The following is a 57262-nucleotide window of genomic DNA, read 5'->3' on the forward strand; positions in this document are numbered from 1 at the left end:
AGCGTTTAAAACCGCTGTCAACCACCATTTCAACCGCTTGCGATCATTCGATCGTAGCCCTTTCAACGCCACCTTAACTATTTAACTCATTGAATCTCAAGGAGTTTTTCGTTCCGATGTCGCTGGAAGTGGGGCGCATTATAAGGGGATTCGAAACCGCGTCAACCCTTAATTTCAAGAAACCTTAATATTGCGGAAAAACAAAGCGGGGAGGCCTGCCGGCCTCCCCGCTTCAATTACCTGCCTTAAAGGCTAGGGAATGCGAATTGCGATGCCTCATGGCTGGCACGCTGCGGCCAACGCTGGGTAATTGCCTTGCGACGGGTATAGAAGCGAACACCGTCCGGGCCATAGGCATGCAGGTCACCGAACAGCGAACGCTTCCAGCCACCAAAGCTGTGGTAAGCCACCGGCACCGGCAGCGGTACGTTTACCCCCACCATGCCCACTTCAATCTCGTCGCAGAACAGGCGCGCCGCTTCACCGTCACGGGTAAAGATGCAGGTACCGTTGCCATACTCGTGATCGTTGATCAGCTGCATGGCCTGCTCCAGGCTGTTCACGCGCACCACGCACAGCACCGGGCCGAAGATCTCTTCTTTATAGATGCGCATCTCTGGGGTCACCTTGTCGAACAGGGTGCCGCCCACGAAGTAACCATCTTCATTACCGGTCACACGGAAGCCGCGCCCGTCCACCACCAGCTTGGCGCCGGCAGCAACACCGTCATCGATGTAACCCACCACCTTGTCACGTGCAGCCGCAGTCACCAGAGGGCCCATGTCCAGACCGCACGAGGTGCCTGCACCAATCTTCAGCGCTTTGATCTGTGGTTCCAGCTTGGCAATCAGCGCATCAGCCACTTGGTCGCCCACGCACACAGCCACCGAAATGGCCATGCAACGCTCGCCGCACGAACCGTAAGCCGCGCCCATCAGTGCGCTGACGGCGTTATCCAGGTCGGCATCCGGCATCAGCACCGCGTGGTTCTTGGCACCACCCAGGGCCTGTACACGCTTGCCGCGCTTGGTACCTTCTGCATAGATGTATTCGGCGATCGGGGTCGAACCCACAAAGCTCAGTGCTTTCACTTCTGGCGCTTCGATCAGCGCATCCACTGCTTCCTTGTCACCGTGCACCACGTTCAGGATGCCCTTTGGCAGGCCGGCTTCCAGCAGCAGTTGGGCAATGAACAGCGTGGAGCTCGGGTCACGCTCGGAAGGTTTGAGGATGAAGGCGTTACCGCAGGCGATGGCCAGCGGGTACATCCACAGCGGCACCATGGCCGGGAAGTTGAACGGGGTAATGCCCGCAACCACGCCCAGTGGCTGGAAGTCGGACCAGGCGTCGATGTTCGGGCCGACGTTGCGGCTGTACTCGCCTTTCAGCACTTCTGGCGCCGCGCAGGCGAACTCGACGTTCTCGATGCCGCGCTTCAGCTCACCGGCTGCGTCTTCCAGGGTCTTGCCGTGCTCTTCGCTGATCATCTGCGAGATTTTGGCTTCGTTCTGCTCCAGCAGTTGCTTGAAGCGGAACATCACCTGGGCCCGTTTGGCCGGCGGGGTGTTGCGCCAGGCCGGGAAGGCTGCCTTGGCGGAGTCGATCGCTTCCTGCACGGTCGCGCGGCTGGCCAGCTCGACCTTGCGTACAGCCTGGCCGGTGGACGGGTTGAAGACATCGGCGGTGCGCTCACCCTTGGTAACCAGCTCGCCGTGGATCAGGTGCTGAACAATGCTCATGCAAAACTCCAGATAAAGAAGGTAGAAGCAGGCGCGTGATGCGTTCACGCGCCGGGCATCAAAATCGGATAGATCAGTCGATCAGGTTCAGGGTTTCGCCGACTGCGTCGAACAGGCGGTCCAGTTCCTGCGGCGTGGTGTTGAAGGTTGGGCCGAACTGCAGGGTGTCGCCACCGAAGCGCACGTAGAAGCCCGCCTTCCACAGTTTCATCGCCGCTTCGTACGGGCGGACGATGGCATCACCGTCGCGAGCGGCGATCTGGATGGCACCGGCCAGGCCGTAGTTACGGATATCGACGATGTTCTTGGTGCCCTTCACGCCGTGCAGCAGCTTCTCGAAGTGCGGCGACAGCTCGGCGGCGGACTGCACCAGGCTTTCCTTCTGCAGCAGGTCCAGCGCAGCGATACCGGCGGCACAGGCTACCGGGTGGGCCGAATAGGTGTAGCCGTGCGGGAATTCCACGGCGTACTCCGGGGTCGGCTGGTTCATGAACGTCTGGTAGATCTCGCTGCTGGCAATCACCGCACCCATCGGGATGGCGCCGTTGGTGACCTGCTTGGCGATGCACATCAGGTCCGGGGTCACGCCGAAGGCTTCAGCGCCGGTCATCGCCCCCATGCGGCCGAAGCCGGTGATCACTTCGTCGAAGATCAGCAGGATGTTGTGCTGGGTGCAGATTTCACGCAGGCGCTTCAGGTAACCCTTCGGCGGCGGCAGTACGCCGGCCGAACCGGCCAGCGGCTCGACGATCACCGCGGCGATGTTGGAAGCATCGTGCAGCTCGATCAGCTTGAGCATTTCGTCAGCCAGGGCAATACCGCCCTCTTCCGGCATGCCCTTGGAGAAGGCGTTCACTGGCAGCACGGTGTGAGGCAGGTGGTCGACATCCAGCAGCTGACCGAACAGCTTGCGGTTGCCGTTGACGCCACCCAGGCTGGTACCGGCAATGTTCACGCCGTGGTAGCCACGGGCACGGCCGATGATCTTGGTCTTGGTGGCCTGGCCTTTCAGGCGCCAGTAGGCACGCACCATTTTCAGCGCGGTGTCGGCGCACTCGGAACCGGAGTTGGTATAGAAGACGTGATTCAGGTCTCCCGGGGTCAGCGCGGTGATCTTCTCGGCCAGCTGGAACGACAGCGGGTGGCCGAACTGGAAGGCCGGTGAGTAATCGAGGGTGCCGATCTGGCGGGCCACTGCCTCGGTGATTTCCTTGCGGGTGTGCCCGGCACCGCAAGTCCACAGGCCAGACAAGGCATCGAAAATCTTGCGCCCTTGGTCATCGACCAGGTAGTTGCCTTCGGCCGCCACGATCAGCCGTGGGTCGCGCTGGAAGTTACGGTTGGCGGTGTAGGGCATCCAGTGGGCATCCAGCTTGAGCTGGCTGGCGATACCGGCAGGAGCGGTTTCGGGCATGTTCATCGGCGGTTCCTCGGAAGACGATTAGGCAACGATGGATGTTGTTGCAGCTAAGTTGGCACGCGGATAAAGTCTGAAAAAGCCTACATTTCTAATCTTCAGACAGGCCAAGACTAAACTAATGAGCCGACGCCCCGATCCACTCGCCCAGGTCAGCGACTTCGACATCCGCTTGCTGAAGATCTACCGCAGCGTAGTCGAGTGCGGCGGCTTCTCGGCCGCCGAGAACGTGCTGGGCATTGGCCGCTCGGCCATCAGCCAGCAGATGAACGACCTGGAGCAACGCCTTGGCCTGCGCCTGTGCCAACGTGGCCGCGCCGGTTTTTCGCTGACCGAGGAAGGCCGTGAGGTCTACCATTCGGCCCTGCAACTGCTCAGCGCACTGGAGAGCTTTCGCACCGAGGTCAATGGCCTGCACCAGCATTTGCGTGGCGAGCTGAACATTGGCCTGACCGACAACCTGGTCACCCTGCCGCACATGCGCATCACCCACGCCCTGGCCGAACTCAAGGACCGAGGCCCCGATGTGCGCATCCAGATCCGCATGATTGCCCCCAGCCAGGTTGAACACGGTGTGCTCGACGGCAGCCTGCATGTGGGCGTAGTCCCCCAGACCAGCCCGCTGTCGGGCCTTGAGTACCAGCCGTTGTACAGCGAACGTTCGCTGCTTTACTGCGCCGTTGGCCACCCGCTGTTCTATGCCGATGACCAGCAGATCGACGACGCACGCCTGAACAGCCAGGAAGCCATTACCCCGACGTTCCGTCTGCCGGCCGACATCCAGGCGCACTACCAGGCGCTGAACTGCACGGCCAGTGCTTCGGACCGCGAAGGGATGGCGTTCCTTATCCTCACCGGGCGCTACATCGGCTACCTGCCCGATCATTACGCCACCTTCTGGGTGCAGCAGGGCCGCTTGCGTGCCCTCAAGCCTCAACAGCGCTTCTATGACCTGAGCCTGAGCTGGGTAACGCGCAAGGGCCGGCGGCCGAACCTGGTGCTGGAAAGCTTTCTCGACAGCCTGGCTGCGACACGTTGATGCCAGTCTCTGCCGCAAACGCTTGTCACTTCGGCACAGGCAGGTAATCTTGTCCGACAGCCGCAGCCCCTGACCCGTACGGAATCGTCCATGACCCTAGAAGTCCCTGCGCATCGCCTCTCTGCCTCGGGCAAGCCCGCGGGCCGCATCCGCCAGAAGAACGAACAGGCCATTATCCAAGCCGCCGAAGACGAGTTCGCCCGCCATGGTTTCAAGGGCACCAGCATGAACACCATCGCCCTCAAGGCGGGCTTGCCCAAGGCCAACCTGCATTACTACTTCACCAACAAGCTGGGCCTGTACATTGCCGTGCTCAGCAACATCATCGAGTTGTGGGACAGCACCTTCAACGCCTTGAGCGTCGATGACGACCCCGGCGAGGCCTTGAGCCAGTACATCCGTACCAAGATGGAGTTTTCCAGGCGCAACCCGCAAGCTTCGCGGATTTTCGCCATGGAAGTGATCAGCGGCGGCACCTGCCTGACCGAGTATTTCAGTGCCGACTACCGTGAGTGGTTCCGCGGCCGAGCCGCCGTGTTCCAGGCCTGGATCGCAGCCGGCAAGATGGACCCGGTCGACCCGGTGCACTTGATCTTCCTGCTGTGGGGCAGCACCCAGCATTATGCCGACTTCGCCACCCAGATCTGCCAGGTGACCGGCCGCAGCCGCCTGACCAAGCAGGACATGGAAGACGCGAGCAACAACCTTATCCACATCATTCTGAAGGGCTGCGGCATCAAGCCGGCTGCCTGAACGTCATTATGCCTTCTACCCTGCTCGACCTCTGCGAGTACCGCGAGGAAATCCGCAAAAGCCGCTTCATCACCCTGGCCGGGCCGATCAGCAGTGCTGCGGACGCGATGAGTTTCATCGAACGCCACAGCGACCTGGCCGCCACCCACAACTGCTGGGCCTGGAAGCTTGGTGCCCAGTACCGCAGCAGCGATGACGGTGAACCCGGCGGCACTGCCGGGCGGCCGATTTTGGCAGCCATCGAAGCACAAGACTGCGACCAGGTCGTGGTACTGGTGATCCGCTGGTATGGCGGCATACAACTGGGTACCGGCGGCCTGGCCAGGGCCTATGGCGGCGGCGCCAACAAATGCCTGCAACAGGCGCCCAAACGGCTGCTGGTGCAGCGCAGCGAATTCACTTGCAGCTGCAGTTTCAGCGAACTGGCGCTGGTGAAACTGCGTCTGGCAGAGGTTGATGGCCTCGTCCTGGATGAGCAATTCACCGCCAACGGCGTGGACCTGCTAATTGCGCTGGGTGACGCCCACCTGCCCCCCCTGCAGCAGCAACTGGCCGACTTGAGCCGCGGTCGCATCTTGCTCGAAGCCCGCTGAACATTGCCCACAGCAACTGTGGGCCGGCCTGTGGATAAGCTTGGGGCATTCGCTTGCAGCCCAATACAGTCAGGGCCTGCATAGCTTTGATCATATTTTGATCACTGCTTGATGACAGCCGCAAATGGCTGAAAGCGTGAAAGTTATCCCCAGTACAGGGCTCGGCGAGCCTACCCACCTCCAGAGCTTGCACACAATAACTGTGGACCAGCCTGTGGATAACCCGTGCGCCAACAGGCGAAGCGCCCGGCTACAAGCACTCTGGCAACCTTGATCAATTTTTAGCCGTTTATCCGGTGAGCGCACACGCCTTCCGTAACGTATGCTCAATTCCTTTTTCCTACACCGATAAAGGAATGTTCCTATGGCTAATTCAAGAACTGCCCTCATCATCGGCGCCTCGCGCGGGCTTGGCCTGGGCCTGGTGCAACGCCTGCACGAAGATGGCTGGAACATCACTGCTACTGTCCGCAACCCACAGCAGCCCGGCGCCCTGGCGGACGTGCCCGGCGTGCACATCGAGCAGCTGGAGATGAACGACACCGCCCAGCTCGACGGCCTGAAGCAACGCCTGCAGGGCCAGGTGTTCGACCTGGTATTCGTCAACGCCGGTGTCATGGGCCCCCTGCCACAAGACCTGGAGACCGTACAAAACAAAGACGTCGGCGACCTGTTCATGACCAACGCCGTCGCACCGATCCGCGTGGCCCGGCGCCTCGTCGGCCAGGTACGCGAGGGCAGCGGCGTACTGGCCTTCATGAGCTCGATCCTGGGGAGCGTGACCATCCCCGACGGCGGTGAAATTTGCCTGTACAAGGCCAGCAAGGCGGCGTTGAACTCGATGATCAACAGCTTTGTCGTCGAGCAGCAGCGCCCCGACCTGTGCGTGCTGGCCATGCACCCAGGCTGGGTAAAAACCGACATGGGTGGCGAAAACGCCGAGATCGACGTACTCACCAGCACCCGCGGCATGCTCGACCAGATCAAGGCGCAAAGCGGCAAGGGTGGCCTGCGTTTCATCAACTACAAGGGCGAACCCTTGGTCTGGTGATTCACCGGGTCGCAGCCTGGCCGGGCGCAATGCCCGGCCAGCCCCTGTAGAATGGCGGCAACCGTACCTGATTGAGACCCCCCTATATGTATGACTGGTTGAACGCCCTGCCCAAGGCCGAGCTGCACTTGCACCTGGAAGGCTCGCTGGAGCCCGAGCTGCTGTTCGCCCTGGCCGAGCGCAACAAGATCGCCTTGCCCTGGGCCGATGTAGAGACCTTGCGGGGCGCCTACGCCTTCAACAACCTGCAGGAGTTCCTCGACCTGTATTACCAGGGCGCCGATGTGCTGCGTACCGAGCAGGACTTCTACGACCTGACCTGGGCCTACCTGCAACGCTGCAAGGCGCAGAACGTGATACACACCGAACCGTTCTTCGACCCGCAAACCCACACCGACCGTGGCATCCCCTTTGAAGTGGTGCTAAATGGTATCAACCAGGCACTGAAGGACGGCCGTCAGCAACTGGGCATCAGCAGTGGCCTGATCCTCAGCTTCCTGCGCCACCTGAGCGAAGATGAAGCGCAAAAAACCCTCGACCAGGCCCTGCCGTTCCGCGATGCATTCATCGCCGTTGGCCTGGACAGCTCGGAAATGGGCCACCCGCCGAGCAAGTTCCAGCGTGTGTTCGACCGCGCCCGCAGCGAAGGCTTCGTTGCCGTCGCCCATGCCGGCGAAGAAGGCCCGCCCGAGTACATCTGGGAAGCGCTGGACCTGCTGCAAATCAAGCGTATCGACCATGGCGTGCGCGCCATCGAGGACGAGCGCCTGATGCAGCGCATCATCGATGAGCAGATCCCGCTCACGGTGTGCCCGCTGTCCAACACCAAACTGTGCGTGTTCGACCACATGAGCCAGCACAACATCCTCGACATGCTCGAGCGTGGCGTGAAAGTGACGGTCAACTCGGACGACCCGGCCTACTTCGGCGGCTACGTCACGGAAAACTTCCACGCCCTGCACACCCACCTGGGCATGACCGAAGACCAGGCCCGTCGCCTGGCACAGAACAGCCTGGATGCCCGGCTGGTCTGATTGAACGACGACGTTGCGTTCAACCGACCTGCAATGTCTCCACGCGGGCGATGCGATTGATCTGCTGGATACCCAGCGCAGAGATATGCAACGCCCGCGTGTCTTCGGCCTCACGCATCCAGCCAGATTGCAGGAATAGCCTGAACAAAGCCTGGCCCAGCACGCCGCCCAGATGCGGGGCCTGGTCATTCCACTCGGTGCAGCGGCAAATCACGCAACCGCGTTGCTCGTGGGGTGCCAGGGCATCGATGTACACCCCGACCGAGGCCAACTGCGCCCTCCCCTCGTCACTGACCATCAACTGCCTTCCGCTGCCTTCCAGCCAGCCGGCCACCACCAGGCGGTGATACAGCTCACTGGCTAACTCCCCGCCCAGGTGATCGCCACAACGGCGTGCCCGGCGCATCGACATGGGCAGCGGTGATACCGGTGCCTTGGCCTGCTCTCCCCTGGTGCTTTCCAGCTGTACGCTGGCCAAGGCCTCGACCGCCGCCCCGACCTGTGGGGTTGCCAGGCGGAAGTAGCGTTTTCGCCCCCTGGCTTCATGCCGGAGCAAACCGGCCGATGACAGCAACGAAAGGTGCGCGCAAGCCGACGAGGACGTCAGGCCGGTCATTATCGCAAGTTCATTGGCTAGCCGTGGCGTACCGTCGATCAATGCCCACAACATGGCACTGCGTTTGGGGTCGGCCATCAAGCTGGCGATCTGGCTGATGCTGCTGGCTGCGTTCATGTCCCTGTAACTCCCTGCAAGTTCACTGAGTGGATGCGATGGCCAACCCTGGCAGGGAAGCACCTCTCGCTGGCACTGGCCTGGCTCGCCAGTATAAGCCGCAGAAAATCGCATTCAGACGGCCTTGCGCAGACACATCGGCGACGAAAAACCACTGGGTATGCCTACCCATGGCAACCAGTGAACCGGCGCCAGAAAGCGACCCGCAAGCCGGTCAGCCAAAGCGCCGATACCCACAGACAGAGGCCCCGAAATATCTGGATAGAAAAAGACTTGCAGCAATTTCAGATACGGCCCACAGCGACCTTCCACAAATAGCGCGCGAGCTAGCGAAGGTTTCGCAGGTTTGCAGGCATTGCGCCCTTCGACCGTCAGTCAGAACACTGACGCAACGCATGGCAGGCAGGAGGGCCAGCGCTACACTTGAGCGGCTCTTCCCATTCTGGAGGTATGCCGCGATGAAAATTATCGTCAGTGCATCGAGCCGAAACCCCGCCTGTCCTTGGCAGGTCCAGCTCGATCAACACGTGGTCAGTTTCCGCAGCGAGGCCGAGGCGCGAGCCTTCGTCGCCACGCTGGAAACCCGCCTTCATGCACCTCACCCGCTCATGCGGGAGCCTTGGCCTGCAAGCGCCGGGTCAGCAGCGCGACACTGACCGCCAATGCCCCGCACAAGCTGATCACCAGCGCCATAGGTACCGCGCTGCCATCGTGCAGTAGCCCGACCAGCGCAGCGGCACCCGCAGCAACGCTGAACTGCACGCACCCCATCAATGCCGAAGCACTGCCGGCACGCGCGCCCTGCCCGCTCATGGCACACGCCGATGCATTGGGGATGATGCAGCCCAGGCTGGCAATGCAGATGAACAACGGCACCAGCAGCGGCCACAGCTGCGCGGGTCGCAAAGCCGCCACGCCCAACAGCACCAGGCCCGCGACCAGGTACAGCCACACGGCGCGCGCCAGCAGGAAAGCAGGCCCGCGCTTGGCCAGCAATCGGGCATTCACCTGCGCCACGAGTATGAAGCCGGCAGCATTGGTGCCGAATAGCCAGCCGTAATGTTCGGCCGGTACGCCATAGAGCTTGATGAACACGAATGGCGAACCGGCGATGTAGGCAAACATGCCGGCAATGGCGATACCACCCGTCAAGGCATGGCCAAGGAACACCCGGTCAGCGAGCAGGCGCAAATACTGGCGCAATGCGCCAGACAGCGGCTGTCGCGGAATATGCGCAGGCAGGCTTTCCGGCAGGCCCAGGCTGACCGCCAGCAGGCAACCGGCGCTGAACAGGCTCAACGCCAGGAAGATCGACTGCCAGCCCGCCAGGTTCACCAACACCCCGCCCAGCATCGGTGCCAGGATTGGCGCCAGGCCCATGACCAGCATCAGTTGCGAGAACACCTTGGCCGAGGCCACCGGGTCGCACTTGTCGCTGACGATGGCCCGCGACAGCACCATGCCTGCGCAACCGCCCAGCGCCTGGACAAAGCGCGCTACCACCAGGGTGTCGAGGTTGGGGGCATAGGCACAGGCCAGTGACGCCAGGGTGAACAGGGTCACGCCGAACATCAGCGGTTTGCGACGGCCAAAGCGGTCGGCAACCGGCCCGTAAGCCAGCTGGCCGATGGACAGGCCAAGGAAGTAAGCGGCCAAGGTGGCCTGGACGTGTTTTTCGTCGGTGGCGAACGCCTGCGCCATGGCCGGGAAGGCGGGCAGGTAAAAGTCGATCGCCAAGGGCCCGAACGCACTGAGTGCGCCCAGGATGAGCACCATTCGCAGGTTCATCAGGAATCCATAGCAGGCTAAGCAAGTGGATGATTCTACCTGCTGTGGACCCTATGAATGTGAAAACATTTGCAACAAACCCACGGGCTTCGCGGGCACGCCCGCTTCCACAGGTTGGTAATCAGGCGAGTTCAGCCTGATACCCTTCATCCCTGATCGCAGTAAGAATCTGTTCCGGCGCCAGCTCACTCTGCACCCGCACCTGTCTGGCCGCCAGGTCGATCTCGATTTTGGCCGCTGCATCCTGCTCCTGCACTGCCCGGGTCACCGCTTTCACACAATGGCCACAGGTCATGCCTTGTACATTGAACACTTGCATGGGGGTCTCTCCTTCAGGTTTTCAACGAGTCTCAAGCTTGCCATCGGGGCAAGGTCAACAGCCGGGGTGGAAATCTACGCCCGTGTCGGCCAAGCTGCGCCTTTGACGATCAGGCAAGCAGGAGATTATTCATGTTCAGGGCAGCATTGGGCGTCGTCGGGCTATTGAGCGCGCTGGCTGCGGTGCCACCGGCCAGCGCCGAGGGCAACTCGGACTACAGCGTACTGATCATCTCCCGGGAACGCCTGGAAGTGGCCACCGGTTGCGAAATTGGCGTTTACCTCAACGACCAGCTCTCCGGGCGCGTGTTCCAGGAACAATCCACCTCGTTCAACCTTCCACCCGGTCCGGTAGACGTACGCCTGCGCCTGCTGCCAGGGCAGGTGCAAGGCTGCGCGCCGGGCATCGAGGACCAGCGCAGTACACGCTTGAACTTGCAGGCGGGCCAGATCAACAAATACCGCATCGCCATGGGGCAATATGGCCTGGAGTTGAAGCGAGCCGGCCTGGGCTATTGACCTTACCTGCATGGCAAGGTTGATGCTGGAGGCCTGTCCAAGGAGGAGAGCCATGCCCGCATCCACCACTTACGACCTGCCGATCTCCGGCATGACCTGCGCCAGCTGTGCCGGCAGGGTCGAGCGCGCCCTGCGCAAGGTCACCGGCGCTGAACAGGTCAGCGTCAACCTCGCCACCGAACAGGCTCGGGTCCAGGCCCCGGCCAACAGCCTGCCCGCCCTGGTCGACGCCGTGCGCGAAGCCGGCTACGGCGTGCCCACCCGCACTGTCGAACTGCAGATTGGCGGCATGACCTGCGCCAGTTGCGCCGGCCGCGTTGAGCGTGCCCTTGGCAAGCTGCCTGGGGTCGAGCACGTCAGCGTCAACCTGGCCAGCGAACGCGCGCACCTCGAAGTGCTCGCAGCCCTCGATGACAACCTGCTGATCGACGCCGTGCACAAGGCCGGCTACAGCGCCAGCCTGCCGCAATCGGCCAAGGACGACCAAAGCGCTGCCCAGCGCCGCCTGCGCAATGAGCGTCTGGCGGTCGGCGCAGCCTTGCTGTTGGCCCTGCCGCTGGTACTGCCAATGCTGGTGCAGCCCTTCGGCCTGCACTGGATGCTGCCAGCATGGGCACAGTTCCTGCTGGCCACGCCGGTGCAATTCATTCTCGGCGCACGCTTCTACGTAGCCGCCTGGAAGGCCGTACGCGCCGGTGCCGGCAACATGGACCTGCTGGTGGCCCTGGGCACCAGCGCCGGCTATGGCCTGAGCCTTTACCAGTGGGCACATGCCCCCGCCGGCATGGCCCCGCACTTGTACTTCGAAGCCTCGGCCGTGGTCATTGCCCTGGTATTGCTGGGCAAGTACCTGGAAAGCCGTGCCAAGCGCCAGACCGCCAGCGCCATCCGCGCCCTTGAGGCACTGCGTCCGGAACGTGCCGTGCGTGTCGTCGAGGGCCAGGAAGAAGACGTGCCCATTGCCCAGCTGCGCCTGGGCGACCTGGTACTGGTCAAGCCCGGCGAGCGCTTCCCGGTCGATGGTGTAGTCGAGGACGGCAGCAGCCATGCCGACGAAGCCCTGATCAGCGGCGAAAGCCTGCCAGTACCCAAGCAGCCGGGCGACAGCGTCACGGGCGGTGCCATCAATGGCGAAGGCCGGTTGCTGGTGCGCACCCAGGCGCTGGGGACCGAAACCGTGCTGGCACGTATCATCCGCCTGGTCGAAGACGCCCAGGCCGCCAAGGCGCCGATCCAGAAGCTGGTCGATCGGGTCAGCCAGGTGTTCGTCCCCGCCGTGCTGGTGCTGGCCCTGATCACCCTGGTCGGCTGGTGGCTGGCCGGCGCACCGCTGGAAACCGCGCTGATCAACGCCGTCGCCGTGCTGGTCATCGCCTGCCCCTGCGCCCTCGGCCTGGCCACCCCTGCGGCAATCATGGCCGGCACCGGGGTCGCTGCCCGCCACGGTATCCTGATCAAGGACGCCGAAGCCTTGGAGCGTGCCCATGCGGTCAACCGCGTGGTCTTCGACAAAACCGGCACCCTCACCTCCGGCAGCCCTCGGGTGGTCCACAGCCAGGCGCAGGCTGGCAGCAGTGCCGACCTCCACCGCCTGGCCGGCGCCCTGCAACGTGGCAGCGAACACCCACTGGCCAAAGCAGTGCTGGATGCCTGTGCCGAACAGGGGCTGGACGTGCCGGTGGTTACCGACAGTCAGTCGCTGACCGGGCGCGGTATCGCAGGAAGTGTGGAAGGCCGTGAGCTGGCCCTGGGTAACCGCCGCCTGCTGGACGAAAGCGGGCTGCAGCCCGGCGACCTGGCTGCGAAGGCCCAGGCCTGGGAAGCCGAGGGGCGCACCTTATCGTGGCTGATCGAACGTGGCGCGCAACCCCGCGTGCTGGGCCTGTTCGCCTTTGGTGACAGCCTCAAGCCCGGCGCCGCGCAGGCCATCGACACCCTGCATGCCCAACACATCAGCAGCCACCTGCTGACCGGCGACAACCGCGGCAGCGCCAAAGTGGTTGCAGACGCCCTGGGCATCGACGATGTGCATGCTGAAGTATTGCCAGCCGACAAGGCTGCGACCGTGGCCGCGCTCAAGCAGGACGGGGTGGTCGCCATGGTGGGCGATGGCATCAACGATGCCCCGGCACTGGCCGCCGCCGACATCGGCATTGCCATGGGTGGCGGTACCGACGTGGCCATGCAGGCCGCGGGCATCACCCTGATGCGCGGTGACCCTCGCCTGGTGCCTGCGGCCCTGGAGATCAGCCGCAAGACCTATGCGAAGATTCGCCAGAACCTGTTCTGGGCATTCATCTACAACCTGATCGGCATCCCGCTGGCCGCGCTGGGTTATCTCAACCCGGTACTGGCCGGCGCCGCCATGGCCCTGTCCAGCGTGAGCGTGGTCAGCAACGCGCTGTGGCTCAAGGCGTGGAAACCCACCAGCACCACCCAGGAGGCGCCATGAATATCGGCCAAGCCGCCCGCCGCAGCGGGCTTAGCACCAAGATGATCCGTTATTACGAATCCATCGGCCTGCTCAAACCGGCCACACGCAGCGACAGCGGCTACCGCCTGTACCAGGCGGAAGACTTGCACAGCCTGGCCTTCATCAAGCGCTCCCGCGACCTGGGGTTTTCCCTGGAGGAGGTCGGCAAGCTGCTGACCTTGTGGCAGGACCGCCAACGTGCCAGCGCCGATGTGAAAGCGCTGGCCATGCAGCACATCGACGAGCTGAACCGGCGCATCGAGGAGCTGGTGAGCCTGCGCGACACCCTTGGCGAGCTGGTTTCGCACTGCCAAGGGGACGACCGCCCGGACTGCCCGATCCTCAAAGACCTGGCCAACGGCGCCGCCGGCAACTGCTGCCACTGAACGGTCACACGCGTTTGGTATGCCAAAAGCGTCCAAACGCGACCGAATAGTCACCAACTACGACTTTATCCAATAAATACGGGCGTTATCGCTACATAAAACCCGGATGCTGCCGATGCACTGGCTACCTGCCTCGTGTGTCGACAATAAAAATTCCGGGAGCGTCGATGAGCATCAAACAGAAACTGACCTGGGCATTCGCGGTCATCGCCGGCTTGCCCATCGTCCTCGTGGCCACCTTGGTGGTCCTCAACCTGCGTGGCGAAGCCCGCGACGGATTCCTCGACAGCAGCAGCCGGGAAATCCGTCAGGTCAGCAACGCGATGAACATCTTCTTCCAAGGCATCAACCAGAACGTCGAGTACATGGCTTCGCAGCCAATGGTCGCCGCCACGGGCAGCGAGCTGAACAAGTACATGAGTGCCTCGCCGTCCTACGAACTGGGCGAGCAGGCCAGCAAGCTCCTTGACTTCATGACCCGCCTGGCCAACTCACACCCTGCGTATGCCTACTTGTCCTACGGGGTGAACGACGGTGGCTACACAGGCTGGCCGGCAGGGCAGAAGTTCGTCAATTACGACCCACGCACTCGCCCCTGGTACCAACTGGCCATGGCCAACCCGGGGAAAACCGTTCGTACCGGCGCCTACTACTGGGCGGCAGACGATGCGGTACTGGTCAGCACCGTGCGCGCCGTGGCCAACCAGCTGGGCAACCCCGGTGGCGTGGTCAACATTGACGTGTCGCTCAAGGGCCTGACCGAGATCATCAAGCAGATCAAGCTGGGCGAAAGCGGCTACCTGATGCTGGTGGAAAGCAACGGTAACGTAATGGTCGACCCACGCGACGCCGGGCACAACTTCAAGCAACTGGCGAGCGTTGGCGGTGGTTATGCCGAGTTGGCCAAGGCGGGCAAAGGCCTGGTCGAAGTCGAGCTCAATGGCGTGCACTACATGGCCAACGTCTACCCCGACGAGCAACTAGGCTGGACCTTCATCGGCCTGATCGAACACAGCGAAGTGATGCAGACCACCACCCGGCTAACCTGGCTGATCGGGGTCATCGCCGTGGTGCTGGCGGCGTTGTTCGCCGTGGTGGGTGCAGCGTTCGCCAAGCTGATCGTGCGCCCGATCAACAGCGTTACCAACGGCCTGGAAGACATTGCCCAAGGTGAAGGTGACCTGACCCGTAACCTGGAAATCCGCGGCCGCGACGAAACCGCGCAACTGGCCAGCTGGTTCAACCAGTTCCTGAGTGCCATCCGCAGCCTGATCCAGCACATTGGCGCTGCCGCCGGCAAAATCCTCAGCACCTCCAGCAGCTCGACCCGCGTCTCCAGCGACATGGCCGAGGCCGCAGGCCGCCAGCGCGAAGCCGTGGACATGGTTTCCACTGCGTTCCACGAAATGGTCGCCACCGCCAACGAAGTGGCGCGCTCCTGCAGCCAGGCAGCGCAGTCGGCCGACAGCGGTCAGCAGCAGGCCCGCGAAGGCCAGCAGCAGATCGATGCGGCGGTACACAGCGTTGACCGCCTGAGCCAGGAAATCGAGCAGTCGGCGCAGTCGATCCAGCAGCTGGAGCGGGACAGCAATGCCATCCAGTCGATCCTCGGCACCATCCGCTCGATCGCCGAGCAGACCAACCTGCTGGCCCTCAACGCTGCCATCGAAGCCGCCCGCGCGGGTGAGCAAGGCCGTGGCTTTGCCGTGGTGGCCGATGAAGTACGGGCCCTGGCCAAACGCACTGCCGACTCCACTGCCGAAATCGATGGCCTGCTGGGCAACCTGGCCAACCGCACTGCCGAAGTGGCCGCGCAGATGCATGCCAGCCTGGAGGTATCGCAGCAATCGGTGAGCCGCATTGGCCTGGCACGCGACAGCTTCGGGCAAATCCGGGAATCGGTGGATGTGATCCGCGACATGAATACGCAGATCGCCACAGCCGCCGAGGAACAGCATCAGGTGGCCGAGGACATCAACCGTCACATCAGCCAGATTCACGGTGATGCCCAGCTGGTGGCCGAACTGGCCCAGGCGGCGCGGGTGGACTCGGAGAGCCTGGCAGGGCTGTCCAATGAGCTGGATGCGCTGGTGCGCAGGTTCCGCACCTGATGCGTTGCCTGTACCGGCCTCTTCGCGACTAACGCCGCGAAGAGGCCGGTACAGGCAACCGAGAACTAAAGCTTCAACTCCCCAGGCGTCGCCCCGAACAACTGCTTGAACGCCGCAATGTAAGCCGAAGTCGAGTCATACCCACATCCCAGCGCCGCCTCGGTCACATTCTCCCCCGCCTCCAGCAACGCCAGCGACGACAACAGCCGCATGCGCTGCCGCCAGTTTCGAAAGCTCAACCCTGTCTCCCGCTGGAACAGCCGCATCAGCGTCTTCTCCGAGCAACCCAGCTCCCGCGCCCATTGCTGCAATGTCTGCGGCTGGTCCGGTGCAGCAATCAAACCGTTGCACAGCGCCAGCAACCCAGGGTGCCGTGGCAACGGCAGCGAAAACCCGACCTCGGGCAACGTGCGCAACTGGTCGAGCAGCACCGCCACCAAGCGTGCTTCGGCGCTGTCATCTTCGGGGTAATCCGCCGGGAACAGGCAAAACTGCTTGATCAGCTCGCGTGCCAGCGGGGTTACTTCCAGCACCCGGCATTGCTCTGGCGCCCACGGGCAGGCATCACGCCGTACATACAGGCTGCGCATTTCGGCCTGCATCGAGGTCACCACTTCGTGCTCGGCATCAGCAGGAATCCACACCCCCCACTGGGGCGGCGCGAAGTAACTGCCGTCGCGGGTGTACACACCAAGTACGCCGCTGATGGCGTAGGAAAACTGCACCCAGTCGTGCTGGTGGCGGGTGGTCCAGGAGCCGGCGCCGAGGCTTTCGGCACGGGCGTAAAGAGGCCTGGGCAGGTGGTCCAGCGCCGGGATGGCGCGGGGATGTCCGATGATCGGCATGGCGGCTTCTTGTAGTTCTGATGGGACAAGCCTAACAGCTGACGCAGGCGCACGTCAGGTGCGCTCGACAATCACCGTCACCCCCTGCCCACCTGCCGCACAAATCGATATCAACCCCCGCCCCTTCCCCGCCGTGGCCAACAGCTTGGCCAGGTTGGCCAATATGCGCCCTCCGGTGGCCGCAAACGGGTGCCCCGCCGCCAGCGAGCTGCCTTTTACATTGAGCTTGCTGCGGTCAATCGCCCCAAGCGGCGCCTCCAGCCCCAACCGTTCACGGCAATAATCGGCATCTTCCCAGGCCTTGAGCGTACACAGCACCTGGGCAGCGAAGGCTTCGTGAATTTCGTAGTAGTCAAAGTCTTGCAAGGTCAGGCCATTGCGCGCCAGCAAGCGTGGCACGGCATACACCGGCGCCATCAAGAGCCCTTCGCGACCGGTCACAAAGTCCACCGCAGCGGTTTCGCCATCGACCAGGTAAGCCAGCACCTCCAGCCCCTGCTGCGCGGCCCATTCCTCGCTGCCCAGCAACACCATAGAGGCGCCGTCCGTCAGCGGTGTGGCGTTACCGGCCGTCAGCGTGCCCTGCCCGCTGCGGTCAAAGGCGGGTTGCAGCTTGGCCAACCGCTCAAGGGTCAGGTCGGGGCGCAGGTTATTGTCGCGGGTCAACGTAAGAAACGGCGTCAGCAAATCATCCTGCCAACCCTCGGCATACGCGGCAGCCAGTTTCTGGTGGCTGAGCAGCGCCAACGCGTCCTGTTCGGCACGGCCAATGCGCCAGGCCTGGGCCATACGCTCGCAATGCTCGCCCATCGACAGCCCGGTGCGTGGTTCGCCATTGCGTGGTAGTTCGGGTTTCAGGTGGTGAGGCCTGAGCTTGAGAAAGGGCTTGAGCCGCTCGCTCAGGCTTTTGCCACGGTTGGCTTGCAGGAGGATGTGGCGCAGGCTTTCGTTGACGGCAATCGGTGCGTCGGAGGTGGTATCCACGCCACCGGCAATACCACTGTCGATCTGCCCCAGGGCGATCTTGTTGGCCACCAGCAACGCCGCTTCGAGCCCGGTACCGCAGGCTTGCTGGAGGTCATAGGCCGGGGTCTGCGGTGAAAGGCGCGAACCCAGCACACATTCGCGGGTGAGGTTCATGTCGCGCGAGTGCTTGAGCACCGCGCCAGCCACTACCTCCCCCAGCCGCAGCCCATGCAGGCGATAGCGTTCGATCAATCCTTCAAGGGCAACAGTGAGCATCGCCTGGTTGCTGGCCGTGGCGTAAGCGCCGTTGGAGCGGGCGAAGGGAATTCGGTTGCCGCCCAGGATCGCGACCCGGCGAAGTGAACGCATGCGCTTTTTCCTCCTGAAATAATTTGATCCGTACAGCCTAGGTGTTTTTACCGTGGGCGAACGACCTTGCCACAAAGTTGGTCCACACTTTCAAGCTTGCCTTTGCGGAGACCCACCCATGAGCGATCGCTACCTCGGCTTTGCCAACTCCAACCTCGGCCGCCGCCTCGTGGATGCCCTTGGCCTGCCACGCCCGGCCCCGCTGGAGCGCTGGCAGGCCGGCCGACTACGCCCGGTGGAAGGGGCGCTGGTGCTGGGCGGCGGGCCAATGGCGAAACAGATCGAAGCCATCGCCCCACGCCTGACTGACGAGGTTTACAGCTTCAATGCCGACGACCTGCAGGCTGAAGCCTGGGTGGCCGGCCTGGGGCCGAAAATCAAGGCCGTGGTATTCGATGCCCGTCATCTGTCCGACAGCGATGCCTTGAAGCAGTTGCGCGAATTTTTCCAGCCCCTGCTGCGTAGCCTGGCGCCTTGCGCGCATATCGTGGTGCTGGGGCGCGCACCGGAAAGCCTCGACAACCTGTTGGCCAGCGTTGCCCAACGGGCACTGGAAGGCTTCAGCCGTTCGCTGGCCAAGGAACTGCGCAACGGCGCGACTGCCCAGCTGCTGTATGTCGCTTCCGGTGCCGATGACCAGCTGGAAGGCGCCCTGCGCTTTTTCCTCTCGCCCAAGAGTGCCTTCATTTCTGGCCAGGTGCTGCGCCTGGAAGCCTGTATCAGCCAGGTGGAGGACTGGACCCGCCCACTGGCCGGCCGTCGTGCCCTGGTCACTGGCGCAGCGCGCGGCATCGGCGCCGCTATCGCCGAAACCCTGGCACGGGACGGCGCCGACGTGCTGCTGCTGGATGTGCCGCAGGCCAGTCAGGACCTCGACGCCCTGGCTGCACGCCTGGGTGGCAAGGCGCTGCCGCTGGACATCTGCGCCAGCGACGCGGCAACGCAACTGCTGGCGGCCTTGCCCGACGGCATCGACATCGTGGTGCACAACGCGGGTATCACGCGTGACAAGACCCTGGTCAACATGACCCCGGATTACTGGGACGCGGTGCTGGCTGTCAACCTCAAGGCCCCACAGGTACTGACCCAGGCGCTGTATGACAGTGGCGCACTGGGGGAAAACGCACGTATCACCCTGCTGGCCTCGGTCAGCGGCATTGCCGGCAACCGTGGGCAGGCCAACTACGCCGCCAGCAAGGCCGGGCTGATCGGTCTGGCCCAGGCCTGGGCGCCCCGGCTCGCCGAACATGGCGGCAGCATCAATGCCGTGGCGCCCGGCTTTATCGAAACCCACATGACCGCAGCCATGCCCATGGGCCTGCGCGAGGCCGGCCGGCGCCTGAGCTCGTTGGGCCAGGGCGGGCGCCCGCAGGACGTCGCCGAAGCCATTGCCTGGCTCAGCCAACCGGGCTCCGGGGCAGTCAACGGCCAGGTGCTGCGGGTGTGCGGCCAGGCATTGATGGGAGCCTGAGCATGAGCCGACACTGGCATGACCTGCACAGCCCGGCTTCGCGCGCCAGCCTGTACCTGCGCGCAGCCAGCAAACGCACCATCAGCGGCGACCACCTGCCGGACGATGGCCTACGCTGCTTCATCCCGGTTCAGCCGGGCAACCTGAGCACCTACCGCAAGCTCTGCCACTTTCCCGACGATGGCCGCCTGCCGGCGACATATCCACATGCAATGGCATTCAACCTGCAGTTGCAGTTGATGACCGCTCCAGACTTCCCCTTCCCACTGCTCGGCCTGGTGCATCTGTACAACCGCATCGAAGTGCTGCGCTCGCTTGGCGGTATCGAGGGGCTGCGCTTTGCGGTGTATGCGCACAACCTGCAACCGCATGCAAAGGGCGGCACCTTCGATTTGATCACCGAGGCCGAAGACGGCATAGGCCTACTCTGGCGCGAGACCAGCCGCATGCTGGTACGTGGGTTGAAGCTGGAAGGCGAGGCAAGTGAACGACCCGAAGCTGAGCCAGATGCATTACCCGAGGCCAGCCGCTGGTACGCCGACAGTGACATCGGCCGGCGGTATGCCAAGGTCTGCGGGGACTACAACCCTATCCACCTCAGTGCTGTCAGTGCCCGGTTGTTCGGCTTTCCTACAGCCATTGCCCATGGCATGTGGAGCATGGCCATGGCCCTGGCGGCATTGCGTGGGCACCTGCCGCACAGTGGGTATGCCTTTGAAGTGGACTTCCGCAAACCGGTACGGTTGCCGTCGGAGGTGGTGCTCAGTGCCAGTGAGGCGGGCACTGCAGGTCAACTACGGCTGGATGGGCATGGGGGGGTATTGCATATGGTCGGGCGGTGGGATCGACTGTAGGCTACTTGCTTTGCATCGGGCCTGGGCAGAAGCTATGCAGCATTAGGAGACCCCGATGAATCTGCAAGAACTCACCCAACGCCTGCACCAGATCCGCGACAACAACGACTGGCGCGGCTTCCACAGCCCGAAGAACCTGGCGATGGCCGCCAGCGTCGAAATGGCCGAGCTGGTAGAAATTTTCCAGTGGCTGAGCGAAGACGAATCGCGCCAGCTGCCTGCCGACAAACTGGCCCACGCCGGCCAGGAGGTCGGTGATGTGGTGCTCTATCTGTTGCTGCTGTGCAGCGAGCTGGGCCTGGACATGGACCAGGTGGTGCGGGCCAAGCTGGCCGACAGCGAAAGGCGCTTCGCCCGATGAATGACCGTCACTTCGATGAGCTGGCCACTCGCTTTGCCGAGAAGATCTACGGCGGTGCCAAGGGCGCAATCCGCCTGGCCGTGCTGCAGGCTGACCTGGCCGAGGCACTGCCCGATCGTCCGCTGCGCATTCTCGATATCGGTGCCGGGCTGGGCCACATGGCCTTGTGGCTGGCCCAGCGTGGTCATCATCTGACCTTGGCCGAGCCCGCCGCCCCCATGCTCGATGGCGCCCGCGCGCGCTTTGCCGAGGCTGGCCAGACTGCCACGTTCATCCAGGCCCCCTGGCAAGACCTGCTTGGCCAGCTCACCGAACCTTACGACCTGGTGCTGTGCCATGCCGTACTCGAATGGCTGGCAGAGCCTGAGAGCATCCTGCCCGTGCTGCACCAGCTCACAGCCCCTTCCGGGTGGCTGTCACTGGCCTTCTACAACCGCGACGCCCTGGTCTACCGCAACCTGCTCAAAGGCCATTTCCGCAAGTTGCGCAGCAACCGGCTGGAAGGTGAAAAGCAGAGCCTGACCCCACAGAAACCGCTTGATCCACGCGCGCTCAAGGCGCAACTTGATCCTATGTGGCAAGTTGAAAGCGAAAGCGGTGTGCGGGTGTTCCACGACTACATGCCCAAGGAGTTCCAGGGCAAGGCCGAGCTGCTCGACCTGCTGGAAATGGAACTGGCCCACCGCCGCCACCCCGCCTTCGCCGGGCTTGGCCGCTACCTGCACTGGGTGTGCCGCCCCCGCTAACCCACCCTGCCGGAGGAGTTCATGCCGTACCGTCTGTTGTGCCTGGCCCTGCTGCCATTCGCCCTGGCTGGCTGCCAGGGCAGCAACCCGTATGTGGCCAGCAGCCGCCCGCTGCCTCCGGCCCCCGCCCAGGCGGCCACCACCTTCGACGCCAGTGCCTACCCGGCACCCGCCCGCGATTATGGGCACTACCGCAGTTGGAGCTGGCGCAACGGCGAACTGCCCAGTGGCTCGGCCAATGCCGATCCTGCGCAACTGGCCGATGCTGTCAGCGGGGCACTCGACCAGCATGGCCTGCGCCCCGCCCGAGGTGCCACCGGCGACCTGCTGGTGAGCGCAGACATGCGCCTGGAAAAACGCTTGCGCCAGGTGCGTGACTACGACACCTACGACCCGTACTACGGCCCCTACCCCTACGGTGGCGTGGGCTATGGTGGCTATCGCCATGGCTACGGGGGTTATGCCAGCGTGCCCATCGTACGCACCTACGAAGTGGACGTGATGGTAGTGCGCATCGACCTGTACGACGCTCGCAGCGGTCAGCCGGTATGGAGTGCCAGCGCCGAAAGCGGCAGCGACAAGGACTCGCCGCGTGAACGCGAAAGCGCCCTGCGAGACTCTGTGCACAAGGCGCTCAGCGGCTATCCTCCCAGTTAATCGCTAACGGAGAACCATCATGTTGCGCCGTCTCGTTTTACTGTCATTCGTGTTACTGCTTGCAGCCTGCTCCAGCAACAACGTCCAGCAGGATTTCGATGCCAGCCGTGACTTTGCCGCTTACCGCAGCTGGGCGTGGCAGGAACCGGGCCTGCAGTACCGCCCGGACGACCCCCGCATCAAGAGCGACCTTACCGAGCAGCGCATCCGCCAGGCGGTAGCCGACCAGCTCGACCAACGTGGGCTGCGCCCGGTCCAGGGTGGCGCACGGCCTGACCTGACGGTCCGCACCTACCTGATCGTCGAGCAGCGCCAGCAGCAGATCACCACCAACTATGGCGGTGGCTGGGGTGGCTATTGGGGCGGTTACTGGGGTGGCCCGATGTACAACGAAACCCGCAGTGTCGACTACAAGGTCGCGACCATTCAGGTGGACATGTTCGATGGGCGTGACGGCAAGCTGGTGTGGCGCGGCAGTGCCGAGCAAATCATGAACAACTACCCGCCAAGCCCGGAAGAACGCAACAGCGCCATCCGCAATACTGTGAACAAGGTATTGGCCAACTACCCGCCGGGTAGCAAGAAATAAGCCTCAGCCCTTAATAGTGGGAGCACCTTTTCGCGCCCCAAGGTCGCTCCCCCACTTAAACGGTGTCAAGAACGACAAAATCCATTTCGACCACGCCTTTTTCCCGTTCCCGCCCACTCCCTCGCAGGTTCCCGTCTATCTTCACTTAAGGAAACCTGACTGACCGGGTAGAAGTGTTCAACTTTTGGGAAAGGCGACCTGCCAATGCAAAGCATTGTTCTCCTGCTGTGGCTTGCCTTGTGCTCCGAACAGGATGTGCGTCAACGCCAGATCTCCAACCTGCTGACCCTGGGCGTGGCAACGGGCGCTCTGGTCTGGCTGTTCGCCACCGGTCGCAGCTGGATAGGCGCCGAGGCCGCCGATGCCGGCTGGGCGCTGGCCATCGTCATGCTGCTGACCTTGCCGGGGTACATGCTCGGCCGCTTCGGTGCCGACGACGTCAAGCTGATGGGCGCACTGGCCCTCGCCACCAGCCCGCAATACGTGCTCGGCACCTTCATCGGCGCCGGCGTCAGTGTGCTGGTGTGGCTGCTCACCCGCCGGCGCCTGTGGACCCTGCTCAACCCCAAAGTGAAGAAGCGGTTGCAAACCCTGACTGAAGAAATGGGCGACAAACAGGCCTTCGTACCCTATGTGTTAGCAGGTTTTCTTCTAACGGCGGTATGGATCCAATAAAGCAACCTATGGTCCGATACCTTGTACATGCCTTGTACAAAATCGCAACGTAGGGCTATTTTTAAGCTGCCAGAGCGTCTGGCCCGGGAGCAGGGCCGCATACGAACAGGGAGTTGATCGTGTCCAGACCTTTCAGTGATGTGAAGATTTTGGTGGTCGATGACCAGCCAGTCATCGTCGAACAGCTATGTGAGTTTCTTGAAACCCGGGGTTACCACTGCCTGCCGGCCCATTCCACCGACGAAGCCCTCGAGCGCTACCTGGCCGACGAGGCCATTGGCCTGATCATCTGCGACCTGCACATGCCCGACCGTGATGGTATCGAACTGGTTCGCGCGCTCAAGCAAATCACCGGGCAGCGCATGTTCGAAGCCATCATGCTGACCGGGCGCGCGGAAAAACAGGATGTGATCCGTGCCCTGCGTGAAGGCTTTGCCGATTACTACCAGAAGCCCACGGACCTCGATGAACTGCTCGAGGGCGTGCGCCGCCAGGAAGAGGCCCTACTGGAGCGCCAGCGCAACTTCCGCGCCTTGGGCGGGTTGAACCAGCGGTTGCAGAATCTGGCCGACTCGGTGGACGAATTGTACCAGGACCTGGAAAAGGCCCGCGGCCAAGGCACCCACCGACGCGCCAGCGATGTGGAAGACAGTGAGAGCGAGCTACCGGCAGCGTTCGAGAAGCTATCGCCGCGCCAACTTGAAGTGGCACGGCTGGTGAGCAAGGGCAAGACCAACTACCAGATTGCCTGTGAGCTGGGCATTACCGAAAACACGGTGAAGTTGTATGTGTCGCAGGTACTGCGCCTGACCCACATGCACAACCGCACCCAGTTGGCACTGGCACTGACGCCCAGTTCGTCACCGGTTCACCAGCGGTTTACTACCCACTAAGTGACTGCTTCAAAATTGCCGGGGCTGCTTTGCAGCCCATCGCGACACAAGGCGCGCAAAGCGCCCCCCTACAGTTGAAGGCCAATACTCAAGGTCAAGCGGGGGGCACGGTCCAGACTGTCCAACGCCACATCCGCCAGCGGTTTTGCCACCTCCAACGCAACATTGAAAAGCCGCCCATCCCCCAACCGTACACCCAGTGCCGCCGAAGCCAGGTGGGCATCCTCCACCGATCCCCGGTTATGCCAGGTCTGCGCCGCATCCACTGCCAAATAGGGCTGAACCAGCGCCAACCTGCTACCCCGCATGCTGTAGCTCACCTCGTAAGCCACACCCCACCCCTTGTCTCCGTCGGCCTGATCACGGGGATAGCCACGCCCGAAGCTCTGCCCACCAAACCCCACCCGTTCGCTATCAGGTAGCCGGTCATCACTCCAGTACAACGCGCCAGACACTACACCCTGCCAACTCGCTGACAGCGGGTCACTTTGCAGGGCCGACAACCTGAACCGCAAAAAGTCCATGTCGTAGTCGGCATCGCTGCGGGCGCCCAGGTAATCCAGGCCTTGGTAGACCCCGGCACTGACCATGCGCAGGCGACTACCTTCCACTTTGCGCCAGTCGCCCTCGAATGACAGCGCGCGCACAGAAGTGTCGTAGTCCCGTGACGAAGACTGCCGCTCTTCGACATGTTCGCTGACCGCATACACGTGTCCCTGCACGGCCAGCCATTCATTCGGCCTGACAATCACGGGTTGGCGCAGGCCTATCGCATAGCGTTGGCTGTCACGCTCACGGGTGATGTCGCGGCCATCGTCCAGGCGGATTCGCGTGTCCGGCTCACTGCGGTAGCGCGAAGCCGACAACAACAGTTGGCTGCCGGCCTCGTCCAGGTGCTGGCTGTAATCCAGCCGTTGGTAATGCACCTGGTCATCGCCCGGGGGCAGTAGCAGGCTGGCCTGGAACTGTTCGGCAAAGCGGGTCTGGGCATTGCTGGTGGCCGTCAGCAGCGCCTGTGCATCATCGCGACTGGAGTCTGCCAAAGTAACAGCGGCGCTGAACGGTTTGTGCCGCGCATGCACGGTCAAAAGGGCCGCACCGTCACCGGTTCGTGCCATCGCCAGCTCAGCCTCTATCGACACGCCGGGCAAGCGCCCTGCCAGCCCCAGGTAGCGTTCGAGCGTTTCGCGGGTCAGCGGGCGCTCAGCCTCAAGGCGTGCCAATAGCTGCCGGAGATAGTCGCTGGCCGGGCCGATATCACCGTCGATGTGGTAATCGCGGATGTAACCCTCGACCAGCACCACATTCACCCGACCCTCGGCCACATCCTGCGGTGGCAGGTAGGCATAGGAAAGCAGGTAGCCCTCCTGCCGATAGCGCTGGGTTAGCTGCCGGGTGTACTGCTGCAACTCGCCCAACGTGGTCTGGCGCCCGACCAGCGGCTGGTAGTGCTCGCGCAGATCACTCAAGGGGAACACCGTGCCCCCCTCGAAACGCACTTTATGCACAACGACGGGCGTGTCCGCAGGTGCCCAGTCAAGTCTTTCGCCAACCGGCCCGGCCAACCTCAGGTTCGGGCTGATGGGGCGGTAGGCCTCTATCGGCAGGTTGGCAGCAGGCAGGCGCCGTTCGTATTCATGGCTGTCGAGAAAACCCGGCAACGGCTCTGCGTGGGCAGCAAGCGCCCAAGGCAACAACAGCAGGGGCACGGCCAGAGGACGCATAGGGCGCTCCATGTTCCCTTGGTTTGCGGGGCGCCAGCCGGTCACACCCGTTATCTGCAAGCGTAGGTGCTGGCCCGAATGCCGTCGAACGCCTACTCGCTGACCTGGAACGCCACCCGCGCCGTCTCGCCGCTTTCATCCAGCGCGCTGAGCTCGGCCTGTCCGACCTGCGGCAAGCGAACCAGCAGGCTGTCCTGCCCCTGGGTTTCGCCCAAGGGCTGGCCATTGAGGAACCACCAGCGCCGCCCGCCCCCGCCCAAGGCCGATACATAGAGTTGCAACGGCTCGCTGCTGGTGGCCGGGCGGCGCAGGTTGTCGCCGGGGCGCACGCCGACGATCGACAGCGGCGGTGCGCTGGCCGGCACCTGCGGCGGGCAGGCCGGGTCGATGGCCGGCAGGCGCGCCGCGCGCCGCTCGACACGGGGTAGCCAGGGCTCCAGCGGGGCCGGCCACAACGCAATGTCACGGGCCTTGGCGCTTGGGCAGCTACCATCCACGCGCAGCCCCTGCTCGTTGACCCACACGCGCTCACGCAGGCCCAGGCCCAGCGGCTGATCGGCAGCTTGCAGGGTTGGCGGCGTGGTGCCATCCAGGGTCCAGGCAAAACGCTGACGCCGGCAGTTGGGGTCCTGCTTGCTCATCGGCTGGCCCAGCGGCCAACAGATCGCCGCCACCCCGATATTCGCCGGCACCCGCTCCACCGGCACGCTGATGCCGCGCTGGCTGTCGCGGTTGCTCAGCAGGTCATGCACCTGCAGCATCAGTGGCGCCGCCGAGGCCAGGCCAAACTGGCCGGGTACCGGCGTGCCATCGGGGCGGCCGATCCACACGCCGATCAGGTAGCGCGGGCCCACACCAATCGACCAGGCATCGCGAAAGCCATAACTGGTTCCTGTTTTCCAGGCCAGTTGCGGGCGCTGCACCAGCTCGGCGTGCGGGTCGCGGTCGGGGCGCGCCTGGCCACTGAGAATGCGCCGGATGATCCACGCCGCCCCCGGTGACAGCAAGCGCCGCTCTACCAGCGGCTCCTGAGGTTGCAAGCGCACCCTCGCGCTGTTGCCACCGCGCGCGAAGGCTGCATAACCACCCACCAAGTCTTCCAGACGGCTACCGGCGCCACCGAGGATCAACGACAGGTTGGGCTCGGCCAGCGGCGGTAGTATCAGCGGCATACCCGCCATGCGCAGTTGCGCGGCAAAGCGTTTCGGGCCGTAGGCCTCCAGCAATTGCACCGCCGGCAAGTTGAGTGACAGGGCCAGCGCCGAACTGGCCGACACCGGCCCGCTGAAGCCCATGGAGAAGTTACCGGGCCGGTAGTCGCCATAGCGGCGTGGCACGTCCTGCAGTAGCGATTCGGAATGGATCAGGCCATCATCCAGCGCCATGCCGTACAGGAACGGCTTGAGCGTAGAACCGGGTGAACGTAGCGAACGCACCATGTCGACATGCCCGAAGCGGCGCTCATCGGCCAGATCAATCGAGCCCAGGTAGGCACGCACCGCCATGGTCTGCGCCTCGACTACCAGGATGGCTGCCGAGGTACGCTCCGGCAGGCGCGCACGCCAGCCCAACAGCAGGTCTTCCAGGCGCCGCTGCAGTGCCGCATCGAGGGTGGTGCGGATCAGCGGTGGGCTGTCGGCGCTGTTCAGCCGTCTGGCGAGCAAGGGCGCCAAGGCGGGCTCCTGACGTGGCGCCAGCACCAGCGGCTCCTCGGCTGCCTCGCGGATTTGCTGCGCAGGCCATACCTGGTATTCGGCCAGGCGCTGCAGCACCTTGTCGCGGGCACGCTGGGCACGCGCAGGATGGCGGTCCGGCCTTAGCCGGCTGGGCGCCTGTGGCAGTACCGCCAGCAGCGCTGCTTCGGCCGGGGTCAGGTGCAAGGGTGATTTGCCCAGGTACGCCCAGCTGGCTGCGGCAACCCCCTGCAAGGTGCCGCCAAAGGGTGCGCGGTCAAGGTAGATCTGCAGGATTTCGCGCTTGGACAGATGCCACTCCAGCTGCGCCGTACGCCACAGTTGGCGCAGTTTACCGGCCAGGGTACGTTCATGCGGGTCGAGCAGCCGTGCCACCTGCATCGACAGCGTGCTGCCGCCCGACACCACGCGTCCGCCGCGCAGGTTCAGCCAGGCGGCTCGGGCCAAGGCCAGCGGGTTGACCCCGGGATGGCGGTAGAACCAGCGGTCCTCGTAAGTCAGCAAGGCCTGCAGGTACAACGGCGAAACTTCGTCAGGGCTGACCGGGTAGCGCCAGACACCCTCGGCATCGGCAAAGCGCCACAACGGCGCGCCGTCTTCGGCCACCACCACCCGGGCCAGGTCGTCGCCCGGCATGGGCAGCGGCCAGATCCGGTCAGCCAGCCACACCAGGCCACACAGCACTAGCAAGCCGATTACCGTGGCACGCAACCACTTGCCCGCACGCGTGCATGGCCGCGCTAAGCTTGGCATCGGGAACCGACCTGGCCAGGTGATGGCCAAAGGCTTGGGAACGGCAACCTCGCCGAATCGTTCATCAGGAAACAACTATGCATGTAGAAGGTTTTTTCGAGTGGCTGGGCCAGGCACTGGGGTCGTTGATCCGCTTCATCGTCGACGCATTGAGCGGGCTGTTCAACCTGCTGGCCAATGCTGGCGGCAATTTCATCGACGGCCTGGCGCGCACACTGGGCATGGACACCTCGCTGCTCAGCATCCTGGCCCTGATCGTCGGCCTGATGCTGCTGTACTCGGCCATCCGCGCGTTTATGCGCGCCTCGATCATCCTCGGGATCATCTGGCTGGCGCTGGGGCTGTGGGTGATGAGCTGGGTGATTCACTGATGGTAGAGCTGCCCTGCGCGACCCAGTGGATGCGCAGGGCAGATTCTTACCGGGCTTTTACGGTCATCTCCCCTTGCCCATCCCCCACGGCCTGCAGGTTCGGCCGGTACATCGACTCAACCTGCGGCGGCGGCACACGGTAGGTGCCCGGGGTCACCGCCCGCGCCAGGTACAACAGGTGGGTGGTGCCGTAGCCGTCGAGCTTGAGCGCGGCAACATAACGGTCATCACGGTACTCCTGGTGCACCACGCTGGCGTTCTGCATCGACTCGCGCCATTCCTTCACCGCGGTGCTGGCGTTGTCCAGGCTGGCGGCACTCTGCGCCAGGTTCTGGTTTTCCAGCTCCAGGCCTGCGGGCAGCAAGTCCACCACCAAGGCATCCGGCACGCGGTCTTCAGCCTTGAGCGCAAGGTGCACCAGCACCAGGTCGCCGCTGCGCAGGTTATGCAGGTCCAATGGCTGGCCATTCATGCCCAGGTACTCACGGCGAATCTGCATACCATTGCCGCCGGCCGCAGGCGCCTGACGGGGGTAACCAGACAAAGTGAGTTGCTGGTACAGCGTCTCGCTGCCTTCGTTCTGCACGCTCAGCGGCGAAGCCAGCAACGGGCCTTCCAGCTTCATGCCGGCTTCGGCATTGTTGAACTCGCGCACCTCGCCAGCACTGTCCAGGCGTGCCTGCCACTTGCCTTCCGGCTTGCCCAACAGGCCACGGCCGGCAAGGAACAGTGCATTGCGCTCCTGGGTCGACAACCAGCGGTTGGCCCCCAGTTCGTCCGACAAGGCGAACAGCCGCTGGTCGACCTGACTGCTGGCAAGGTTGCTCTCCTGCAACAAGGCCAGGATCAACGCCTGATCACGCAGTGCGCTGCCGTAGTCCGCCATCCAGCCTTTGCCACGGCTGATGCCCAGGCCCGCCTGCAAAGCCTGCTCGGCTCGCGGCTTGTCGCCCATCTTGTCCAGTGCCACTGCCAGTTGTACCAGCGGCAAGCCGGAACGCGCATCGGCACGGCGCTCGAACAGGCCACGCAAGGCACCCAACGGCGCCTGCTGACTGCGCGACAGCACCAGCGCTGCATAGGCCTGCACGGCGAAGCGGGTGTGGTCGGCGTTTTCGCTGTAGTCCACTTCGATCAGGTTGCGCTCTTGCAGGTAGCGCAGCAGGCGCTCGCTGGCCTTCTTCAGCGCCTCGGCCGGCACGCCGTAACCCTGGTCACGGGCACGCAGCAGGAAGTCGGTGACATAGGCAGTCAGCCAGTACTCTTCTTCGCTGTCCGAACTCCACAGGCCAAAGCTGCCGTTGTAGCGCTGCATGCCCAACAGGTGCTCGATGCCCATCTCGATCTTGCGCTTGCGCACGTCCGCCGGCTCGCCCTTGATGCCCAGGCGCTTGAGGCTGTCGGCATCGGCGTACAACGACGGGTAAAGGCCACTGGTGGTCTGCTCAAGGCAACCGTAGGGGTAGGCTTCCAGGGCGCGAATCTGCTCGGCCAGGTTCAGCGGTGGCCGGCTCGACAAGGCCAGGCTGGCTTCCAGGCCGGCAGGCTCGAAGGCCGCCAGGTCTGCTTCAGGCAAGGTCCAGGGCTGGTCTTTCAAGGCCACGCGGTAGTGTTTGAGCATCGCCGGGTAGGCCGGGCGCACGCCCAACGTCCACTCCCGTTCGAACGCGGTGGTCGGCTCGTTTGGTAGTTGCAGGCCTGTGACCCGCACATGCACCTTGCCTTGCCCCAGGCCGCCCTGGGCCTGCACCGGGATCATCAGTGTCGAACGCTGGCCTTCAGTCAGGGCTACGTTCTGTACGGCACTGGCCACGAGGCTAAGCTGCCCCTCGGTGGTGATTTCAACATTCAGTTGTTGAGCGCGGCCCGACAGGTTGGCCAAATCCAGCGCCAGACTGGTGCGGTCGCCTCCGGCCAGGAAGCGCGGGGCCGAAAGCTCGGCAATCAGTGGCGCGGCCACCACGGTCTTGCCTTCGGCCATGCCGAAGTGTTCTTCGGTCCAGGCCTGGGCCATCAGCCGCAGCTCGCCGTTGAACTCCGGGATGTCGACCGTAGCTTCGCCCTCACCCTTGTCATCCAGAGTCACCGGCAGGCTCTGCTGGGCGACGATAGTCACCGTGGTATTAGGGCGCTTGCCCCCTTTGGCCATGGCCGCGTCACCACCGAACGCCAGGCTGGCCAGGCGGCCCTGCCCGGCTTCGATCAGCTGGCCGTAGATGTCCAGTTGGTCGGCGCCATAGGCCTTGCGCCCGAACAGGCTGGCGAACGGGTCGGGGGTTTTGAAGTCGGTGATGTTGAGGATGCCCACGTCAACCGCCGACAGCAGCACATGCACTTGCTTGGGCACGCTGCCATCCGCATTGGCGGCCTTCACCTTCACGGTCAGCGGCTGTTTCGGGCGCATCTTGTCTGGTGCCTGCAGGCTCACCGCCAACTTGCGCTCAGCGCGGTCCAGCGGCAGGTGCAGCACACCCACCGAACGCTTGGGCGTGGCGTTGGCCTTGCGCTCACCCGGGCGGATCACCAGCGCGCTGATGTACAGGTCGTGGCGGGCCCAGGCCTTGTCCAGTTGCACATCGAAGGTCTTGCCCTCGGCGGGCACGTCGATTTCCTGCCACCACAGCGGGCCATCGCTGGACTCGATCATCAGGTAGCCGCTACCTGCGGCAGGCGGGGTGACGGTGACCTTGGCCGTGGCACCGTCGGCGTAGGAAGGTTTGTCCAACGCCAGCTTGACCTGGTCGGGGCGCACGGCACCGCCTTCAGCGTTGTCCTGGGCGCGGTAGCCGGCCCAGAAGCGTTCGCTGGAAACCAAGCCAGTTAGCGGGTCTTCCACCTCGACGCGGTAAGGGCCCCATTCAACCTGGAAGCTCAGCTTGGCAGTGGAGCCGGCCTTGACGCTGACCGTCTCTTCGCTCTGAGTGAGGAATTTTTCGTTGTAGGCGTAGCTCCAGCCGTCGCTCTGCGAGTAGTTCCAGTAGTAGTCGCGGCGCTCACGAATCAACCGCACCTTGAGGTCATCGGCCGCCAGCTTGTTGCCATCGCGATCGGCCACCAGGAACTCGAATTCCACTGGCCCGTCACTGTCGGTTTCCTCGCCATCGAACAGGCCACGCAGGCCCGGCAAGCGCTCGGCTGGCCAGATCGGCTGCTCCAGGCGCCGGGTGATCGGACGGCCACCCGACTCCTGCAAGCTGGCTTGCACGGTCAGTTGCAGCGGCGAGCGGGCTTCGGCCCAGCGGCTTTCGATATCGACAACCGCCTTGCCCGCCTGGTCGAGGGTGACTTCGTCCAGCTCCAGATCCTGGTTCAGCTCGGTTTCGGTGACCGAGCCGAACTGGTAGCCCGGCAGAGCGGGCACCGCCTCGCGCAGGGGGCGCACATAGGCCTGGCCACTCAGGCGATTACCGGCAGCCGGGGCGCCATAGAGGTAACGGCCATTGACCTGGATGCGCGCATCCTTATCCGGCGACAGTGGCGTGCTGCTGCCCTTCAGCTCCAGCGCCAGGCGCTCAGGCAGGAAGTCTTCGACGAGGAACTCATACACCTGCTTGCGCCCGCCGCCCAGGTCGAGCAGCAACTGCCAGCGCCCGGTCGGGGCTTCGGTGGCCAGTTGCAGCTGGTATTGGTACAAGCCATTGCTGTCGGCTTCCCAGACGAACTTGCGGCTGACCTGCTCATCCGGGCGGCGCACTTCCACGCTGACGGGTTGGGCTTTGACGGGTTTGCCGTCCTGGTCGCGCAGCAGGCCGTTGAGCAGCACGGTTTCGCCTGGGCGATACAGGTCACGCGGGCCGAAGATGAAAAACTGCAGCGGGTTGGCCTGGGGGCCGGTGATGTCGAATTCGGCCAGGTCCAGCGCGGCGGTGTTCAGGCGCAGCAGGGTGGTGTGCACACCTTGGGTGGCGATCAGGGTATCGGCCTTCGGGGTGATCGGCAGTTGGGCGTGGCCTTTGCCATCGGTGCTGGCCTGGGCCAGCAACTTGCCCTTCTCGTCATGGATTTCGAGGTTGACGCCGCTCAACGCCTTGCCGCCTTCCAGCGCCTGCGCGAACACGTCCAGGCGGTCGCGGTAACGGTGTGCCGACACGCCGATGTCACTGAGGGTGAACAGGGTCGCCGGCTGCGAGTAGTCGTAGGTGCCCGAGGCGCGCATCACTGCCAGGTACACGCCCGGATCCTGCAGTGGCTTGATGCCGGCGATGGGCAGTAGCACGGTTTCGCGGGTGTTACGGGCAGGGTTGAGGTCGAAGCGGCCGCTGTAGACCAGCTCGGCCATGTCCAGGGTTTCCTTGGACTGGTAGTAGTACAGGCTGCTGTTGCGCCCCCAGCTGGCCAGGAAGGTCGAGAGCATTTCCGGCTTCACCCGGAAGAACTCGACATCGACCTTGTCGACGTTGAGGGCAATCACCGGCAGCCCTTCGGCCAGGCGTGTGGGCAGCAGCGATCCACGGCTGGCAAAGCCGATGGTCGGCTGCATGTCGCGGGTTTCCAGCCGGGTGACCGACTCGCTGTCCAGTTGCTTGCCGTTGACCGCGAGCAGGCCCTTGTCCACGGTCAGCACCAGCTTGCGCTGTGGTTCCAGGTGGCGCAGGCGCAGTTCCATCTGATTGTCAGAAAGTTCCCAGGCGCCGTCCAGCTTGCCTTTGACGGTGTCGACCAGGTGTACCTTGGTGGCGAAGTCCTGCTTGGCATCCAGCGGTGCGGAGAAGCTGATCGACAGTGTGGCCGCACCATCGAGCTGCACTTCGGATACGTCCAGCACCGTGAGTTCGCGGCCCTCGTAGCGCTTGGCGAGCACAGCGGGGTCTTCGCGTTTGGGGGCAGCGGCTTCGGCGGGCGTTGTAGCGACAGGCTTCTGCGCCGGCGCAGGTTTGTCTGGCGTGGAAGAGTCACAGGCACTGAGCAAGGCCAGCGCGCAGGCCAGCAACAATCCTTTGTTGAACATGGAGTAGGAACTCTTTGGCAGCGTGTACGTGAGGGCAACAACTATAGCGCAAGGTCGGGTGCAACACCCGGCGTTGCGCGCGAGGTGAGACCATGGTCGCGCTAAATGGTTGCCTGGTCGTTACACTGTGACACTCGTTGAAGTAGGGCCGCTTCGCGCCCCCGACTTACCAAGGACTGCAATGTCGCAACTGACCACCGACTGGCGCCACCGCCTCACTCACCGAAAGGTCTGGGCATTGGCCGCGCCGATGATCCTGTCCAACATCTCCGTGCCGCTGGTAGCCCTGGTCGACAGCACGGTCATCGGCCACCTCCCCCACGCCCACCAGCTGGGCGCCGTGGCCGTGGGCGCCACGCTGTTCACCTTCATGGTCGGCCTGATGGGCTTCCTGCGCATGGGCTCCACCGGTTTCGCCGCACAGGCCGCTGGTCGAGGTGACGGTGCAGCGCTGCGCCAGGTACTGGTGCAAGGGTTGCTGCTGGCGGTCGGCTTCGCCCTGCTGATTGGCCTGCTGGCCCTGCCGTTCAGCCAGCTGGCACTGCAGGCGATGCAACCCAGCGCCGCCCTTCAGCAATCCACTGAAGGCTTCTTTCATACCCGCCTGCTTGGCCTGCCCGCAGCACTGGCCAGCTACGCGCTGGTCGGCTGGTTCCTGGGCACCCAGAACGCCCGGGCACCGCTGGCCATCCTGCTGACCACCAACCTGCTGAACATCATCCTGAACCTGTGGTTCGTCCTGGGGCTGGACTGGGGGGTGCTGGGTTCGGCGCGGGCCTCGGTGATTGCAGAATGGAGTGCTGCCCTGCTCGGCCTGTCCCTGACCCGCCCGGCGCTGCGGGCTTACCCAGGGCAGATCGTGTGGGCAGCGCTCAAACGCTGGCAGGCCTGGCGACCGCTGCTGTCGGTCAACCGCGACATCTTCCTGCGCAGCCTGGCGCTGCAACTGGTGTTCCTGCTGATTACCGTACAAGGCGCACGCCTGGGCGAGGCCACCGTGGCGGCCAACGCCCTGCTGCTTAACGGCCTGCTGTTGACCGCCTACGCGCTCGACGGCCTGGCGCATGCGGTCGAAGCCCTGTGCGGCCACGCCATCGGCGCCCGCGACCGGGATACCCTGCGCCGCTCGCTGGTGGTGGCCTGTGGCTGGTCGCTGATTACCAGTCTTGGGTTTGCCGGGTTGTTCTTGCTGGGTGGGCACCTGTTTATTGACTTACAGACCGATATCGAGAGCGTGCGGGCGGCGGCTTACCCGTACCTGCCGTACCTGGCATTGCTGCCGTTGATTGCGGTGTGGAGTTATTTGCTGGACGGTTTGTTCATCGGTGCGACCCGGGCGCGGGAGATGCGCAATGCGATGTTGGTGTCGGTGCTGATTGCACTGCCGGTGGCGGTGGGCATGAGCGGGTTTGGCAACCACGGGTTGTGGTTGGCGTTTCTCGGGTTCATGGCGTTGCGGGCGGTGACGTTGGGGTGGGTGGGGTGGCGGTTAGAGCAGAAAGGTAAGTGGTTTGAGTGATGCGGGAAGGGTATGTCGTGGGAGTTGCGGCGCCTTTGAGATCGAGCGCCGCCCGGGCGGCGCTCGATTGACTAGGCGCTACAACACTCAAGACGACAGGTACGAAGACCGGGTCAACCCAAGACGCAACGCATCCAGGAACTGGGTCCGCTCCCGCGCAGTGATCTTGGCACTGGCCACCTTGTCGCGGTAGTGGGTCATCAACTCCTCCGGCGACAAGTGCACATAGCGCAGCATGTCTTCGATGGTGTCGTGGGTTTCAATACCGGCGTGATACACGCTGCCATCGGCATTCTGGTAGATGTTCACCGAGTCGGTATCACCGAACAGGTTGTGCATGTCCCCCAGGATTTCCTGGTAGGCACCCACCAGGAACACGCCCAGCAAGTAGTCCTCGCCCTCTTTCACCGCATGCACCGGCATGCTGGTCTCGATGCTCTGCTCGTCGACGTACTGGTTGATCTTGCCGTCAGAGTCGCAGGTCAGGTCCTGCAGCACCGCGCGGCGCATCGGCTCTTCGTCCAGGCGGTGCAGCGGGATGATCGGCAGCACCTGGCCGATGGCCCAGGTGTCCGGCAGGCTCTGGAACACCGAGAAGTTGCAGATGTACTTGTCGGCGAGCTTGTCGTTCAGCTCGTCCAGTACCTGGCGGTGCGAGCGCTGGCGGGCCTTGAGCGAGTTGTGCAGGCGGCGGCACACGGCAAAGTAGCACTGCTCGGCCAGGGCTTTCTCGCTCAGGGTGATCTTGCCATCGGCATACTGCGCCGCCACGTCACCCATGTAGTGGGTGGCGCGCCAGTAAGTCTCGGTCACCATCTCGATGTCGGTCGGGCCCAGCAGGTCGACCAGCCACTGCACGGTCTCGGGCAGGGCTTCCTTGTTCTCGATGGTCGGCACGTCGTCGTTGTGTTTCTCGACGTCGGTGACCTGAATCACCAACATGGCGTGGTGCGCGGTCAACGAACGGCCACTCTCGGAGAAGATGTGCGGGTGCGGCAGGCCCTGCGCGTCGCAGAACTCCTTGAGCATGCCCACTACCACGCCGGCATAGTCGTCCATGTCGTAGTTGATGGAACTGGCATTGCGCGAGTGGGTACCGTCGTAGTCCACGCCCAGGCCACCGCCAACGTCGATGTGGTCCACCGGCAGGCCCAGCGCACGCAGCTCGCCGTAGTAACGGATGGCTTCCTTGAAGCCGTGCTGGTAGTCAGCCAGGTTGGCGATCTGCGAGCCCATGTGGAAGTGCAGCAGGCGGATGCCCTGGTCCAGGCCAGCATCGCGGAAGCGCTGTACCACGGAGAGCAACTGCGCGGCAGACAAACCGAACTTGGACTTTTCACCACCGGTGTCGGCCCACTTGCTCGAAGCCAGCGACGACAGGCGCACGCGCAGGCCGACCTGGGGTTTCACCTTGAGCTCGGCGGCTTCTTCGATTACCAGAGCCACTTCCGACTCTTTCTCGATGACGATGAACACGTTGTGGCCCAGCTTCTGGCCCATCAGGGCCAGGCGGATGAACTCGCGGTCCTTGTAGCCGTTGCAGACGATGGTGCCGCCCTTTGGCGCCAGTGCCAGCACGGCCAGCAGCTCGGGCTTGGAGCCGGCTTCCAGGCCAATCGAAACGTTCTGCGTGGCGATGATGTTTTCCACCACCGCTTCTTGCTGGTTGACCTTGATCGGGTACAGCGCGGTGTACTTGCTCTGGTATTCCAGGCGCGCGATGTTGGCGTCGAACGCGCCGGTCAGCTGGCGAACGCGGTCCTGCAGAATGTCGGGGAAGCGTACCAACAGGGGCAGCGACAGGCCGCTCTGGCGCAGTTCGTCGACCTGCTCGAACAGGTCGATCGGCGCGCTCTTGGGGCCGTTGGGGCGCACTTCGACGCGCCCGGCTTCATTGATGGCGAAATAACCAGCGCCCCAATGGCGGATGCCATAAACACTGCGGCTGTCGGCCACGGTCCATTGGCTACCATCGTCTTTGCGTGTGCGTCGTACGGACATTCAAGTCCCCTATAGATAAGTCGAAGACACTGCCCCGCAGGCAGCGGAGCGAGTGTAAAAGCTGAAAATGACGATTCATCCGTGCTCAGGCATAGACCTTGACCACGGGAACGAGTTTAGAAAGCGCTGGGCAAAAAATCGCGCGATGGCCTCAGCCGCCGGACTTTTTCGCCTTGAAACCCTGTTTGGTCAGCTCGCCGATCAACAGCTCGACATGGTCGCCCTGGATCTCGATCACCCCATCCTTCAGGGCACCACCGGTACCACAGCGACGCTTGAGCGTGGTCGCCAGCTCCTTGAGCTGGTCGAGCGGCAGCGGCACGCCGGTGACGGTGGTCACGGTCTTGCCGCCACGGCCTTTGCTCTCACGGCGCACACGGGCAATGCCGTCGCCTTCGGGGATGACTTGTTGCTTGCAGATGCAGGCGTCCACCGGCTGGCCACAGTCGGGGCAGTGTCGACCGGCATCGGTGGAGTACACGAGACCGCCAAGGGCGGAAAAGGAAGAAGCTTTCTTGGCCACTTTTGTTCCTCTGTGCTGAGGACAAAAACTGGTCGTGCCTTGGGGTAGAGGCCGACCGCGAAGCCCCACTCTGGCAGGGGCGGCGCTACTGCCGCAAGATCCTGCGACAGCCCGAAAAGGGCGCGCAGTGTAACGATAAAAAAGGCGATTGCTAAGTACTGGATTGCGGCATTTTACGAATGTTTTGCGACTATTCGCGGGCACGCCCGCTCCTAGAGGTTCGGCACCGCTCTGAACACTGCACAATCCTGTGGGAGCGGGCGTGCCCGCGAAAGGGCCGGCACAACCAAATCAGCTATCCCAGGCTGGCCTTATAGCGCTGCAACGCCGCCAAAGAGTCCGGGCAATATAGCTTGGTCAGGCTTTCCTCTTCAGCCAGCTCAAGGCTGACAAAGCGCGCCTCGATCACTTCCTCCGGCTGCAAGCGCAACGGCGCATCCGACACCGCCGAATACACCGCACACCACAACCGGTTGTCGGGCTGGTCAAAATAGAACCGCTCGTGAAACCGCAGCTCCACCCCTTCAATTCCCAACTCCTCGGCCAGCTCACGCGCCGCCGATTCGGCATAACCCTCACCGGCTGTCACCATGCCGCCCGCCGCCACATCCCAGTACCCCGGGTACAGCGCTTTGCTCAAGGTCCGCCGGTGCACGCACAACTCACCGGCGCTATTGAACAGCAGAATGAACGTGCAACGCCCGATCAAACCCCGCTCGCGCAGTTCGGCGCGGGGCAACGCTCCAAGCACCTGGTCGGCTTCGTCCACCCAGGTGACCTGTTCGCGGTCGGAAGCCGCCCGGTGGGCGGCCTCGTTTGGGCTGATGGCCATTATCAACCCTGCGACAGCAGCTGACGCAGGTCGATGACCGCAGCGTTAGCCCGGGAAATGTAGTTGGCCATGACCAGCGAGTGGTTGGCCCACATGCCGAAACCACTGCCATTGAGCACCATCGGGCTCCACAGCGGCTCTTGCGAGGCTTCCAGCTCACGAATGATCTGACGCACGCTGACCGTGGCGTTCTTCTTCGCCAGCACGTCGGCAAAGTCCACCTCGATGGCGCGCAGCAGGTGCGACAGCGCCCAGGCCTGGCCACGGGCTTCGTAGAACACGTTGTCGATCTGCAGCCATGGGGTTTCCACCAGCTCTTCGTCCACCTGCGGCGCCTGGCCGGCAACCACCGACTCGGTCTTCAGCGTGGTGTTCAGCTTCACCCGGCCAACGCTGGCCGACAGGCGCTGCGACAGCGACCCCAGACGGGTAGCCACGTCACCCAGCCAGTTGTTCAGGTTGTCGGCACGGGTGTAGAAGATCGCGCCCTTGTCGCCGGCAGCCAGACGGGTCTGGTAGCGGGTCAGCGACTTGATGCCCTCTTCGAACTCCGACTCGCTCGATGGCAAGATCCAGCTCTTGTTGTCGAAGTTGAAGCGCGGCTCGGCCTTGGCCAGGTCGGCGTCCTCGGTGGACTGCGACTGCGAACGGGCAAAGTCCTTGCGCAGGGCGCGGGACAGGTCGCGTACCTGGACCAGCACGCCGTATTCCCAGCTCGGCATGTTGTCCATCCACAGCCCGGGCGGGAAGCGGTCGTTGGAAATGTAGCCGCCCGGCTTGTTCAGCAAGGTGCCGGCCACGGTCTTGAGGGTTTCGAGGGTGGTATAACCCACCACCATCTGCTGGCCGGTGCGCTCGGCAGCGGCTTGGGCATTCTGCTGCACCGGGAACAGCGCAGGCTCCTGGCTCCAGTACCAGCCCAGGCCGATACACACCAGCAGGTACAACCCGATCAGGGTCCCCAGGGCACGGCTCCAAAGGCCGCCAAGGTAGCTACGGGCAGCAGCGCCGCGGCCATCGACACGCTCGCGGGGCTCGGCTTTGGCCTCGCGGTTTTTCCAGTCCAGCATGGCTTTGTCCTTAATCAGTCACGACGGTTCAGGGGCTTGGACCACAGGCCTGCGCCAGGGTGCCACGGCAAGCCCGTGTGGCAGCACTATAAAGCAGACACCACCGTACGCATAAGCGACCAATCGGTCAGCAACTGAATATTCGTTCTGGCCGCTTTGTTGATGCAGGGCACTCACGTATTCGGAAAGAGCTGCTAGCATAGAGCCATCATTGCCCCTGCACATCCCAACCTATAAGTAGCCAGGACATGAGCAAAGCAGTCGAGCCGAGCCCGCAGTGCCCCGCCCAACAGGCGACGCGTAGCGGCCTGCGCAAGGATGACCCGCTCGACCAGGTGCTGCTGCCGCCCCTGCGAAAACCGGTGTACATCCTGCTGCAGGACCACGAGCGTGCCCAGCGCCTGGCCCAGCAGTTGGAATTCTTCGGCCTGGTGGTGCAAGCGCTGCCCAGCGCTGCGGCGCTCTGCGCTTCGATCAGCGAGTACCCACCCTCGGCCATCATCATGGACGTCGACTTCACCGGCGCTGGCCAAGGCTTGCTGCTGGCCGCCCAGGTGCAGCAGGCGCTGGCGCAACCTGTTCCGCTGCTGTTCTTCAGCCACCACGAAGCCGATACCCCGACCCGCCTGGCCGCCGTGCGCGCGGGTGGCCAGGACTTTCTCACCGGCAGCCTGGAGGCTTCCAGCCTGCTGGAAAAAGTCGAACTGCTGACCCACATCACCCAGCAAGACCCGCTGCGCGTGCTGATCATCGACGACTCACGCACCCAGGCCCTGTACACCGAGCGCGTGCTGGCCGGTGCCGGTATGGTAACCCGCAGCCTGACCGATCCGATCCTTACCATGGCGGAGCTTGCCGACTTCCAGCCCGACCTGATCATTCTCGACCTGTACATGCCAGCCTGTACCGGCCCGGAGCTGGCCAAGGTGATTCGCCACAGCGACCGCTACGTGAGCGTGCCGATTATCTACCTGTCAGCCGAAGACGACCTGGACAAACAGCTGGACGCCATGAGCGAAGGCGGGGATGACTTCCTGACCAAACCGTTTCGCTCACGCCACCTGATCACCACCGTGCGCAACCGCGCCGCCCGTGCCCGGCACCTGAAGGCGCGAATGGTGCGCGACAGCCTGACCGGGCTGTACAACCACACCCACATCCTGCAACTGCTTGAAGACTGCAGCTTCCGCGCCCGCCGTGAGCAGCAACCGTTGAGCTTTGCCATGCTCGACATCGACCATTTCAAGAAGATCAACGACCGCCATGGCCACCCCATGGGCGACCGGGTGATCAAGAGCCTGGCCCTGTTTCTCAAGCAGCGTTTGCGCAAGACTGACTTCATCGGCCGCTACGGCGGCGAGGAGTTCGCCATTGTCATGCCCAACACCGCGCTGGACGCAGCACACAGGGTGCTGGACGAAATCCGCCGGCGCTTTGCCGAAATTCTCTACCCGGCACAACCCCGGGATTTGCAGTGCACGTTCAGTGCAGGTGTGGTGCAGCTGGATGACGGGCTCGATGCGCTGACCATGGCCAGTGCGGCGGACGAGGCGTTGTACCGGGCCAAGCATGCCGGGCGCAACTGTGTAGTGCGTGTAGAACCCTGACCAGTTTCACCAGTACAGGCACTGTGCCACTTTTTTTCTGAGGCCAGCCCCTTGTCGTCATCACCCGGTCACAAAATCGCAATAACTTCAGGCGCCTACCTCTACTCCCCTGCGCAGGAAGTTCGCGGCTATGCGCCTGAAGTGGCTGACCAATTTCAACACCCTGTTGCTGGTGACCGTGTGCCTCGCCTTGGGCGCCACCTTGTGGTGGTCGCAGCGCGCCCTCGAGCGCCCCTACCAGATGATGGAGCGTTACCTGGGCCTGTCCCAGCAGTTTCAGAACCTGGCGGCACGCAACATCCAGGCGTACCTGGCCAGCGGCGACGCCCTGCGCCATGCCGCCGCCATGGAGGCCAACCAGCAGCTGCAGGCCGCCCTGGCCGAATGGCCCGTTGAGCTGGCCGACACATTACGCCCAAGCCTGGACAGCCTGCAGGCCTTCACCGCCAATGAGTTGCTGGCCGCTGGCAAGCTGGCCGGTGACCCACAAGCCCTGCTGCTGCAGGCCGAGCGGGAGCTGGGAGCCAACGTCGAACAACTGGCCGGCTACGCTCGCGACAGCGGCAACGCCGATGCCAACCGCTACCTGTTGCCATTGCTCGATGCCACTGTGCACCTGAGCCGCCTTTCGCTGGCCCGGGACAAACTGGTCAATAGCGGCCGCCCGGAGCTTGCCGACGAGGTGGAGCGCGAGTTGCAACTGATCCGCGCCCAGGCTCAAGCCATCGATGCCTTGCCCTTGCTTGGCGTAACCCGCGCCGCCGAGTCCGGTGCCGACGACTTCGCCGCGATGATGGGCCTTGAGACCCAGGCCAATGCCCAGCAGGAAGACATCGCGGTTGGCCTAAAGCGTGAACTGCAAAGCCTGCTGAGCCGCTACCCGGCTGAATTGCAGCGTACCCGCGAACAGATCGAACGCCGCGGCGCCCTGGCCGCCAGCACTAATCAACGCCTTGAGGCCGTGCAGCTAGCCATTGCAGCATTGGAACCCGAAGTGCGTGGCCAGCATGCGAAAATTGCCGCCGAGGTGCGCATCATCCAGGGTTTGATGATTGGCTTGATCCTGCTGATCGCCTTGTTGATCGACACCCTGCAGCGCCGCCTGACGCGTACCCTCACCGGCCTGGCACCCGCCTTGTCACGGTGGGCCGAAGGCGACTTCGCCCAAGGTATCGCCCTGGGCAAGACCAACCGCGAACTGCGCGACATCCAGGAATCGCTCAACCGCCTGCGCCAGTACCTGGTGGAACTGGTAGGCACCATCCGCCACAACGCCGAGCAAGTGGCGGGCAGCAGCCACGCGCTGGCCGGCATGAGCGCCGCCCTGCACGACGGCGCCGAACGCCAGGCGGGCGATACCGGGCAGATCCGCGACGCACTGGGCGAACTGGAAGCGACCATCCAGCAAGTGGCAGGTGATGCCAGCGCCGCCGCCGACGCCAGCCGCGATGCCGGGCGTGCGGTGGAGCAAGGCCAGGCGGTGATCGGCCAGAGCCTGTCAGGTTTGCGTGAACTGGTTGATGAAGTGCAAGGCAACGCTCGCATGATCGAGCAACTGGCGGAAGAGTCGGCCACCATCGGCGGGGTGCTGACGGTGATCCGCTCGATTGCCGAGCAAACCAACCTGCTGGCGCTGAACGCCGCCATCGAAGCGGCGCGTGCGGGTGAGATGGGCCGTGGCTTTGCCGTGGTAGCCGATGAAGTGCGCTCGCTGGCGCAACGCACCACGGGGGCTACCGGCGAGATTCAGGCACTGATCGACCGCCTGCAGCAAGCCGCGAGAAGTTCGGTAGCAGGGATGCGTGCGCAGCTTGCGCATGCCGAGGCCACAGCCAACCAGGCCCAAGCGGCAGATGGCGCGCTGGACGAGATTGTCTGCGCCATTCGCACCATCTCGGATACCGCCGTGCGGATTGCCGATGTCACGGCGCAGCAGAGCGGCGCGGTGAGTGAGATTCGTGACCACAGTGAACGCATTCATGAGTTGGGTGAGGACAACCTGCAGCGCATTGGCGAGGGGCGTGAGCAAGGGGAGCAGTTGCTGAGCCTGGGCGGCGAGCTGAACCGGGCGGTGCGGGCGTTCAGAGTCTGAGCTGGCGGGTGCTCGCCCTGACATGTGCAGTGCCTGGGAGATCGAGCGCCGCCCGCGCGGCGCTCGATCTCCCAGGCGCTAAAAATGTCATGGCAAGCCCAGCTGGCCCCATCCTCCACCAACTCCGCTATCATGCCGGCACGTTCCACCTCGCGAGTCCGCCATGCGCCGCCTGTTTTTCCTGCTGTTCCTGCTGCTGGCCAGCCCTGCCTTCGCCACGGGCCTGCTCGACAACCGCCCCAGCGCCACCCTAGGGGCCGCTTCGCTGTCCAATAATGCCGACTTCCTGCCGGTGCACGAGGCCTTCAAGCTCAGCCTGATCCAGGCCGACGCACACACCCTCAAGCTGCGCTTCGTCGCCACCGAGGGCTACTACCTTTACCGCCACCGCTTCCAGTTCCGCACCGAGCCGGCCGACATTGCCCTGGGCACGCCAAACATCCCCAAAGGCGAGGCCAAGCACGATGAGTTTTTCGGCGACGTCGAGGTTTATCACGGCGTGGTCGACATCGAACTGCCGCGCACCGACCCGCGTGCCTTCACCCTGCTGGTGGGCTACCAGGGCTGCGCCGACAAGGGCCTGTGCTACCCACCGGAAACCGAACGCCTGAGCATCGATGGCGAAAGCGGCGCAAATACGCCGGGCGCTGCCGAACACGCCTGGAACTGGAAATCACTGCTGCTGTTCTTCCTTGCCGGGGTTGGCCTGACCTTCACCCCGTGCGTGCTGCCGATGCTGCCGATCCTGTCTGGCGTGGTGCTGCGTGGCCAGGTCGGCGGCCTGCGCGGGCTCGCTCTATCGCTGGCCTACGTGCTGCCGATGGCGGCCAGCTTCGCCGTACTCGGCGCGCTGATGGGCCTGTTCGGTGCCGGCCTTAACCTGCAGGCCCGTCTGCAATCGGCCTGGGTGCTGGTGCCGTTCGCGCTGTTCTTCGTGGTGTTCGCCCTGGCCATGTTCGGCCTGTTCGAAATCAAGCTGCCGCAGGCCCTGAGCAACCGCCTGAACAACGTCGCCAACCACACCAAGGGTGGCTCGCTGCTCGGCGCGGCCGTGCTCGGCGTGCTTTCCAGCCTGCTGGTTTCGCCGTGCGTATCCGCCCCCTTGGCCGGTGCCCTGCTGTACATCAGCGCCAGCGGCGATGCCGTGGGCGGCGCGCTCAAGCTGTTTGCCCTGGGCCTCGGCATGGGCGCGCCATTGCTGTTGGTAGCCACCGGTGGCGCAGCCTGGCTGCCCAAAAGCGGCCCTTGGATGAATACCGTGAAAAACGCCATCGGTGTCCTGCTGCTGGGGCTGGCCATCGGCTTGCTCAGCCGCGTGCTGCCGGGCCCGCTTACCTTGCTGCTGGTCGGTTTCCTCGCCGCTGGCGTGGCGCTGTTCCTCGGCGCCCTGGAGTTCGTTGTAAAAAGCGCACGCCAGCGCCTGGCCCAACTGCTGGGCCTGGGCTTGCTGGTCTACGCCCTGGCTTGCTGGTATGGCGCGCTGAGTGGCCAAGGCGACCCGCTGCGCCCGCTGCCGGTTGCAACACTGGCGGTCAGTGGCGACAGCCCGGCGGCAAAGGTGGATGCCTGGCAAACCATCACCACTCCCGCCGCACTGGACGCGGCGCTGGCCCAGGCCAAGGCGGCAGGCCAGCCCGTGCTGCTGGACTGGTACGCCGACTGGTGCATCAGCTGCAAAGTGATCGAGCATGAAGTGCTGAACGCGCCACAGGTGCAAACGCAGCTGACCGGCTTCAAGTTGCTGCGTTTCGACATCACCGAGAGCAATGCCGAGCAACGCACGCTGCTCGACCGCTATCAGCTGTTCGGCCCCCCCGCCTTGCTCTTCTTTGCCGCGAACGGCAGCGAAATGACCGCCGATCGGGTGATTGGCGAGATAAACGCCGGTGAATTTGCGCAAATTCTGACACGCGTGCGCGGGAAAGTCGGTCTATAACTTCCCCCGTGCCGGGAAAAATCCTGAAATAGGTGACCAGATTTAAGTATTTGGTCACATACTTCGCGCGAATCTCGGACATCGTGCTGGCTACTGCCGGGAACTGGACACCTGCCGTCGCTTTGCGGCACACTCGCCGCGCTGTGTCGAATTGCCCTACAAATCCAAGGAATCCGCAGATGGCAACGCTACTGGTGCTCCACGGCCCCAACCTCAACCTGCTCGGTACCCGCGAGCCAGGCCACTACGGCGCCGTGACCCTGGCCCAGATCAACCAGGACCTGGAGCAACGTGCCCGCGCCGCAGGCCACCATTTGCAATACCTGCAGAGCAATGCCGAGTACGAACTGATCGATCGTATTCACGCCGCACGCAACGAGGGTGTGGACTTCATCCTGATCAATCCGGCTGCTTTCACCCACACAAGCGTCGCATTACGTGACGCATTGCTTGCGGTGAGCATCCCATTCATCGAAGTGCACCTGTCCAACGTGCACAAACGCGAACCGTTCCGTCACCACTCCTACTTTTCCGATGTTGCCGTAGGGGTGATCTGCGGCCTGGGCGCCAGCGGTTATCGCCTGGCCCTGGAGTCCGCGCTGGAACAACTGGCTGCCAACGCACAGCCCAAATGATGAAAACCCTGGCCTCAGAGGGCCAGGGTTCTAGAGAAACGTTCAGTTACGTTTTTTTGTATTTCGCCCCCTGACCGAACCTTTGGGAGTTGATGATTAATGGATATCCGTAAAGTCAAGAAACTGATCGAGCTGCTGGAAGAGTCTGGCATCGACGAACTGGAGATCAAGGAAGGCGAAGAGTCGGTCCGTATCAGCCGTCACAGCAAAACCCCGGCTGCCCAACAGTACTTCGCACCGGCTCCGGTAGCCGCTGCTGCACCTGTTGCCGCCCCGGTTGCCGCTGCCGCTCCAGCCGCCGAAGCCGCCGCCGCCGCCCCGGCCCTGAAAGGCACCGTGATCCGCTCGCCAATGGTAGGTACCTTCTACCGCAAGCCTTCGCCGACCTCGCCGAACTTCGCTGAAGTGGGCCAGACCGTGAAGAAAGGCGACACCCTGTGCATCGTCGAAGCCATGAAGATGATGAACCACATCGAAGCCGATGTTGGCGGTGTCATCGACGCCATCCTGGTAGAAGACGGCCAGCCGGTTGAGTTCGACCAGCCGCTGTTCACCGTCGTTTGAGTCGCGGAGAGCCAACGATGTCTGGGAAGCTCGAAAAAGTCCTGATCGCCAACCGTGGGGAAATTGCCCTGCGGATCCTGCGTGCCTGCAAAGAGCTGGGCATCAAAACCGTCGCTGTGCACTCCACCGCCGACCGTGAACTGATGCACCTGGGCCTGGCAGACGAGTCGGTCTGCATCGGCCCTGCATCGTCCAAGGATTCCTACCTGCATATCCCGGCAATCATCGCTGCCGCCGAAGTCACCGGCGCCACCGCGATTCACCCGGGCTACGGCTTCCTGGCAGAAAACGCCGACTTCGCCGAGCAGGTTGAAAAATCCGGTTTCGCCTTCATCGGCCCGAAAGCCGACACCATTCGCCTGATGGGCGACAAGGTTTCGGCCAAGGACGCGATGATCAAGTCGGGCGTACCGACCGTACCGGGCTCCGATGGCCCGCTGCCGGAAGACGAAGAAGTCGCCCTGGCGATTGCCCGTGACGTCGGTTACCCGGTGATCATCAAGGCCGCCGGTGGTGGTGGTGGTCGCGGCATGCGCGTGGTGCACAAGGAAGAGGACCTGATTGCCTCGGCCAAGCTCACCCGTACCGAAGCCGGTGCAGCCTTCGGCAACCCGATGGTGTACCTGGAGAAGTTCCTGACCAACCCACGCCACGTGGAAGTGCAGGTACTGTCCGACGGCCAGGGCAACGCCATTCACCTGGGCGACCGTGACTGCTCGCTGCAGCGCCGTCACCAGAAGGTGCTGGAAGAAGCACCAGCCCCGGGCATCGACGAGAAAGCCCGCCAGGAAGTGTTCAAGCGTTGCGTCGATGCGTGCATCGAGATCGGCTACCGTGGTGCGGGTACGTTCGAGTTCCTGTACGAAAACGGCCGCTTCTACTTCATCGAGATGAACACCCGTGTGCAGGTTGAGCACCCGGTGTCCGAGATGGTGACCGGTATCGACATCGTCAAGGAGATGCTGAGCATCGCCGCTGGCAACAAGCTGTCGTACCGCCAGGAAGACGTGGTGATTCGTGGCCACTCGCTGGAATGCCGTATCAACGCCGAAGACCCGAAGAAGTTCATCCCGAGCCCAGGCAAGGTGAAGCACTTCCACGCACCAGGCGGCAACGGCGTACGCGTCGATTCGCACCTGTACAGCGGTTATTCGGTTCCGCCGAACTACGACTCGCTGATCGGCAAGCTGATCACCTACGGCAAGGACCGCGACGAAGCCATGGCACGCATGCGCAATGCACTGGACGAGATCGTCGTCGACGGCATCAAGACCAACATCCCACTGCACCGCGACCTGGTGCGTGATGAAGGTTTCTGCAAAGGCGGCGTCAACATTCATTACCTCGAACACAAGCTGGCCAACGAGCATTGATCGAGTAGTGTGATGCACCAAAAACCCCGGCCTTGTGCCGGGGTTTTTTATTGCCTGCCAGGGCCTGAGGGCCTATCCCTTCATGCGCGGCATTTCGATGCGGTGCTCATGCACCCGCCGATACAGCGTCGCCCGCGATATCCCCAACGCCCGCGCCGCATCGGCCGGTTTCCAGCGATGGCGGATCAGTGCATCCAGCAACAACTGCCGGGCCGGGCAAGACACGCTGCTTTCAGGCGAAGCAACCGCTTCACCGCGCACCTCTTGCGGCAAGTCCTGCAATTGCACCTGCCCGCCTTCACTCACCGCGCAGGCACAGCGCAACACCTGCCGCAGCTGGCGCAAGTTTCCCGGCCAACGGTAAACCAGCAATGCTTGCAGCGCATCATCGGCCAACACCACCTCGACAGCACACGCATCGGCCTCCTCGGCCAGCAGCTGATGAATCAACCCCAACCGATCCTCACGTTCCCGCAGCGGCGGCAACTCGAAGCGGGCATTGGCCAGGCGGAAGTACAGGTCTTCACGAAAACGCCCGTCCTCAACCATCGCGGCCAGGTCGCGATGAGTGGCGCAGATCACCTGGATGTCCACACGCTCACGCCGCGCGGCGCCCAACGGCGCCACTTCACCCTCGGCCAGCACCCGCAGCAGGCGCGTTTGCAGGTTCAGCGGCATGTCGCCGATTTCATCGAGGAACAGCGTGCCGCCATCGGCCTGCTGCAACAGCCCTTGCATGCCTTTGCTGGAGGCCCCGGTAAAGGCTCCAGCCACGTAGCCAAACAGCTCGCTCTCGATCAGGCTTTCCGGAATGGCCGCACAGTTCAGCGTGACGAACGGGCCATCCCGGCGCTGGCTTTGCTGGTGCAGTTGGCGGGCGAACACTTCTTTGCCAGCCCCGGTCTCACCTTGCACCAGTACCGCCAGATTGCAGTCCTTGACCCGCGTGGCCAGGCGCAGGTGCTGTTCGATGCGTGCGTCCTGGGCCTGGCGCAACGGCTGCGCGCGCTGGCGTTGCCGTGGGGCGCTGACCCGACCATACAGCCCCCCCAGACCCGGCAGGCGCTGGGCCGACGACGCGCTCACCCGGCGTAGCTGGTCAATGTCGAACAGCTCACCAATATGCTCGGGCAAGCGCCCCAGGCGCTCCACCAGCCGTTGCCGGGCCAGGCTGTTGATCGCCTGCAGGCGGCCATCGGCATCCCAGGCCAGCAGGTAGTCCGGCTGGCTTTCCACATAACCCGGCGTGCCGTGGGCGCGCATCACCCAGTGGCCTTGGGCACTGTGCATGAAAAAGGCGTTTTCGATCTCGCGGGCGGTCTGCTCCACCAGTTGGCGGATCAGATGCTGGCTACGGCGGTCATCTGGCGACTGCAAGGCTGACACATCCACCACGCCCAACAACTCGCCAAGCGGGTCGAACACCGGTGCCGCCGTGCAGGTCAGGCCGATGAACGCAGCGCGAAAGTGGTCTCGCTTGTGCACGGTGACCGGGGCCTTGGCGGTCAACACCGCCGCCACGCCGCAGGTACCCTCCTCGCCTTCCGACCAGCAGGTGCCCAGGTACAACCCGGCCTTGCGGCAGTCGTTGCGGATGGCCGACTCGACCCGGTAATCGATGGTACGCCCCTGGGCATCGGTCAGCAGTACGCAGTAGTCGGCACCGCGTACCCGCTCGTGCAGGCGTGCCACAGCATCGCTGGCGATGCGCAGGAACAGTTCGGCGCGTTCGCGGCACTCGTTGAGCAGGCTTTGAGAAAGGATACGCGGCCCCTGCTGGGACCCGGGGTCGAGGCGGTACAGCTCCATGGAACGGCGCCAGGAGTCGAGGATCAGCGGTGGCACCGGCGCCTGTGGCAGGCGGTCGGCATTCTTCAACACCCTGCTGACGCAGTCGACATGGGCTCGGGAGTTCGCGGCAAGCATTCAGGCCCTCCGGTTCTCGTTGCTGTTTTTATCGTTGTCTGGCCATTAAGCGCCTCTGGGCATGCCCCGACAAGCACTGTGTGATTACCGGCTGGCTTGAGACGCCGCGTCTCAGCGTCTCGGCAATGCCGGCCTGGCGCTGGCACCCGGCGTCTCGCCAGCACCGTGGCAAAGGCATGCCAGAACGCAATCAAAGCCCTCTAGCCCGGCCATTTCAGCCAAATCAAAGAAAGCTGGCACCGCGCTTGCTCCTGCCTTGGCAAACAAAAATACGAGGTGCGCCATGCCGCAACCCGCCCCGATTGTCGGGATCATTGCCAACCCTGCCTCTGGCCGCGACCTGCGCCGCCTGACCGCCAACGCCGGGCTCTATTCCAGCACCGACAAGGCCTCGGCCATCCAGCGCCTGCTGGCGGCCTTCGGTGCCACCGGCATCGGCCAGGTGCTGTTGCCCAGCGACATGACCGGCATCGCCGCGGCCGTGCTCAAGGCCAGCCAGGGCCCGGGCGCCCGTGACCAGCACTGGCCGGCCCTCGAAATACTCGACCTGCCGCTGACCCAGACCGTTGCCGACACCCGCCTGGCCACCCGGTGCATGGTCGAGCGCGGCGTGGCGATGATCGCCGTGCTCGGTGGCGATGGCACCCACAAGGCAGTCGCTGCCGAGGCCGGTGACGTACCGCTGCTGACGTTGTCCACCGGCACCAACAATGCGTTCCCCGAACTGCGCGAAGCCACCAGCGCTGGCCTTGCCGGTGGCCTGTTCGCCAGCGGCCTGGTGCCCGCCAGCATCGGCCTGCGCCGTAACAAGCGTCTGCTGGTAAGAGTGCCCGAGCAACAGCTGGCCGAATGGGCCTTGGTCGAAGTGGCCGTGTCGCCACAGCGCTTCATCGGCGCCCGTGCGCTCAGCCGCAGCGAGGACCTGTGCGAAGTCTTCGCCTGCTTTGCCGAACCCCATGCCATCGGGCTGTCGGCCCTCTGCGGCCTCTGGTGCCCAGTGTCACGCCAAGAGCTGCACGGTGCCTGGGTACGCCTGAACCCCGGCGCCGAACAAGCATTGCTCGCGCCGCTGGCGCCCGGCCTGCTGCAAGCCTGCGGCATCACCGCCAGCGGCCCGCTGACACCTGGCGTTGCCCATCGCCTGAGCCTGACCAGCGGCACCCTGGCCCTGGACGGCGAACGCGAAATCGAATTCGCCGAGCACGACACGCCCACCATCACCCTCGACCACCAAGGCCCGCTAAGCGTGGATGTCGAGGCCGTACTGGCGCACGCCGCCCGCCACCACCTGCTGGCCGTCCCGCGCGGCCACCGGCTGCACCCTGCATCCCCGCGTTGAGACAACCCTGGAGAACAACAAGATGTCCAATCAACTGAGTACCGAACAACTGCTGCATGCCTATGAAGTGATGCGCACCATCCGTGCGTTCGAAGAACGCCTGCATGTGGAATTCGCCACGGGCGAGATCCCCGGTTTCGTCCACCTGTACGCTGGCGAAGAGGCCTCGGCCGCCGGGGTCATGGCCCACTTGCGCGACAGCGACTGCATCGCGTCAACCCACCGGGGTCATGGCCACTGCATCGCCAAGGGCGTGGACGTGTACGGCATGATGGCCGAGATCTACGGCAAGAAGACCGGCGTATGTGGCGGCAAGGGCGGCTCGATGCACATTGCCGACCTGGAGAAAGGCATGCTCGGCGCCAACGGCATCGTCGGCGCTGGCGCCCCGCTGGTAGCCGGGGCAGCGCTGGCGGCCAAGATCAAAGGCAAGGACGATGTGTCAGTGGCCTTCTTCGGCGATGGCGCCTCCAACGAAGGTGCGGTGTTCGAGGCCATGAACATGGCGTCAATCATGAACCTGCCCTGCATCTTCGTGGCCGAGAACAACGGCTACGCCGAAGCCACCGCCTCCAATTGGTCCGTTGCCTGCGACCATATTGCCGACCGCGCCGCCGGGTTCGGCATGCCGGGTGTCACCATCGACGGCTTCGACTTCTTTGCGGTGTACGAGGCCGCCGGCGCAGCCATCGAGCGCGCTCGCTCCGGGCAAGGCCCGTCGCTGATCGAGGTCAAGCTCAGCCGCTACTACGGCCACTTCGAAGGCGATGCACAAACCTACCGCGCCCCGGATGAAGTGAAGAACCTGCGCGAATCCCGCGATTGCCTGATGCAGTTCCGCAACAAGACCACCCGTGCCGGCCTGCTCACTGCCGAGCAACTGGACGCCATCGACGCCCGCATCGAAGACCTGATCGAGGACGCCGTGCGCCGCGCCAAGTCCGATCCCAAGCCACAGCCCGCCGACCTGCTCACCGACGTCTACGTCGCCTACCCCTGAGCTGCGGATTACAAGAACAACAGGAGAACCACCATGGCAAGAAAGATCAGCTACCAGCAGGCCATCAACGAAGCCCTGGCGCAGGAAATGCGCCGCGACAACACCGTGTTCATCATTGGCGAAGACGTGGCCGGCGGTGCCGGCGCCCCCGGCGAGGATGACGCCTGGGGTGGCGTGCTGGGCGTGACCAAAGGCCTGTACCACCAGTTTCCCGGCCGCGTGCTGGACGCGCCGCTGTCGGAAATCGGCTACGTCGGGGCCGCCGTCGGGGCCGCCACCCAGGGCCTGCGCCCGGTGTGCGAGCTGATGTTCGTCGACTTCGCCGGCTGCTGCCTGGACCAGATCCTCAACCAGGCCGCCAAGTTCCGCTACATGTTTGGCGGCAAGGCAGTCACGCCGCTGGTGATGCGCACCATGTATGGCGCCGGCCTGCGTGCGGCGGCCCAGCACTCGCAGATGCTCACCTCGCTGTGGACGCACATCCCCGGCCTGAAAGTGGTGTGCCCGTCCTCGCCTTACGATGCCAAAGGCCTGTTGATCCAGGCGATCCGCGACAACGACCCGGTGATCTTCTGCGAGCACAAGCTGCTGTACAGCATGCAGGGCGAGGTGCCGGAAGAGGTGTACACCGTACCGTTCGGCGAGGCCAACTTCCTGCGCGATGGTGACGATGTGACCCTGGTCACTTACGGGCGCATGGTGCATGTGGCGCTGGAGGCTGCCAACAACCTGGCCCGCCAGGGCATCGACTGCGAAGTGCTGGACCTGCGCACCACCAGCCCGCTGGACGAAGACAGCATTCTCGAAAGCGTGGAAAAAACCGGCCGCCTGGTGGTGATCGACGAAGCCAACCCGCGTTGCTCCATGGCCACCGACATCAGCGCGCTGGTGGCGCAGAAGGCATTCGGCGCGCTCAAGGGCCCGATCGAAATGGTCACCGCACCGCACACTCCGGTGCCGTTCTCCGACGCCCTGGAAGACCTGTACATCCCTGACGCGGCGAAGATCGAGGCTGCCGTGCGCAAGGTGATCGAAGCTGCAAGGAGTGCCGCATGAGCCAGATCCATACCCTGACCATGCCCAAGTGGGGCCTTTCGATGACCGAGGGCCGGGTGGACGCCTGGCTCAAGCAGGAAGGCGACGAAATCAACAAAGGCGACGAGGTGCTGGACGTCGAGACCGACAAGATCAGCAGCAGCGTCGAAGCCCCGTTCAGTGGTGTATTGCGCCGCCAGGTGGCCAAACCGGATGAAACCCTGCCGGTTGGCGCGCTGCTGGCGGTGGTGGTGGAAGGCGAAGCCGAGGAATCCGAGATCGATGCAGTGGTACAGCGCTTCCAGGCCGAGTTCGTCGCCGAAGGGGGCGCCGACCAGGCACAAGGGCCGGCCCCGCAGAAGGCTGAAGTGGGCGGCCGCCTGTTGCGCTGGTTCGAACTGGGCGAAGGCGGTACGCCGCTGGTACTGGTACACGGCTTTGGCGGCGACCTCAACAACTGGCTGTTCAACCACCCGGCGCTGGCGGCCGAGCGCCGGGTGATCGCCCTCGACCTGCCGGGGCACGGCGAGTCGGCCAAGGCCCTGCAACGGGGCGACCTGGATGAACTGAGCGAAACCGTGCTGGCCCTGCTCGACCACCTGGACATCGCCAAGGCCCACCTGGCCGGACACTCCATGGGGGGCGCGGTCAGCCTGAACGTGGCGCGCCTGGCGCCGCAGCGGGTGGCCAGCCTGAGCCTGATCGCCAGTGCCGGTCTGGGTGAGGCAATCAATGGGCAGTACCTGCAAGGCTTTGTTGCCGCCGCGAACCGCAACGCCCTCAAACCGCAGATGGTGCAGCTGTTCGCCGACCCGGCACTGGTCACCCGGCAGATGCTGGAAGACATGCTCAAGTTCAAGCGCCTGGAAGGTGTCGATGAGGCCTTGCGCCAGCTGGCATTAGCCATTGCCGACGGTGACAGGCAGCGCCACGACCTGCGCAGTGTGCTGGGGCAGCATCCGGCACTGGTGGTGTGGGGTGGCAAGGACGCGATTATCCCGGCCAGCCACGCAGAGGGCCTGGAGGCCGAAGTGCTGGTGCTGCCAGAGGCTGGGCATATGGTGCAGATGGAGGCGGCCGAACAGGTCAACCAGCAAATGCTCGCATTCCTGCGCAAGCACTAAGCCCTTTCCCGTGAGCCTGGAGAACAACAATGAATGACCTGAGCCACACCCACATGCGCGCCGCCGTCTGGCATGGCCGTAATGATATTCGCGTCGAACAGGTCCCCCTGCCAGCCGACCCGGCACCCGGCTGGGTGCAGATCAAGGTGGACTGGTGCGGCATCTGCGGCTCCGACCTGCACGAATACGTCGCCGGCCCGGTGTTCATCCCGGTGGAGGCACCACACCCGCTGACCGGCATCCAGGGCCAGTGCATCCTCGGCCACGAATTTTGCGGCCAGATCGCCAAGCTTGGCGAAGGCGTGGAGGGCTTTGCGGTAGGTGACCCGGTGGCGGCGGACGCCTGCCAGCATTGTGGTACTTGCTATTACTGCACCCACGGCCTGTACAACATCTGCGAGCGCCTGGCGTTCACCGGCCTGATGAACAATGGCGCCTTTGCCGAGTTGGTCAACGTACCCGCCAACCTGCTGTACCGCTTGCCGCAAGGTTTCCCGCCAGAGGCCGGGGCACTGATCGAACCGCTGGCGGTGGGTATGCACGCGGTGAAAAAGGCCGGCAGCCTGCTTGGGCAGACCGTTGTGGTGGTGGGTGCCGGCACCATCGGTCTGTGCACCATCATGTGCGCCAAGGCTGCGGGCGCGGCGCAAGTGATTGCGCTGGAAATGTCCTCGGCGCGCAAGGCCAAGGCCAAAGAGGTAGGCGCCACCGTGGTGCTGGACCCCAGCCAGTGCGACGCGCTGGCGCAAATCCGCGCACTGACCTTTGGGTTGGGGGCCGATGTGAGCTTTGAGTGCATCGGCAACAAGCACACGGCCCAGCTGGCCATCGACACCATCCGCAAGGCGGGTAAGTGCGTGCTGGTAGGTATTTTTGAAGAGCCTAGCGAGTTCAACTTCTTCGAATTGGTATCCACCGAGAAGCAGGTACTGGGAGCGTTGGCGTACAACGGCGAGTTTGCCGATGTGATTGCCTTCATCGCTGACGGCAGGCTGGATATTCGCCCGCTGGTGACCGGCCGGATCGGGTTGGAGCAGATTGTCGAACTGGGCTTCGAGGAACTGGTGAACAACAAAGAGGAGAACGTGAAGATCATCGTTTCCCCGGGTGTGCGCTGATTAAACCCTCAAAGGCTGCGCAGATCCTGTAGGAGCGGCCTTGTGTCGCGAAAGGGGTGCGCAGCGCCCCCAGGATCTGTGCATCACAGGTAATATTGCCGGGGCCGCGTTGCGGCCCTTTCGCGACAAAAGGCCGCTCCTACACCAGGTGATGCGCCAGCATCTGCCCTCGCTGTCTCAGGATCCCATTCTGCGTCATACTCGGCAGACCTATTGCCCGGTCTTCGCCATGCGTCCACTGCTCCCCATCACCTTGGTCTTGCTGCTCGCCGCCTGTGGCGATGGCGAATCGCTGCTTCCGCCGGACGCACGCTTGCCTGACGGCGGGCGTTACCGGGGGCAGGTGGTCGATGGCCTGCTGCAGGGCGAGGGCCGTATCGACTACCCCAACGGCAGCTGGTACGCCGGCGGCTTCAAGGACGGCCAGTGGCACGGCCAGGGAGAATGGCACGGCCAGAACGGCGAGGTGTACCGTGGCCAGTTCGCCGGGGGGCTGTTCCAGGGACTGGGCGACCTGACCACGCCGGGCAGCCACTATGCCGGCACCTTCAAGCATGGCCGCCGCGATGGCGAAGGCACGCTCAAGCAAGCCGACCAGACCTACCGTGGCCAGTTCAAGGACGACCTCTACGACGGCGCGGGCGAACTGGAACTGGCCGACGGTAGCCGCTACCAGGGCCTGTTCGCCAAGGGCAAACCCAACGGCGCCGGCGTACGCAGCGATGCCAGCGGTAACCAGTTCAGTGGCCGCTTCGTCAACGGCGAGCTGCAAGGCAGCGGCACCTACGACAGCGTTGACGGTGAGCAGTACATCGGCGAGTTCAAGGACAACCGCCTGGAAGGTCGCGGCCGTTACGAAAACGCCGATGGCGATGTGTGGATTGGCGAATTCAAGGATGGCTCATTGATCGGCGAAGGCGAACTGCTGGGCAGCGATGGCAGCCATTACAAAGGCGAGTTCGCCGACTGGCGCCTGTCGGGCCAGGGCAGCCTGCAGCTGGCCGATGGCAGCAAGTACATCGGCGGCTTCCTGAACGATGCCTACCACGGGCATGGGCGATTGATCCTGGCCAGCGGCAAGGTCGAAAGCGGCGTCTGGGTCAATGGCGTGCGGGTACGCGACCAGAACGGCCAGTTGCTACCCGATCCGCTGGACCTGGCCCTGCTCAATCAGGGCCGCCTGCTGGACGAGGCGCTGGCCCGTGTCCCGCGCTCAGCCCCATCGATCCAGCTGTACAGCCTGGTGGTGGCCGGGGATGGCCAGCAGAGCGTGTTCCTGCGCGAAGCCGACTACGTCAGCAACATGCTCAAGGTGCGCTTTGGTGCCCGTGGCCAGATGACCTTGGTCAACCACCGCGACCACATGGCCACCCGCCCCATGGCCACTCGCGAAAACCTTACCCGTGCCGCCCGCACCCTGGCCGAGCGCAGCGGCCCTGAAGACCTGGTGTTCATCTACCTTACCAGCCATGGCAGCCAGGACCATCAACTGGTGCTCGACCAGCCGCGCCTGCAATTGGCTGACCTTTCCGCCGACGAACTGGCCACTGCCCTGGCGCCGCTCAAGAATCGAGACAAGGTAATCGTCATCTCGGCCTGCTATTCAGGGGGCTACATCGCCCCGCTCAAGGATGAGCGCACGCTGATCATGACGGCGGCCCGGGCCGACCGCGTGTCTTTCGGTTGCTCGGAAGAAGC

Annotated in this window: 47 protein-coding genes and 1 pseudogene (1 of these 48 cut by a window edge); 33 read left to right on the plus strand and 15 right to left on the minus strand. The window is 63.8% G+C overall.

The annotated features are described in order from the left end of the window. Nucleotides 1–245: 245 nt before the first annotated feature. Together FHW75_RS25570 and FHW75_RS25575 are read right to left on the minus strand one after the other, a co-directional pair. Nucleotides 246–1739, minus strand: coding sequence for a CoA-acylating methylmalonate-semialdehyde dehydrogenase (locus FHW75_RS25570; RefSeq protein WP_019099776.1), 1494 nt, complete (start codon nt 1737–1739; stop codon nt 246–248). 73 nt (nt 1740–1812) lie between these two features. After that, nucleotides 1813–3159: an aspartate aminotransferase family protein gene (locus FHW75_RS25575; protein ID WP_016715427.1), complete on the minus strand. Its 1347-nt coding sequence runs from the start codon at nt 3157–3159 to the stop codon at nt 1813–1815. A gap of 118 nt (nt 3160–3277) precedes the next feature. Here FHW75_RS25575 and FHW75_RS25580 point away from each other — a divergent pair, with 118 nt between their 5' ends. The 5 genes from FHW75_RS25580 (at nt 3278) to FHW75_RS25600 (ending at nt 7626) form a co-directional block, all read left to right on the plus strand. Then, complete coding sequence (locus FHW75_RS25580; protein ID WP_027609861.1) at nt 3278–4195, plus strand: LysR family transcriptional regulator; 918 nt, start codon at nt 3278–3280, stop codon at nt 4193–4195. A gap of 90 nt (nt 4196–4285) precedes the next feature. Then, nucleotides 4286–4948 carry a TetR/AcrR family transcriptional regulator gene (locus FHW75_RS25585; RefSeq protein WP_019099774.1) on the plus strand — a complete coding sequence of 221 codons (663 nt, stop codon included), beginning with the start codon at nt 4286–4288 and terminating at the stop codon, nt 4946–4948. A gap of 8 nt (nt 4949–4956) precedes the next feature. After that, nucleotides 4957–5541, plus strand: a complete 585-nt coding sequence (locus FHW75_RS25590; protein ID WP_019099773.1) for a YigZ family protein — start codon at nt 4957–4959, stop codon at nt 5539–5541. A gap of 364 nt (nt 5542–5905) precedes the next feature. Beyond that, the gene (locus tag FHW75_RS25595) at nt 5906–6592 is read left to right on the plus strand and encodes an SDR family oxidoreductase (RefSeq protein WP_019099772.1); all 687 of its coding nucleotides are present in this window, start codon (nt 5906–5908) and stop codon (nt 6590–6592) included. Nucleotides 6593–6678: 86 nt separating this feature from the next. Next, the gene (locus tag FHW75_RS25600) at nt 6679–7626 is read left to right on the plus strand and encodes an adenosine deaminase (protein ID WP_016715423.1); all 948 of its coding nucleotides are present in this window, start codon (nt 6679–6681) and stop codon (nt 7624–7626) included. Nucleotides 7627–7645: 19 nt separating this feature from the next. Here FHW75_RS25600 and FHW75_RS25605 read toward each other — a convergent pair whose 3' ends face one another. After that, a complete protein-coding gene (locus tag FHW75_RS25605; protein ID WP_016715422.1) occupies nt 7646–8359 on the minus strand; it encodes a helix-turn-helix transcriptional regulator in 714 nt (237 codons plus the stop codon). Between the two features lie 458 nt (nt 8360–8817). On the opposite strand from FHW75_RS25605, the gene FHW75_RS26960 reads away from it, so the two are divergent. Then, nucleotides 8818–9015, plus strand: a complete 198-nt coding sequence (locus tag FHW75_RS26960) for a hypothetical protein (protein ID WP_080587396.1) — start codon at nt 8818–8820, stop codon at nt 9013–9015. Here FHW75_RS26960 and FHW75_RS25610 read toward each other — a convergent pair. Both FHW75_RS25610 and FHW75_RS25615 read right to left on the minus strand, forming a co-directional pair. Further along, complete coding sequence (locus tag FHW75_RS25610) at nt 8966–10147, minus strand: multidrug effflux MFS transporter (protein WP_016715421.1); 1182 nt, start codon at nt 10145–10147, stop codon at nt 8966–8968. The genes FHW75_RS26960 and FHW75_RS25610 overlap by 50 nt on opposite strands. Before the next feature lie 121 nt (nt 10148–10268). Beyond that, a complete protein-coding gene (locus FHW75_RS25615) occupies nt 10269–10466 on the minus strand; it encodes a heavy-metal-associated domain-containing protein (protein WP_019099770.1) in 198 nt (65 codons plus the stop codon). A 131-nt stretch (nt 10467–10597) separates the two neighbouring features. Here FHW75_RS25615 and FHW75_RS25620 point away from each other — a divergent pair, with 131 nt between their 5' ends. From FHW75_RS25620 to FHW75_RS27325, 5 genes and pseudogenes are all read left to right on the plus strand, one after another. Beyond that, a complete protein-coding gene (locus FHW75_RS25620) occupies nt 10598–10984 on the plus strand; it encodes a hypothetical protein (protein ID WP_016715419.1) in 387 nt (128 codons plus the stop codon). Nucleotides 10985–11036: 52 nt separating this feature from the next. After that, nucleotides 11037–13436, plus strand: a complete 2400-nt coding sequence (locus FHW75_RS25625) for a heavy metal translocating P-type ATPase (RefSeq protein WP_019099769.1) — start codon at nt 11037–11039, stop codon at nt 13434–13436. Beyond that, on the plus strand, nt 13433–13843 hold the full coding sequence (cueR, locus tag FHW75_RS25630; RefSeq protein ID WP_019099768.1) for a Cu(I)-responsive transcriptional regulator: 411 nt from the start codon (nt 13433–13435) through the stop codon (nt 13841–13843). Before FHW75_RS25625 ends, cueR begins: the two co-directional genes overlap by 4 nt. A 365-nt stretch (nt 13844–14208) precedes the next feature. Beyond that, nucleotides 14209–15096 (plus strand): annotated as a pseudogene (locus FHW75_RS27320) (cache domain-containing protein); the annotation flags it as partial. 129 nt (nt 15097–15225) lie between these two features. After that, nucleotides 15226–15954, plus strand: a complete 729-nt coding sequence (locus FHW75_RS27325; protein ID WP_371257973.1) for a methyl-accepting chemotaxis protein — start codon at nt 15226–15228, stop codon at nt 15952–15954. 65 nt (nt 15955–16019) lie between these two features. Here the strand turns inward: FHW75_RS27325 and FHW75_RS25640 are convergent, their stop codons facing one another. Beyond that, complete coding sequence (locus tag FHW75_RS25640; RefSeq protein ID WP_019099766.1) at nt 16020–16799, minus strand: helix-turn-helix transcriptional regulator; 780 nt, start codon at nt 16797–16799, stop codon at nt 16020–16022. Nucleotides 16800–16853: 54 nt separating this feature from the next. Next, nucleotides 16854–18134, minus strand: a complete 1281-nt coding sequence (locus tag FHW75_RS25645; RefSeq protein WP_016715415.1) for an acetyl-CoA C-acetyltransferase — start codon at nt 18132–18134, stop codon at nt 16854–16856. A gap of 118 nt (nt 18135–18252) precedes the next feature. On the opposite strand from FHW75_RS25645, the gene FHW75_RS25650 reads away from it, so the two are divergent. The 8 genes from FHW75_RS25650 to FHW75_RS25685 all read left to right on the plus strand — a co-directional run bounded on the left by FHW75_RS25650 (nt 18253) and on the right by FHW75_RS25685 (nt 24380). Next, a complete protein-coding gene (locus tag FHW75_RS25650; RefSeq protein ID WP_183675133.1) occupies nt 18253–19605 on the plus strand; it encodes a 3-oxoacyl-ACP reductase in 1353 nt (450 codons plus the stop codon). A gap of 2 nt (nt 19606–19607) precedes the next feature. After that, nucleotides 19608–20459: a MaoC/PaaZ C-terminal domain-containing protein gene (locus FHW75_RS25655; protein ID WP_025754645.1), complete on the plus strand. Its 852-nt coding sequence runs from the start codon at nt 19608–19610 to the stop codon at nt 20457–20459. A 55-nt stretch (nt 20460–20514) separates the two neighbouring features. Then, entirely contained in the window at nt 20515–20820 is a 306-nt protein-coding gene (locus FHW75_RS25660; protein WP_009685784.1) for a MazG-like family protein, read from the plus strand. Further along, nucleotides 20817–21566, plus strand: coding sequence for a methyltransferase domain-containing protein (locus FHW75_RS25665; protein WP_016715412.1), 750 nt, complete (start codon nt 20817–20819; stop codon nt 21564–21566). Before FHW75_RS25660 ends, FHW75_RS25665 begins: the two co-directional genes overlap by 4 nt. Before the next feature lie 21 nt (nt 21567–21587). Beyond that, nucleotides 21588–22223 (plus strand): DUF4136 domain-containing protein, encoded by a 636-nt coding sequence (locus FHW75_RS25670; RefSeq protein ID WP_027609858.1) that lies wholly within the window; start codon nt 21588–21590, stop codon nt 22221–22223. A gap of 19 nt (nt 22224–22242) precedes the next feature. Beyond that, the gene (locus FHW75_RS25675; RefSeq protein ID WP_016715410.1) at nt 22243–22812 is read left to right on the plus strand and encodes a DUF4136 domain-containing protein; all 570 of its coding nucleotides are present in this window, start codon (nt 22243–22245) and stop codon (nt 22810–22812) included. A 204-nt stretch (nt 22813–23016) separates the two neighbouring features. Then, nucleotides 23017–23487, plus strand: coding sequence for a prepilin peptidase (locus FHW75_RS25680; protein WP_016715409.1), 471 nt, complete (start codon nt 23017–23019; stop codon nt 23485–23487). 119 nt (nt 23488–23606) lie between these two features. Then, nucleotides 23607–24380 (plus strand): response regulator transcription factor, encoded by a 774-nt coding sequence (locus tag FHW75_RS25685; protein WP_019098619.1) that lies wholly within the window; start codon nt 23607–23609, stop codon nt 24378–24380. A gap of 68 nt (nt 24381–24448) precedes the next feature. Here FHW75_RS25685 and FHW75_RS25690 read toward each other — a convergent pair whose 3' ends face one another. Together FHW75_RS25690 and pbpC are read right to left on the minus strand one after the other, a co-directional pair. Next, on the minus strand, nt 24449–26104 hold the full coding sequence (locus FHW75_RS25690) for a ShlB/FhaC/HecB family hemolysin secretion/activation protein (protein ID WP_019098618.1): 1656 nt from the start codon (nt 26102–26104) through the stop codon (nt 24449–24451). Between the two features lie 92 nt (nt 26105–26196). Further along, entirely contained in the window at nt 26197–28551 is a 2355-nt protein-coding gene (pbpC, locus tag FHW75_RS25695) for a peptidoglycan glycosyltransferase PbpC (protein ID WP_084297493.1), read from the minus strand. Nucleotides 28552–28628: 77 nt separating this feature from the next. On the opposite strand from pbpC, the gene FHW75_RS25700 reads away from it, so the two are divergent. Further along, nucleotides 28629–28922, plus strand: a complete 294-nt coding sequence (locus tag FHW75_RS25700) for a hypothetical protein (protein WP_183675137.1) — start codon at nt 28629–28631, stop codon at nt 28920–28922. 46 nt (nt 28923–28968) lie between these two features. Here FHW75_RS25700 and FHW75_RS25705 read toward each other — a convergent pair whose 3' ends face one another. Then, entirely contained in the window at nt 28969–33870 is a 4902-nt protein-coding gene (locus FHW75_RS25705) for an alpha-2-macroglobulin (RefSeq protein ID WP_183675140.1), read from the minus strand. 181 nt (nt 33871–34051) lie between these two features. On the opposite strand from FHW75_RS25705, the gene FHW75_RS25710 reads away from it, so the two are divergent. Then, entirely contained in the window at nt 34052–35389 is a 1338-nt protein-coding gene (locus FHW75_RS25710; RefSeq protein ID WP_027609854.1) for an MATE family efflux transporter, read from the plus strand. Between the two features lie 87 nt (nt 35390–35476). Here FHW75_RS25710 and speA read toward each other — a convergent pair whose 3' ends face one another. From speA to FHW75_RS25730, 4 genes are all read right to left on the minus strand, one after another. Next, nucleotides 35477–37390, minus strand: coding sequence for an arginine decarboxylase (speA, locus tag FHW75_RS25715; protein ID WP_019097111.1), 1914 nt, complete (start codon nt 37388–37390; stop codon nt 35477–35479). A gap of 151 nt (nt 37391–37541) precedes the next feature. Continuing rightward, a complete protein-coding gene (locus FHW75_RS25720; protein ID WP_019097110.1) occupies nt 37542–37913 on the minus strand; it encodes a translation initiation factor Sui1 in 372 nt (123 codons plus the stop codon). Between the two features lie 295 nt (nt 37914–38208). Further along, nucleotides 38209–38745 (minus strand): NUDIX hydrolase, encoded by a 537-nt coding sequence (locus tag FHW75_RS25725; protein WP_019097109.1) that lies wholly within the window; start codon nt 38743–38745, stop codon nt 38209–38211. 2 nt (nt 38746–38747) lie between these two features. Further along, a complete protein-coding gene (locus tag FHW75_RS25730) occupies nt 38748–39815 on the minus strand; it encodes a DUF2333 family protein (protein ID WP_019097108.1) in 1068 nt (355 codons plus the stop codon). A 248-nt stretch (nt 39816–40063) separates the two neighbouring features. On the opposite strand from FHW75_RS25730, the gene FHW75_RS25735 reads away from it, so the two are divergent. The 6 genes from FHW75_RS25735 (at nt 40064) to accC (ending at nt 48022) form a co-directional block, all read left to right on the plus strand. Further along, nucleotides 40064–41422, plus strand: a complete 1359-nt coding sequence (locus FHW75_RS25735; RefSeq protein ID WP_025754637.1) for a diguanylate cyclase — start codon at nt 40064–40066, stop codon at nt 41420–41422. 1312 nt (nt 41423–42734) lie between these two features. Further along, nucleotides 42735–43514, plus strand: a complete 780-nt coding sequence (locus FHW75_RS27330) for a methyl-accepting chemotaxis protein (RefSeq protein WP_409347980.1) — start codon at nt 42735–42737, stop codon at nt 43512–43514. Between the two features lie 163 nt (nt 43515–43677). Continuing rightward, nucleotides 43678–45450 (plus strand): protein-disulfide reductase DsbD, encoded by a 1773-nt coding sequence (locus tag FHW75_RS25745; protein ID WP_183675146.1) that lies wholly within the window; start codon nt 43678–43680, stop codon nt 45448–45450. A 179-nt stretch (nt 45451–45629) separates the two neighbouring features. Then, on the plus strand, nt 45630–46085 hold the full coding sequence (aroQ, locus tag FHW75_RS25750; RefSeq protein ID WP_003255330.1) for a type II 3-dehydroquinate dehydratase: 456 nt from the start codon (nt 45630–45632) through the stop codon (nt 46083–46085). A 99-nt stretch (nt 46086–46184) separates the two neighbouring features. Next, complete coding sequence (accB, locus tag FHW75_RS25755; RefSeq protein WP_016715395.1) at nt 46185–46649, plus strand: acetyl-CoA carboxylase biotin carboxyl carrier protein; 465 nt, start codon at nt 46185–46187, stop codon at nt 46647–46649. A 17-nt stretch (nt 46650–46666) separates the two neighbouring features. After that, a complete protein-coding gene (gene accC, locus FHW75_RS25760) occupies nt 46667–48022 on the plus strand; it encodes an acetyl-CoA carboxylase biotin carboxylase subunit (protein ID WP_016715394.1) in 1356 nt (451 codons plus the stop codon). Nucleotides 48023–48094: 72 nt separating this feature from the next. Here the strand turns inward: accC and FHW75_RS25765 are convergent, their stop codons facing one another. Further along, nucleotides 48095–49948 (minus strand): sigma-54-dependent Fis family transcriptional regulator, encoded by a 1854-nt coding sequence (locus FHW75_RS25765; RefSeq protein ID WP_183675149.1) that lies wholly within the window; start codon nt 49946–49948, stop codon nt 48095–48097. A 283-nt stretch (nt 49949–50231) separates the two neighbouring features. Between FHW75_RS25765 and FHW75_RS25770 the strand changes: the two genes are divergently transcribed. The 6 genes from FHW75_RS25770 to FHW75_RS25795 form a co-directional block, all read left to right on the plus strand. Further along, nucleotides 50232–51287, plus strand: a complete 1056-nt coding sequence (locus tag FHW75_RS25770) for an ATP-NAD kinase family protein (RefSeq protein WP_183675152.1) — start codon at nt 50232–50234, stop codon at nt 51285–51287. A gap of 22 nt (nt 51288–51309) precedes the next feature. Further along, the gene (locus FHW75_RS25775; protein ID WP_019097910.1) at nt 51310–52287 is read left to right on the plus strand and encodes a thiamine pyrophosphate-dependent dehydrogenase E1 component subunit alpha; all 978 of its coding nucleotides are present in this window, start codon (nt 51310–51312) and stop codon (nt 52285–52287) included. Between the two features lie 33 nt (nt 52288–52320). Further along, the gene (locus FHW75_RS25780) at nt 52321–53343 is read left to right on the plus strand and encodes an alpha-ketoacid dehydrogenase subunit beta (protein WP_013970705.1); all 1023 of its coding nucleotides are present in this window, start codon (nt 52321–52323) and stop codon (nt 53341–53343) included. Then, nucleotides 53340–54446: an acetoin dehydrogenase dihydrolipoyllysine-residue acetyltransferase subunit gene (locus tag FHW75_RS25785; protein ID WP_019097909.1), complete on the plus strand. Its 1107-nt coding sequence runs from the start codon at nt 53340–53342 to the stop codon at nt 54444–54446. Before FHW75_RS25780 ends, FHW75_RS25785 begins: the two co-directional genes overlap by 4 nt. Before the next feature lie 53 nt (nt 54447–54499). Continuing rightward, on the plus strand, nt 54500–55564 hold the full coding sequence (locus FHW75_RS25790; protein ID WP_256576303.1) for a 2,3-butanediol dehydrogenase: 1065 nt from the start codon (nt 54500–54502) through the stop codon (nt 55562–55564). Between the two features lie 229 nt (nt 55565–55793). Next, on the plus strand, nt 55794–57262 hold the 5' portion of the coding sequence (locus FHW75_RS25795) for a C13 family peptidase (RefSeq protein ID WP_016715386.1). Its footprint extends 265 nt past the window's final position; 1469 of the gene's 1734 nt are visible here — the first part of the coding sequence; it begins with the start codon at nt 55794–55796; its stop codon lies off the right edge, out of view.

It is taken from the genome of Pseudomonas sp. OG7, assembly GCF_014192825.1.
GTDB lineage: Bacteria > Pseudomonadota > Gammaproteobacteria > Pseudomonadales > Pseudomonadaceae > Aquipseudomonas > Aquipseudomonas monteilii.

What these genes read in the sequence shown, in the direction of transcription:
- pbpC (WP_084297493.1), bottom strand. Translation starts at nt 28,551, where the DNA reads ATGCCAAGCTTAGCGCGGCCATGCACGCGTGCGGGCAAGTGGTTGCGT.
- FHW75_RS27325 (WP_371257973.1), top strand. Translation starts at nt 15,226, where the DNA reads ATGGTTTCCACTGCGTTCCACGAAATGGTCGCCACCGCCAACGAAGTG.
- accC (WP_016715394.1), top strand. Translation starts at nt 46,667, where the DNA reads ATGTCTGGGAAGCTCGAAAAAGTCCTGATCGCCAACCGTGGGGAAATT.
- FHW75_RS25640 (WP_019099766.1), bottom strand. Translation starts at nt 16,799, where the DNA reads ATGCCGATCATCGGACATCCCCGCGCCATCCCGGCGCTGGACCACCTG.
- aroQ (WP_003255330.1), top strand. Translation starts at nt 45,630, where the DNA reads ATGGCAACGCTACTGGTGCTCCACGGCCCCAACCTCAACCTGCTCGGT.
- FHW75_RS25680 (WP_016715409.1), top strand. Translation starts at nt 23,017, where the DNA reads ATGCAAAGCATTGTTCTCCTGCTGTGGCTTGCCTTGTGCTCCGAACAG.
- speA (WP_019097111.1), bottom strand. Translation starts at nt 37,390, where the DNA reads ATGTCCGTACGACGCACACGCAAAGACGATGGTAGCCAATGGACCGTG.
- FHW75_RS25590 (WP_019099773.1), top strand. Translation starts at nt 4,957, where the DNA reads ATGCCTTCTACCCTGCTCGACCTCTGCGAGTACCGCGAGGAAATCCGC.
- FHW75_RS25665 (WP_016715412.1), top strand. Translation starts at nt 20,817, where the DNA reads ATGAATGACCGTCACTTCGATGAGCTGGCCACTCGCTTTGCCGAGAAG.
- FHW75_RS25705 (WP_183675140.1), bottom strand. Translation starts at nt 33,870, where the DNA reads ATGTTCAACAAAGGATTGTTGCTGGCCTGCGCGCTGGCCTTGCTCAGT.
- FHW75_RS25600 (WP_016715423.1), top strand. Translation starts at nt 6,679, where the DNA reads ATGTATGACTGGTTGAACGCCCTGCCCAAGGCCGAGCTGCACTTGCAC.
- FHW75_RS25735 (WP_025754637.1), top strand. Translation starts at nt 40,064, where the DNA reads ATGAGCAAAGCAGTCGAGCCGAGCCCGCAGTGCCCCGCCCAACAGGCG.
- FHW75_RS25645 (WP_016715415.1), bottom strand. Translation starts at nt 18,134, where the DNA reads ATGCGTTCACTTCGCCGGGTCGCGATCCTGGGCGGCAACCGAATTCCC.
- FHW75_RS25610 (WP_016715421.1), bottom strand. Translation starts at nt 10,147, where the DNA reads ATGAACCTGCGAATGGTGCTCATCCTGGGCGCACTCAGTGCGTTCGGG.
- FHW75_RS25570 (WP_019099776.1), bottom strand. Translation starts at nt 1,739, where the DNA reads ATGAGCATTGTTCAGCACCTGATCCACGGCGAGCTGGTTACCAAGGGT.
- FHW75_RS25785 (WP_019097909.1), top strand. Translation starts at nt 53,340, where the DNA reads ATGAGCCAGATCCATACCCTGACCATGCCCAAGTGGGGCCTTTCGATG.
- accB (WP_016715395.1), top strand. Translation starts at nt 46,185, where the DNA reads ATGGATATCCGTAAAGTCAAGAAACTGATCGAGCTGCTGGAAGAGTCT.
- FHW75_RS25585 (WP_019099774.1), top strand. Translation starts at nt 4,286, where the DNA reads ATGACCCTAGAAGTCCCTGCGCATCGCCTCTCTGCCTCGGGCAAGCCC.
- FHW75_RS25620 (WP_016715419.1), top strand. Translation starts at nt 10,598, where the DNA reads ATGTTCAGGGCAGCATTGGGCGTCGTCGGGCTATTGAGCGCGCTGGCT.
- FHW75_RS25770 (WP_183675152.1), top strand. Translation starts at nt 50,232, where the DNA reads ATGCCGCAACCCGCCCCGATTGTCGGGATCATTGCCAACCCTGCCTCT.
- FHW75_RS25710 (WP_027609854.1), top strand. Translation starts at nt 34,052, where the DNA reads ATGTCGCAACTGACCACCGACTGGCGCCACCGCCTCACTCACCGAAAG.
- FHW75_RS25580 (WP_027609861.1), top strand. Translation starts at nt 3,278, where the DNA reads ATGAGCCGACGCCCCGATCCACTCGCCCAGGTCAGCGACTTCGACATC.
- FHW75_RS27330 (WP_409347980.1), top strand. Translation starts at nt 42,735, where the DNA reads ATGAGCGCCGCCCTGCACGACGGCGCCGAACGCCAGGCGGGCGATACC.
- FHW75_RS25765 (WP_183675149.1), bottom strand. Translation starts at nt 49,948, where the DNA reads ATGCTTGCCGCGAACTCCCGAGCCCATGTCGACTGCGTCAGCAGGGTG.
- FHW75_RS25575 (WP_016715427.1), bottom strand. Translation starts at nt 3,159, where the DNA reads ATGAACATGCCCGAAACCGCTCCTGCCGGTATCGCCAGCCAGCTCAAG.
- FHW75_RS26960 (WP_080587396.1), top strand. Translation starts at nt 8,818, where the DNA reads ATGAAAATTATCGTCAGTGCATCGAGCCGAAACCCCGCCTGTCCTTGG.
- FHW75_RS25650 (WP_183675133.1), top strand. Translation starts at nt 18,253, where the DNA reads ATGAGCGATCGCTACCTCGGCTTTGCCAACTCCAACCTCGGCCGCCGC.
- FHW75_RS25730 (WP_019097108.1), bottom strand. Translation starts at nt 39,815, where the DNA reads ATGCTGGACTGGAAAAACCGCGAGGCCAAAGCCGAGCCCCGCGAGCGT.
- FHW75_RS25605 (WP_016715422.1), bottom strand. Translation starts at nt 8,359, where the DNA reads ATGAACGCAGCCAGCAGCATCAGCCAGATCGCCAGCTTGATGGCCGAC.
- FHW75_RS25780 (WP_013970705.1), top strand. Translation starts at nt 52,321, where the DNA reads ATGGCAAGAAAGATCAGCTACCAGCAGGCCATCAACGAAGCCCTGGCG.
- FHW75_RS25655 (WP_025754645.1), top strand. Translation starts at nt 19,608, where the DNA reads ATGAGCCGACACTGGCATGACCTGCACAGCCCGGCTTCGCGCGCCAGC.
- FHW75_RS25625 (WP_019099769.1), top strand. Translation starts at nt 11,037, where the DNA reads ATGCCCGCATCCACCACTTACGACCTGCCGATCTCCGGCATGACCTGC.
- FHW75_RS25700 (WP_183675137.1), top strand. Translation starts at nt 28,629, where the DNA reads ATGCATGTAGAAGGTTTTTTCGAGTGGCTGGGCCAGGCACTGGGGTCG.
- FHW75_RS25690 (WP_019098618.1), bottom strand. Translation starts at nt 26,104, where the DNA reads ATGCGTCCTCTGGCCGTGCCCCTGCTGTTGTTGCCTTGGGCGCTTGCT.
- cueR (WP_019099768.1), top strand. Translation starts at nt 13,433, where the DNA reads ATGAATATCGGCCAAGCCGCCCGCCGCAGCGGGCTTAGCACCAAGATG.
- FHW75_RS25745 (WP_183675146.1), top strand. Translation starts at nt 43,678, where the DNA reads ATGCGCCGCCTGTTTTTCCTGCTGTTCCTGCTGCTGGCCAGCCCTGCC.
- FHW75_RS25670 (WP_027609858.1), top strand. Translation starts at nt 21,588, where the DNA reads ATGCCGTACCGTCTGTTGTGCCTGGCCCTGCTGCCATTCGCCCTGGCT.
- FHW75_RS25675 (WP_016715410.1), top strand. Translation starts at nt 22,243, where the DNA reads ATGTTGCGCCGTCTCGTTTTACTGTCATTCGTGTTACTGCTTGCAGCC.
- FHW75_RS25725 (WP_019097109.1), bottom strand. Translation starts at nt 38,745, where the DNA reads ATGGCCATCAGCCCAAACGAGGCCGCCCACCGGGCGGCTTCCGACCGC.
- FHW75_RS25775 (WP_019097910.1), top strand. Translation starts at nt 51,310, where the DNA reads ATGTCCAATCAACTGAGTACCGAACAACTGCTGCATGCCTATGAAGTG.
- FHW75_RS25615 (WP_019099770.1), bottom strand. Translation starts at nt 10,466, where the DNA reads ATGCAAGTGTTCAATGTACAAGGCATGACCTGTGGCCATTGTGTGAAA.
- FHW75_RS25595 (WP_019099772.1), top strand. Translation starts at nt 5,906, where the DNA reads ATGGCTAATTCAAGAACTGCCCTCATCATCGGCGCCTCGCGCGGGCTT.
- FHW75_RS25660 (WP_009685784.1), top strand. Translation starts at nt 20,515, where the DNA reads ATGAATCTGCAAGAACTCACCCAACGCCTGCACCAGATCCGCGACAAC.
- FHW75_RS25790 (WP_256576303.1), top strand. Translation starts at nt 54,500, where the DNA reads ATGCGCGCCGCCGTCTGGCATGGCCGTAATGATATTCGCGTCGAACAG.